67 protein-coding genes and 1 riboswitch (2 of these 68 only partly in view) are annotated in these 53,371 nt (G+C 54.9%); of the genes, 33 read left to right on the forward strand and 34 right to left on the reverse strand.

The window, feature by feature from the left end; all coding sequences use genetic code 11:
- The 4 genes from ABXG94_RS11505 to ABXG94_RS11520 all read right to left on the reverse strand — a co-directional run.
- Positions 1-1,018, reverse strand: partial view of an aspartate-semialdehyde dehydrogenase gene (locus ABXG94_RS11505; RefSeq protein ID WP_353534311.1) — the 5' portion only. Its footprint begins 5 nt before the window's first position; 1,018 of the gene's 1,023 nt are visible here — the first part of the coding sequence; the start codon lies at positions 1,016-1,018; its stop codon lies beyond the left edge, outside the window.
- Between the two features lie 121 nt (positions 1,019-1,139).
- A complete protein-coding gene (locus tag ABXG94_RS11510) occupies positions 1,140-2,174 on the reverse strand; it encodes a glycosyltransferase family 4 protein (protein WP_353534313.1) in 1,035 nt (344 codons plus the stop codon).
- Between the two features lie 21 nt (positions 2,175-2,195).
- A complete protein-coding gene (locus tag ABXG94_RS11515; RefSeq protein ID WP_353534315.1) occupies positions 2,196-3,005 on the reverse strand; it encodes a division plane positioning ATPase MipZ in 810 nt (269 codons plus the stop codon).
- Positions 3,006-3,170: 165 nt separating this feature from the next.
- Positions 3,171-3,725: an rRNA large subunit pseudouridine synthase E gene (locus ABXG94_RS11520; RefSeq protein WP_353534316.1), complete on the reverse strand. Its 555-nt coding sequence runs from the start codon at positions 3,723-3,725 to the stop codon at positions 3,171-3,173.
- 88 nt (positions 3,726-3,813) lie between these two features.
- Between ABXG94_RS11520 and ABXG94_RS11525 the strand changes: the two genes are divergently transcribed.
- Positions 3,814-4,950 (forward strand): trans-sulfuration enzyme family protein, encoded by a 1,137-nt coding sequence (locus ABXG94_RS11525; RefSeq protein ID WP_353534318.1) that lies wholly within the window; start codon positions 3,814-3,816, stop codon positions 4,948-4,950.
- On the opposite strand, the gene ABXG94_RS11530 is transcribed toward ABXG94_RS11525, so the two are convergent.
- From ABXG94_RS11530 to ABXG94_RS11540, 3 genes are read right to left on the reverse strand one after another with little or no spacing between them, the layout of a single operon-like run.
- Positions 4,939-5,562, reverse strand: a complete 624-nt coding sequence (locus tag ABXG94_RS11530; protein ID WP_353534319.1) for a DNA-3-methyladenine glycosylase I — start codon at positions 5,560-5,562, stop codon at positions 4,939-4,941. The genes ABXG94_RS11525 and ABXG94_RS11530 overlap by 12 nt on opposite strands.
- Before the next feature lie 4 nt (positions 5,563-5,566).
- Positions 5,567-6,262 carry an SGNH/GDSL hydrolase family protein gene (locus ABXG94_RS11535; RefSeq protein ID WP_353534320.1) on the reverse strand — a complete coding sequence of 232 codons (696 nt, stop codon included), beginning with the start codon at positions 6,260-6,262 and terminating at the stop codon, positions 5,567-5,569.
- Positions 6,259-6,819, reverse strand: a complete 561-nt coding sequence (locus ABXG94_RS11540) for a helix-turn-helix domain-containing protein (RefSeq protein WP_353534321.1) — start codon at positions 6,817-6,819, stop codon at positions 6,259-6,261. Before ABXG94_RS11540 ends, ABXG94_RS11535 begins: the two co-directional genes overlap by 4 nt.
- Positions 6,820-6,891: 72 nt before the next feature.
- Between ABXG94_RS11540 and ABXG94_RS11545 the strand changes: the two genes are divergently transcribed.
- Positions 6,892-8,064 (forward strand): benzoate/H(+) symporter BenE family transporter, encoded by a 1,173-nt coding sequence (locus ABXG94_RS11545; RefSeq protein ID WP_353534322.1) that lies wholly within the window; start codon positions 6,892-6,894, stop codon positions 8,062-8,064.
- Positions 8,065-8,116: 52 nt separating this feature from the next.
- Here the strand turns inward: ABXG94_RS11545 and rpmE are convergent, their stop codons facing one another.
- The 3 genes from rpmE to ABXG94_RS11560 form a co-directional block, all read right to left on the reverse strand.
- Positions 8,117-8,338 carry a 50S ribosomal protein L31 gene (gene rpmE / locus ABXG94_RS11550; RefSeq protein ID WP_353534324.1) on the reverse strand — a complete coding sequence of 74 codons (222 nt, stop codon included), beginning with the start codon at positions 8,336-8,338 and terminating at the stop codon, positions 8,117-8,119.
- 11 nt (positions 8,339-8,349) lie between these two features.
- Positions 8,350-8,721 (reverse strand): 50S ribosomal protein L19, encoded by a 372-nt coding sequence (gene rplS / locus ABXG94_RS11555; RefSeq protein WP_353534325.1) that lies wholly within the window; start codon positions 8,719-8,721, stop codon positions 8,350-8,352.
- A gap of 445 nt (positions 8,722-9,166) precedes the next feature.
- Complete coding sequence (locus ABXG94_RS11560; protein WP_353534327.1) at positions 9,167-10,129, reverse strand: exopolyphosphatase; 963 nt, start codon at positions 10,127-10,129, stop codon at positions 9,167-9,169.
- A gap of 184 nt (positions 10,130-10,313) precedes the next feature.
- Here ABXG94_RS11560 and ABXG94_RS11565 point away from each other — a divergent pair, with 184 nt between their 5' ends.
- Positions 10,314-10,712, forward strand: a complete 399-nt coding sequence (locus tag ABXG94_RS11565; protein WP_353534329.1) for a MarR family winged helix-turn-helix transcriptional regulator — start codon at positions 10,314-10,316, stop codon at positions 10,710-10,712.
- Between the two features lie 74 nt (positions 10,713-10,786).
- Complete coding sequence (locus ABXG94_RS11570; protein ID WP_353534330.1) at positions 10,787-11,173, forward strand: hypothetical protein; 387 nt, start codon at positions 10,787-10,789, stop codon at positions 11,171-11,173.
- A 12-nt stretch (positions 11,174-11,185) separates the two neighbouring features.
- Here ABXG94_RS11570 and trmD read toward each other — a convergent pair whose 3' ends face one another.
- Positions 11,186-11,989, reverse strand: coding sequence for a tRNA (guanosine(37)-N1)-methyltransferase TrmD (gene trmD / locus ABXG94_RS11575; protein ID WP_353534332.1), 804 nt, complete (start codon positions 11,987-11,989; stop codon positions 11,186-11,188).
- 6 nt (positions 11,990-11,995) lie between these two features.
- Positions 11,996-12,508, reverse strand: a complete 513-nt coding sequence (rimM, locus tag ABXG94_RS11580) for a ribosome maturation factor RimM (RefSeq protein ID WP_353534333.1) — start codon at positions 12,506-12,508, stop codon at positions 11,996-11,998.
- A gap of 153 nt (positions 12,509-12,661) precedes the next feature.
- On the opposite strand from rimM, the gene ABXG94_RS11585 reads away from it, so the two are divergent.
- The gene (locus ABXG94_RS11585) at positions 12,662-13,210 is read left to right on the forward strand and encodes a YaeQ family protein (RefSeq protein WP_353534334.1); all 549 of its coding nucleotides are present in this window, start codon (positions 12,662-12,664) and stop codon (positions 13,208-13,210) included.
- A 42-nt stretch (positions 13,211-13,252) separates the two neighbouring features.
- Here the strand turns inward: ABXG94_RS11585 and bluB are convergent, their stop codons facing one another.
- Genes bluB through ffh form a run of 5 tightly spaced genes read right to left on the reverse strand, consistent with a single transcriptional unit; the run spans position 13,253 to position 16,641 of the window.
- Positions 13,253-13,882, reverse strand: coding sequence for a 5,6-dimethylbenzimidazole synthase (bluB, locus tag ABXG94_RS11590; RefSeq protein WP_353534335.1), 630 nt, complete (start codon positions 13,880-13,882; stop codon positions 13,253-13,255).
- A gap of 17 nt (positions 13,883-13,899) precedes the next feature.
- A complete protein-coding gene (rpsP, locus tag ABXG94_RS11595) occupies positions 13,900-14,256 on the reverse strand; it encodes a 30S ribosomal protein S16 (protein WP_353534337.1) in 357 nt (118 codons plus the stop codon).
- 43 nt (positions 14,257-14,299) lie between these two features.
- Positions 14,300-14,596: a chorismate mutase gene (locus tag ABXG94_RS11600; protein ID WP_353534339.1), complete on the reverse strand. Its 297-nt coding sequence runs from the start codon at positions 14,594-14,596 to the stop codon at positions 14,300-14,302.
- On the reverse strand, positions 14,593-15,117 hold the full coding sequence (locus ABXG94_RS11605) for a GNAT family N-acetyltransferase (protein WP_353534340.1): 525 nt from the start codon (positions 15,115-15,117) through the stop codon (positions 14,593-14,595). Before ABXG94_RS11605 ends, ABXG94_RS11600 begins: the two co-directional genes overlap by 4 nt.
- Positions 15,118-16,641: a signal recognition particle protein gene (ffh, locus tag ABXG94_RS11610; protein WP_353534342.1), complete on the reverse strand. Its 1,524-nt coding sequence runs from the start codon at positions 16,639-16,641 to the stop codon at positions 15,118-15,120.
- A gap of 398 nt (positions 16,642-17,039) precedes the next feature.
- Here ffh and ABXG94_RS11615 point away from each other — a divergent pair, with 398 nt between their 5' ends.
- Positions 17,040-19,091 carry an ATP-binding protein gene (locus ABXG94_RS11615; RefSeq protein ID WP_353534343.1) on the forward strand — a complete coding sequence of 684 codons (2,052 nt, stop codon included), beginning with the start codon at positions 17,040-17,042 and terminating at the stop codon, positions 19,089-19,091.
- A gap of 48 nt (positions 19,092-19,139) precedes the next feature.
- On the opposite strand, the gene ABXG94_RS11620 is transcribed toward ABXG94_RS11615, so the two are convergent.
- Complete coding sequence (locus ABXG94_RS11620; protein WP_353534345.1) at positions 19,140-19,628, reverse strand: hypothetical protein; 489 nt, start codon at positions 19,626-19,628, stop codon at positions 19,140-19,142.
- 108 nt (positions 19,629-19,736) lie between these two features.
- Positions 19,737-20,279 (reverse strand): FMN-dependent NADH-azoreductase, encoded by a 543-nt coding sequence (locus ABXG94_RS11625; RefSeq protein WP_353534346.1) that lies wholly within the window; start codon positions 20,277-20,279, stop codon positions 19,737-19,739.
- Positions 20,280-20,382: 103 nt separating this feature from the next.
- Here ABXG94_RS11625 and ABXG94_RS11630 point away from each other — a divergent pair, with 103 nt between their 5' ends.
- Positions 20,383-21,285, forward strand: a complete 903-nt coding sequence (locus ABXG94_RS11630; RefSeq protein ID WP_353534348.1) for a LysR family transcriptional regulator — start codon at positions 20,383-20,385, stop codon at positions 21,283-21,285.
- A gap of 10 nt (positions 21,286-21,295) precedes the next feature.
- Here ABXG94_RS11630 and ABXG94_RS11635 read toward each other — a convergent pair whose 3' ends face one another.
- Positions 21,296-21,658, reverse strand: coding sequence for an ArsR/SmtB family transcription factor (locus ABXG94_RS11635; RefSeq protein WP_353534349.1), 363 nt, complete (start codon positions 21,656-21,658; stop codon positions 21,296-21,298).
- Positions 21,659-21,780: 122 nt separating this feature from the next.
- Here ABXG94_RS11635 and ABXG94_RS11640 point away from each other — a divergent pair, with 122 nt between their 5' ends.
- From ABXG94_RS11640 to ABXG94_RS11675, 8 genes are all read left to right on the forward strand, one after another.
- Positions 21,781-22,677: a DMT family transporter gene (locus ABXG94_RS11640; RefSeq protein ID WP_353534350.1), complete on the forward strand. Its 897-nt coding sequence runs from the start codon at positions 21,781-21,783 to the stop codon at positions 22,675-22,677.
- A gap of 156 nt (positions 22,678-22,833) precedes the next feature.
- A complete protein-coding gene (locus tag ABXG94_RS11645) occupies positions 22,834-23,127 on the forward strand; it encodes a putative quinol monooxygenase (protein WP_353534351.1) in 294 nt (97 codons plus the stop codon).
- A gap of 7 nt (positions 23,128-23,134) precedes the next feature.
- Positions 23,135-23,605 carry a GFA family protein gene (locus ABXG94_RS11650; RefSeq protein WP_353534353.1) on the forward strand — a complete coding sequence of 157 codons (471 nt, stop codon included), beginning with the start codon at positions 23,135-23,137 and terminating at the stop codon, positions 23,603-23,605.
- Positions 23,606-23,888: 283 nt separating this feature from the next.
- Positions 23,889-24,218: an AtpZ/AtpI family protein gene (locus ABXG94_RS11655; RefSeq protein WP_353534354.1), complete on the forward strand. Its 330-nt coding sequence runs from the start codon at positions 23,889-23,891 to the stop codon at positions 24,216-24,218.
- Between the two features lie 2 nt (positions 24,219-24,220).
- On the forward strand, positions 24,221-24,979 hold the full coding sequence (locus ABXG94_RS11660) for a F0F1 ATP synthase subunit A (protein ID WP_353534355.1): 759 nt from the start codon (positions 24,221-24,223) through the stop codon (positions 24,977-24,979).
- Positions 24,980-25,064: 85 nt separating this feature from the next.
- Positions 25,065-25,289 (forward strand): F0F1 ATP synthase subunit C, encoded by a 225-nt coding sequence (locus ABXG94_RS11665; protein WP_022572950.1) that lies wholly within the window; start codon positions 25,065-25,067, stop codon positions 25,287-25,289.
- An 81-nt stretch (positions 25,290-25,370) separates the two neighbouring features.
- Complete coding sequence (locus ABXG94_RS11670) at positions 25,371-25,913, forward strand: F0F1 ATP synthase subunit B' (protein WP_353534357.1); 543 nt, start codon at positions 25,371-25,373, stop codon at positions 25,911-25,913.
- Positions 25,914-25,917: 4 nt separating this feature from the next.
- Positions 25,918-26,475, forward strand: a complete 558-nt coding sequence (locus tag ABXG94_RS11675; protein WP_353534358.1) for a F0F1 ATP synthase subunit B — start codon at positions 25,918-25,920, stop codon at positions 26,473-26,475.
- Between the two features lie 110 nt (positions 26,476-26,585).
- Here the strand turns inward: ABXG94_RS11675 and ABXG94_RS11680 are convergent, their stop codons facing one another.
- Positions 26,586-27,356 (reverse strand): FadR/GntR family transcriptional regulator, encoded by a 771-nt coding sequence (locus ABXG94_RS11680; protein ID WP_353534360.1) that lies wholly within the window; start codon positions 27,354-27,356, stop codon positions 26,586-26,588.
- A gap of 156 nt (positions 27,357-27,512) precedes the next feature.
- Between ABXG94_RS11680 and ABXG94_RS11685 the strand changes: the two genes are divergently transcribed.
- Complete coding sequence (locus ABXG94_RS11685) at positions 27,513-28,733, forward strand: aminotransferase-like domain-containing protein (protein WP_353534361.1); 1,221 nt, start codon at positions 27,513-27,515, stop codon at positions 28,731-28,733.
- Positions 28,734-28,781: 48 nt separating this feature from the next.
- Positions 28,782-29,186 (forward strand): hypothetical protein, encoded by a 405-nt coding sequence (locus ABXG94_RS11690; protein WP_353534363.1) that lies wholly within the window; start codon positions 28,782-28,784, stop codon positions 29,184-29,186.
- A gap of 6 nt (positions 29,187-29,192) precedes the next feature.
- Here ABXG94_RS11690 and ABXG94_RS11695 read toward each other — a convergent pair whose 3' ends face one another.
- A complete protein-coding gene (locus ABXG94_RS11695; RefSeq protein ID WP_353534365.1) occupies positions 29,193-29,648 on the reverse strand; it encodes a GNAT family N-acetyltransferase in 456 nt (151 codons plus the stop codon).
- A gap of 97 nt (positions 29,649-29,745) precedes the next feature.
- Between ABXG94_RS11695 and ABXG94_RS11700 the strand changes: the two genes are divergently transcribed.
- Entirely contained in the window at positions 29,746-30,081 is a 336-nt protein-coding gene (locus tag ABXG94_RS11700; protein WP_353534366.1) for a DUF1636 family protein, read from the forward strand.
- Between the two features lie 100 nt (positions 30,082-30,181).
- Here the strand turns inward: ABXG94_RS11700 and ABXG94_RS11705 are convergent, their stop codons facing one another.
- Both ABXG94_RS11705 and ABXG94_RS11710 read right to left on the reverse strand, forming a co-directional pair.
- Complete coding sequence (locus ABXG94_RS11705; protein WP_353534367.1) at positions 30,182-30,868, reverse strand: CbtA family protein; 687 nt, start codon at positions 30,866-30,868, stop codon at positions 30,182-30,184.
- 15 nt (positions 30,869-30,883) lie between these two features.
- Complete coding sequence (locus ABXG94_RS11710; RefSeq protein ID WP_353534369.1) at positions 30,884-31,054, reverse strand: CbtB domain-containing protein; 171 nt, start codon at positions 31,052-31,054, stop codon at positions 30,884-30,886.
- Between the two features lie 35 nt (positions 31,055-31,089).
- Positions 31,090-31,290: riboswitch (cobalamin riboswitch) on the reverse strand.
- A gap of 201 nt (positions 31,291-31,491) precedes the next feature.
- Here ABXG94_RS11710 and smc point away from each other — a divergent pair.
- Positions 31,492-34,947: a chromosome segregation protein SMC gene (gene smc / locus ABXG94_RS11715; RefSeq protein ID WP_353534371.1), complete on the forward strand. Its 3,456-nt coding sequence runs from the start codon at positions 31,492-31,494 to the stop codon at positions 34,945-34,947.
- On the opposite strand, the gene ABXG94_RS11720 is transcribed toward smc, so the two are convergent.
- From ABXG94_RS11720 to ABXG94_RS11735, 4 genes are all read right to left on the reverse strand, one after another.
- On the reverse strand, positions 34,948-36,117 hold the full coding sequence (locus ABXG94_RS11720) for a lytic murein transglycosylase (RefSeq protein WP_353534373.1): 1,170 nt from the start codon (positions 36,115-36,117) through the stop codon (positions 34,948-34,950).
- Positions 36,118-36,173: 56 nt separating this feature from the next.
- Positions 36,174-37,082, reverse strand: a complete 909-nt coding sequence (gene cbiB, locus ABXG94_RS11725; protein WP_353534374.1) for an adenosylcobinamide-phosphate synthase CbiB — start codon at positions 37,080-37,082, stop codon at positions 36,174-36,176.
- Between the two features lie 4 nt (positions 37,083-37,086).
- The gene (gene cobD / locus ABXG94_RS11730; protein WP_353534375.1) at positions 37,087-38,028 is read right to left on the reverse strand and encodes a threonine-phosphate decarboxylase CobD; all 942 of its coding nucleotides are present in this window, start codon (positions 38,026-38,028) and stop codon (positions 37,087-37,089) included.
- Between the two features lie 141 nt (positions 38,029-38,169).
- The gene (locus tag ABXG94_RS11735) at positions 38,170-39,144 is read right to left on the reverse strand and encodes a glutathione S-transferase family protein (protein ID WP_353534377.1); all 975 of its coding nucleotides are present in this window, start codon (positions 39,142-39,144) and stop codon (positions 38,170-38,172) included.
- A 169-nt stretch (positions 39,145-39,313) separates the two neighbouring features.
- Here ABXG94_RS11735 and ABXG94_RS11740 point away from each other — a divergent pair, with 169 nt between their 5' ends.
- On the forward strand, positions 39,314-39,676 hold the full coding sequence (locus tag ABXG94_RS11740) for a hypothetical protein (RefSeq protein WP_353534379.1): 363 nt from the start codon (positions 39,314-39,316) through the stop codon (positions 39,674-39,676).
- Positions 39,677-39,746: 70 nt separating this feature from the next.
- On the opposite strand, the gene ABXG94_RS11745 is transcribed toward ABXG94_RS11740, so the two are convergent.
- Entirely contained in the window at positions 39,747-40,922 is a 1,176-nt protein-coding gene (locus tag ABXG94_RS11745) for a MalY/PatB family protein (RefSeq protein ID WP_353534380.1), read from the reverse strand.
- A gap of 106 nt (positions 40,923-41,028) precedes the next feature.
- Between ABXG94_RS11745 and def (ABXG94_RS11750) the strand changes: the two genes are divergently transcribed.
- Genes def (ABXG94_RS11750) through fmt form a run of 3 tightly spaced genes read left to right on the forward strand, consistent with a single transcriptional unit; the run spans position 41,029 to position 42,982 of the window.
- On the forward strand, positions 41,029-41,541 hold the full coding sequence (gene def, locus ABXG94_RS11750) for a peptide deformylase (protein WP_353534534.1): 513 nt from the start codon (positions 41,029-41,031) through the stop codon (positions 41,539-41,541).
- Positions 41,538-42,035 carry a peptide deformylase gene (gene def, locus ABXG94_RS11755; RefSeq protein WP_353534381.1) on the forward strand — a complete coding sequence of 166 codons (498 nt, stop codon included), beginning with the start codon at positions 41,538-41,540 and terminating at the stop codon, positions 42,033-42,035. Before def (ABXG94_RS11750) ends, def (ABXG94_RS11755) begins: the two co-directional genes overlap by 4 nt.
- A gap of 38 nt (positions 42,036-42,073) precedes the next feature.
- The gene (gene fmt / locus ABXG94_RS11760; RefSeq protein WP_353534536.1) at positions 42,074-42,982 is read left to right on the forward strand and encodes a methionyl-tRNA formyltransferase; all 909 of its coding nucleotides are present in this window, start codon (positions 42,074-42,076) and stop codon (positions 42,980-42,982) included.
- A 12-nt stretch (positions 42,983-42,994) separates the two neighbouring features.
- On the opposite strand, the gene ABXG94_RS11765 is transcribed toward fmt, so the two are convergent.
- Genes ABXG94_RS11765 through ispH form a run of 4 tightly spaced genes read right to left on the reverse strand, consistent with a single transcriptional unit; the run spans position 42,995 to position 45,698 of the window.
- A complete protein-coding gene (locus ABXG94_RS11765) occupies positions 42,995-43,618 on the reverse strand; it encodes a trimeric intracellular cation channel family protein (RefSeq protein ID WP_353534383.1) in 624 nt (207 codons plus the stop codon).
- Entirely contained in the window at positions 43,615-44,079 is a 465-nt protein-coding gene (gene rnhA / locus ABXG94_RS11770) for a ribonuclease HI (protein ID WP_353534384.1), read from the reverse strand. The genes ABXG94_RS11765 and rnhA overlap by 4 nt, the downstream gene beginning before the upstream one ends.
- A 45-nt stretch (positions 44,080-44,124) precedes the next feature.
- Complete coding sequence (locus ABXG94_RS11775) at positions 44,125-44,739, reverse strand: LysE family translocator (RefSeq protein WP_353534385.1); 615 nt, start codon at positions 44,737-44,739, stop codon at positions 44,125-44,127.
- Positions 44,736-45,698: a 4-hydroxy-3-methylbut-2-enyl diphosphate reductase gene (ispH, locus tag ABXG94_RS11780; protein WP_353534386.1), complete on the reverse strand. Its 963-nt coding sequence runs from the start codon at positions 45,696-45,698 to the stop codon at positions 44,736-44,738. The genes ABXG94_RS11775 and ispH overlap by 4 nt, the downstream gene beginning before the upstream one ends.
- Positions 45,699-45,817: 119 nt before the next feature.
- On the opposite strand from ispH, the gene ABXG94_RS11785 reads away from it, so the two are divergent.
- Positions 45,818-46,243, forward strand: coding sequence for a c-type cytochrome (locus ABXG94_RS11785; protein ID WP_353534388.1), 426 nt, complete (start codon positions 45,818-45,820; stop codon positions 46,241-46,243).
- 52 nt (positions 46,244-46,295) lie between these two features.
- Here the strand turns inward: ABXG94_RS11785 and ABXG94_RS11790 are convergent, their stop codons facing one another.
- The gene (locus ABXG94_RS11790) at positions 46,296-46,871 is read right to left on the reverse strand and encodes a LabA-like NYN domain-containing protein (protein ID WP_353534389.1); all 576 of its coding nucleotides are present in this window, start codon (positions 46,869-46,871) and stop codon (positions 46,296-46,298) included.
- A gap of 155 nt (positions 46,872-47,026) precedes the next feature.
- Between ABXG94_RS11790 and folK the strand changes: the two genes are divergently transcribed.
- The 9 genes from folK to lepB form a co-directional block, all read left to right on the forward strand.
- Positions 47,027-47,593 (forward strand): 2-amino-4-hydroxy-6-hydroxymethyldihydropteridine diphosphokinase, encoded by a 567-nt coding sequence (folK, locus tag ABXG94_RS11795; protein ID WP_353534390.1) that lies wholly within the window; start codon positions 47,027-47,029, stop codon positions 47,591-47,593.
- A 75-nt stretch (positions 47,594-47,668) separates the two neighbouring features.
- Positions 47,669-48,025: a DNA-directed RNA polymerase subunit omega gene (rpoZ, locus tag ABXG94_RS11800; RefSeq protein ID WP_353534391.1), complete on the forward strand. Its 357-nt coding sequence runs from the start codon at positions 47,669-47,671 to the stop codon at positions 48,023-48,025.
- A gap of 26 nt (positions 48,026-48,051) precedes the next feature.
- Complete coding sequence (locus ABXG94_RS11805) at positions 48,052-50,193, forward strand: RelA/SpoT family protein (RefSeq protein ID WP_353534393.1); 2,142 nt, start codon at positions 48,052-48,054, stop codon at positions 50,191-50,193.
- Positions 50,194-50,204: 11 nt separating this feature from the next.
- Positions 50,205-50,882: a DUF2062 domain-containing protein gene (locus tag ABXG94_RS11810; RefSeq protein ID WP_353534394.1), complete on the forward strand. Its 678-nt coding sequence runs from the start codon at positions 50,205-50,207 to the stop codon at positions 50,880-50,882.
- 67 nt (positions 50,883-50,949) lie between these two features.
- Positions 50,950-51,687: a pyridoxine 5'-phosphate synthase gene (locus ABXG94_RS11815; RefSeq protein ID WP_353534395.1), complete on the forward strand. Its 738-nt coding sequence runs from the start codon at positions 50,950-50,952 to the stop codon at positions 51,685-51,687.
- Between the two features lie 72 nt (positions 51,688-51,759).
- Positions 51,760-52,389, forward strand: coding sequence for a LysE family translocator (locus tag ABXG94_RS11820; protein ID WP_353534397.1), 630 nt, complete (start codon positions 51,760-51,762; stop codon positions 52,387-52,389).
- Positions 52,389-52,829: a hypothetical protein gene (locus tag ABXG94_RS11825; RefSeq protein WP_353534399.1), complete on the forward strand. Its 441-nt coding sequence runs from the start codon at positions 52,389-52,391 to the stop codon at positions 52,827-52,829. Before ABXG94_RS11820 ends, ABXG94_RS11825 begins: the two co-directional genes overlap by 1 nt.
- On the forward strand, positions 52,826-53,248 hold the full coding sequence (gene acpS, locus ABXG94_RS11830) for a holo-ACP synthase (protein WP_353534401.1): 423 nt from the start codon (positions 52,826-52,828) through the stop codon (positions 53,246-53,248). Before ABXG94_RS11825 ends, acpS begins: the two co-directional genes overlap by 4 nt.
- A 53-nt stretch (positions 53,249-53,301) precedes the next feature.
- Positions 53,302-53,371, forward strand: partial view of a signal peptidase I gene (lepB, locus tag ABXG94_RS11835; RefSeq protein ID WP_353534403.1) — the 5' portion only. Its footprint extends 758 nt past the window's final position; only the first 70 of its 828 coding nucleotides appear in the window; its start codon is at positions 53,302-53,304; its stop codon lies beyond the right edge, outside the window.

The raw sequence follows: 53,371 nt of genomic DNA on the forward strand, positions 1-53,371 counted from the left end.
CCTTTTTTAGAACCTCACGGCCCAGAGTTTCGGCGATTTGAACCGCGTTCAGCGCCGCGCCTTTGCGCAAATTATCGCTGACACACCAAAGGTTTATGCCATTATCAATGGTGCTATCTTGGCGGATGCGGCTGATGAAAGTCGCGTAATCTCCAACGCATTCTTTCGGGGTCACATAGCCACCGTCTTCGCGTTTATCGATCACCATGATGCCGGGCGACTCGCGCAGGATGTCACGCGCCTCATCTTCGTCCAAAAACTCTTCGAACTCGATGTTGATGGACTCAGAATGTCCAACAAAAACAGGCACTCGCACGCAAGTCGCGGTGACTTTGATCGATTTGTCGATAATTTTTTTGGTCTCAGCAACCATCTTCCACTCTTCTTTGGTGGACCCATCATCCAAAAACACATCAATATGTGGAATGACGTTAAACGCGATTTCCTTAGGGTAGACCTTTGCAGGCACATCCTTTGTCGGGTTGTAAACCGCCTTGGTTTGTTCCCACAGCTCTTCCATAGCCTCTTTGCCAGAGCCAGAAACAGACTGGTAAGTGCTTACAATCACACGTTTAATTTTGGCGCGATCATGCAATGGTTTCAAAGCCACAACCATCTGCGCAGTCGAGCAATTCGGGTTGGCGATGATGTTTTTCTTGGCATACCCGTGGATATCCTGCGGGTTACATTCCGGCACGATCAGCGGCACGTCGGGGTCATAGCGATACAGCGAACTGTTATCGATCACCACGCAATTGGCCGCCGCCGCGATCGGCGCATATTTCTTTGTCGCGTCAGAGCCAACCGCAAACAATGCCATGTCCCAACCTGCAAAGTCGAACGTGTCAAGGTCTTGGGTTTTAAGGGTTTTTTCGCCAAAGCTGACTTCCGTGCCCAGCGAACGACGGCTCGCTAGAACAGCAATTTCATCCACAGGGAACTGGCGTTCCTCCAGGATATTCAGCATTTCGCGGCCCACGTTGCCAGTGGCGCCTACGACGACGATGCGATAACCCATGTCTCTCTCCAATGTTTCGGACGCGCCCTAGTAGCCTTAAATTCCTAAAGAAAAAAGGGCTTTACCAAAGCATTCCTGTGAACGGGGCCATTTCAGAACACGATCAAAGCGAATAATTACGCTAAGTGTTTGAAAGAAGACGATTATAGACGTCAATCAAAGCCTGAGCTTCGCGTTCAATGCGGAAATGTTTTTCGACATGTTGGCGTGCAGCCACACCTGCATCCGCTAGGCTGCTCCGATTCTCCAACATATTGGCCGCAGCGCGCGCCAGAGACCGAGGCTCTCCGGGAGGGACCAATCGGCCAACAGCATCATGGGCGACAATCTCTGAAAAAGCCCCAACATCAGTCGCCACAACAGGCACCGCACAGGCCATGGCTTCGATTGGCGTTAACCCAAACCCTTCCCAGCGTTGAGGAGCGACAAACAAGTCAAGAACCTGATACCATTCAGGGATTTGGTCTACGGTGACCTCTGACATGAACAGAATACGGCCTTGCAAGCCGTGGTCTGCCACCTTTTTTTGCAAGCCACTCAGAAAACCCTGATGTTTTTCCGTAGCGCGCCCCATGACAATGCCATGCACGTCATCCCGCTGGCCGCATAATTCGATCATCGCGTCAACAAAGGCATCGGTGCCTTTCTGATGCCGAATACGGCCATAGCAGCCTAGTAATACCCCGTCGGGCAATGACAATTTCTTGCGCAGGGCAGATTTGTCATCAGTTTGGGAAAATCCATCTAGATCAATACCATGCAAGATAACGTCTGCGTCGCGATCTAGATAGCTTGCTGTCTTTTGTGAGGTGGCGACCACGGCATCCATTTTCGAGATCAACCATTTGGTATATCCAGAATGCGCCCGTTGCGAAGCACTTGTGAACAGCAGTTTAAGGTTTTTGCGCAGCACTGTTCTGAGAAATAGCCCTAGCAACATTTCGGTGTTGCGTCGCGCGTGCCAGACCCGCAGGGTTTGCCGTTTCAAACCCATAACCTGAAGAATTGAGAGGTGCGGCGTTTCCGCTGGCAGTCCCGGGCCCGTCGCCACGATAGCGATGCTCTTGGCTTGCAACGGAACCAAACGTGCGATTGTCGCGGTTACGCCGGAAAGGCGACGTTTCAGATTTGGCGCAATCACACGTGGGTCTGACAAAGTGCGTTCCTAAAAATGGGGTTAGAAATCTACCGTGACACCCGGCAGATCGAGGGTTTTAATCAATTCGCGCAGTTCTTGGCGAGCGGCAACGTTGGAAATATTGAGCTGTTTGACGCCAATGTCACGCAGATCAAGCAGGGTTAGGCCACGAGGGAACAGTTCGCGAAAAATGACGCGCTCGTTAAATCCAGGACCGGTGCGAAACCCGATGCGCTTGGCAAGTCGTGCCAGAGCGTTGCCCATTTTTTCTTTGTTCACCATGTTTTGCGCACCCAGACGATTGCGCAAAACAATCCAATCAATTGGCTTCAATCCTGCCTGTGCCCGCAGCTGCCGGGCGTTCCAGACCATTTCCGAATAGACCGAAGGGCCCAGAATTTTCTCGGCGTCGCCATCAATATGGGCCAAGAGGTCAAAGTCGATGAAACTGTCGTTCAAGGGGGTGACCAGCGTGTCTGCCAACGAATGCGCAACCTGGCTAAGGCGGGTGTGCGATCCGGGGCAATCAATCAGGATAAAATCATTGTTTGGCTCCAGCGCAGCCACTGCTGCTGATAGGCGCAAATCATAGATATTTTCACCTTCGCCAACAGTTGCAGGATCGATTTCCGGCAACTCGTGATAGGTGGGGCTAGGCAGCTCAAGATCAGACTTTTCGCAGAATTTTTGGCGGTTTTCGACGTAGCGGCCAAAGGTCTGTTGGCGCAGGTCCAAATCCAATCCACCAACCTTAAAGCCCATACGGGCAAGGGCCGTCGCGACATGCATGGATACGGTCGATTTGCCCGCACCACCTTTTTCATTGCCCACAACAATAATATGCGCCATCGCGTGTGTCCCCGCTTGCCATTGTTTGTCTTGTAAATCGAGCTGCTCGGCCCGTGAACGCTTAAATCACACTATATGTTGAGGGGTGCAAGAGGGGAAGCGCCACGAAAGCATTGGTTCAATTCTTTTCAGGATGTGGTTTATGACCCGTGCGAAACGCAATGCTTAGACCGAAGTTTCAACCCATGCGCCCGTTGGAATGCCGTCGAGTGTCCAGCTGCCTACGCGATAGCGGATCAGGCGCAATGTTGGGTGACCAACGGCGGCGGTCATTCGGCGAACTTGTCGATTGCGGCCTTCGGATATTGTCAGTTCAATCCAGCTGTCTGGCACGTTTTTGCGAAACCGTATAGGAGGTGTGCGCGGCCACAGTTGTGCGGGTTCTGGAATTTTGCGCGCCTTTGCAGGGCGGGTCATGCCATCTTTGAGTTGAACGCCGGACCGCAATTGCGCAAGGGCGTCGTCAGAAGGGGCGCCTTCGACCTGTGCCCAATAGGATTTGGTCATTTTGTTTTTGGGATGCGCGATGCGATGCTGAAGTTTGCCGTCATCGGTCAGGATCAGCAGGCCTTCGCTGTCGCGATCCAATCGGCCAGCGGCATAAACACCAGGCACATTCACAAAATCAGACAGCGTACGGCGCGTGCTGACTTCGCTACCTTTGTCCGTAAATTGCGACAACACATCAAAAGGTTTGTTCAATAAGATAACTCGGGTCATAGCAGCGCTTTACACAGTGCGGCCGCGCTTGGCTATTGCATAGATCAGGCATTGGGCGTCTAAGTTTGTCTCAAACAAGAGGGTGACAATGAAAGATGACCTTAAATCAGCCACCTTAGCTGCTCATGCTGGCGGTGCATTAGATCAGGAAAGTGGTGGGGTTGTGCCGCCGATCCGGCCCGCAACAACATTTGTGCGGGATACAGATTATCAGTTGGTGAATGCTGACAACCTGTATCTGCGCCCTCATAATGACGCGGTGCGCATCGCCGAAGGTCTGATCTGTCAATTTGAAGGGGCGGCGGACACTTTGGTATTTCCCTCTGGCATGGCGGCTATTGCTGCGGCCTTTCGCTGGGTGCCAAACGGGGCACGTGTGATTGTGCAAAGCGGGATCTATTGGGGCACGACCAAATGGATACGAGATTTCTGCACCCGGCGCGCCATCACTTTGGTCGAAGTAGATGCCAGCAATCTCTCGGAACTCGCAGAGGCCTGCGCAACGCCTGCGGCCTTGGTATTTATCGAAACGCCGTCAAACCCGTGGTTAAAGACCATCGATATCAAAGCGGCCTCTGCGCTGGCAAAATCAGCAGGCGCTCTGCTGATCGTAGACGCCACAGCTGCCACGCCGATTTTGACGCGGGCGCTGGATTTTGGCGCAGATATTGTGATGCATTCGGCCACCAAAGCGCTGAATGGTCATTCCGATGTTTTGGGTGGCGTGCTGTCGACAGGTGCCAAATCGGAAGTTTGGCAGCAGATCGTCACTGACCGGAGTGACGCTGGTGCCGTTATGGGACCGTTTGAAGCTTGGTTATTGGTGCGTGGCATGCGCACCTTGCCATTGCGCGTGGAACGCATGTGCCAAAACGCCATGAATATCGCCACTTTTCTGTCAGATCACCCCGGTGTTGATCGGGTGCTTTATCCGGGGCTTGCAAGCGATCCGGGTCATGCGCTTGCTTTAACGCAAATGAACGGTGGGTTTGGTGGCCTGATGTCGGTTTTGGTCAAAGGCGACCAAAGCGATGCGCTGCGGGTTGCGGGGCGATTACAATTGTTTCTCAGGGCGACGTCGCTTGGCGGCGTAGAAAGCCTGGTCGAGCATCGTTTCACAGTCGAGTCACACACCGGGATTCCCGAAAATCTGCTGCGGCTGTCGGTTGGCATCGAGCATGTCGATGACTTGGTAGCGGATTTATCTCAGGCCCTAGGGCAATGACGGGGGTGATGGGCGTTTGAAAGACGCCCGCATTTCTTTTGCGCGCGCGCGCTGGCAGCAGCCAATCGCATGGTCATTGACCAGCCCCATGGCCTGCATAAAGGCAAAAACAGTTGTCGGCCCCACAAATTTCCAACCGCGTTTTTTGAGCGCTTTTGACAGTGCGATCGATTCTTGTGAGGTGGATTGAGTTTGTGGTTCTGGCAGCGTGTTAGGGTCTGGTTCAAAAGACCAGACAAATTGGGCAAGGCTGCCAGCTTCGGCGACAAGATTTTGCGCACAAATCGCGTTGTTGATAACGGCTTCGATTTTGCCGCGATGGCGGACAATGCCTTTGTTGCCCATCAAACCTTCAACTTCGGCGGGGCCAAATTTGGCCATTTCGTTAAAATCAAACCCAGCAAAGGCCGCGCGAAAATTTTCGCGTTTTGCCAAAATTGTCCGCCAGCTCAGACCAGACTGAAAACTTTCCAAACACAGTTTTTCAAACAGCCGTTGATCGTCGACAACCGGAAACCCCCATTCTTTGTCGTGATAGTCCAGGAACTCTGGTGCGCTGCCTGCCCAGCGACACCGCGGCCTTTGGTCTTCTGCGACAAAAAGATCTGCCATAACGTTATCCTTTGTTGCTGTGTCTCTGAATAAAGTGTGCGGCGCGTGCACCTATTTCAGCGCTGGCTTTCAGCGATGGGTGGATCATGTCGATACCATGATAGGACCGATCGCCATAGGGGACGAGGTCGGCCAAAGACATGTAGTGCATTCCGGCTGTTTGGGCGGCAAAGGCGCTGATGCGGGCTTCTAAAGCCGCGCCCTCTTCGCGGCAACCTTCGATTGGTGACCCAACACCCGGACTGCGCAGATATCCAAGCCAAAGCACCTGAGCGCCTGCCGCGCGCATTCTGGCGACCAGTTTGGGGATTTCGCCATGTTTGCCGTCTTTGCTGATAAGCTTGTCCATTTTTCGATCACATTTATTACAGCCGCACCCCAACCACAGGTCGTTGCCGCCACCGTTTACAATCACCCAATCCCATGGCTCGCCGCGATATTGTTGCGAGATATTAAGCCCCATGCTGCCGGTGATTGGTAAAGCATAGAGCATGCGGGCCCCCACAATGGATCTATCTCGCACGGGTTGACCCAGATGTCTGGCAACGCTGTCTGAAATGGCGCGACCCGAAATGCGGTGCGCTGCCATCATTGAATCGCCCATCGCCAAAATGCGAAGATCATTGCGGCTGACCTCGGTCGTGACGCAGCTTGTCAGAAAAAAAGTTATAAAAAATAGGTAAATAGGGCGAAAAATCATGTGTCGTCCTTTGAAGGTTGTGGAGAGGCGTAGTGAATTGTGTTCAGCAATTGCGCCTGAACAGGGCTTAAATTTCGGTATCCATGCGCTGCGTCGGCTGCGATGCGGACAGCTTTGTTTTGCGCCACCGATTGCCAGGTGCCGCCGCACATAAATTCAATTCCTGAGGTGACGGCAAAAATGTCTTCCACGGTGCCTTTTGCATGGGCCTTTGACAGGTGCGTTAGGCCTGCGGGCAAGGTGATCAGAAATGTTTCGGAACAGATGTTTGGATCATACGGCAGCAGGCATTTGACTGAAATGCTGTGGTCAAAGTGATGGGTTAAGGAGTCAGCGGTTGTGCCGGGCTCTTGAATAAAAGCGGTCAGAGGCAGTTTAAATCCTTTGGCCAATTTCCAAAGCGTGGCCATCGTCGGGCTGCTTTCACCGCGCTCGATCTGTCCCAACATTGCCTTGCTGACCCCGGTCAGCTTTTCAGTCGCTGACAGGCTGAGCCCGGATTTGGCGCGGATGCTGCGCAGGTTGAGATTGATCAGGTCTTTTGACATACCATTCATTTCGCTGTTGTGCGCAATAACGCACGGTGGTCTAGTCCTTGTTAGAATCCTTTTTCGGGTGGGTACAGATTTATGTTGGCACAATTGCGGTTTTCACATGTCATCGCTGGCGTGGTGGCGGTGCTCGTCGGTTACGCTGGCAGCGCGGCGATTATTTTTCAAGCCAGTCTTGCCGCAGGCGCAACGGCGGGGCAGGCCAGCAGTTGGATGCTGGCGCTGGGTTTGGGCTGTGCCGCAACAAGCACCTATCTTTCGCTGCGCCATCGCATGCCGTTGCTGACCGCATGGTCAACACCCGGTGCTGCGGTTTTGGTGGTTGCCTTGCCTGGAACCCCGCTGGATCAGGCAATTGGAGCATTCATGTTGTGTGGCTTTTTGTTGTGGCTTACTGGGATCAGCGGGCTGTTTGAGCGCATCACACAGGCCATTCCCGACAGCCTGTCAAATGCCATGTTGGCCGGAGTGTTGTTTCAATTTGGTCTTGGGGTCTTTCAGGCCGCGCCGACAGAACCGGTTTTTGTCGCTGCTATGTTTGCGGTGTTCTTTGTAGCAAGGCGTTTGGCCCCACGGATGGCGGTGCCGCTGGTTTTGATCCTTGGGGTTTCCTCCATGGTATTTGCAGGCGAATTTTCGTCGATGGACATGGATGCCTTCCGCATCGCATGGCCGGAATTTGTGATGCCGATATTTGACCTGCATACCCTGATCGGTGTTGGCTTGCCGCTTTATGTTGTAACCATGTCGTCACAAAACATGGCGGGTGTTGCGGTGTTGCGGGGCAATGGGTATCAGCCGCCGGTGTCTTCGGCGCTGACCGCCACCGGTGCCGCAACCTTGGTTTTGGCCCCATTTGGCGGATTTGCGTTTAATCTGGCTGCGATCACGGCAGCGATTTGTGCCGCGCCAGAAGCCGGGGCGGATCCTAAAGCTCGGTTTTGGGCGCCAGTGTTTAGTGCTCTGATGTATTTGGCATTTGGGATCTTTGGCACTGCGGTGATCAGCTTTTTTTTGGCGGCACCGCAGGTTTTGGTGGTGGTTCTGGCCGGGCTTGCCTTGTTGCCAACAATCGCGACGAGTCTGTCAGCGGCACTGGCAGAGCCTTCGGCGCGTGAGGCCTCGTTGGTGACTTTTTTGACAACCCTGTCTGGGCTTTCAATTTTAGGTATCTCTGCGCCAGTTTGGGGCTTGGTCTTTGGGGGCTTTGTTTGGATGCTTTTAAGGCCAAAGCAAAATACCCACCCCTAGAAATGAAAACGCCGCCCTGTGGGCGGCGCTTCCAAAATATCGGTAGGTGGGATTAAAAGCCCAGACCTTCGTATTTCTTTTTGAACTTGGAAACACGGCCACCTGCGTCCAACAGGCGAGACGTGCCGCCGGTCCATGCAGGGTGCACAGATGGGTCGATGTCCAGCGCCATTTGGTCGCCTTCTTTGCCCCATGTGGATTTCATTTGAATAATAGTTCCATCGGTCATTTTGACGTTGATGAAGTGGTAGTCTGGATGTGTATCTTTTTTCATGAGTCCACTCCTTACGCTTTAGACTTATAGTTTGCGTCTTCGGCGATACGTGCAGATTTACCGCGACGTGTACGCAGATAGTACAGCTTGGATCGACGAACACGGCCACGACGTACAACAGTGATGTTGTCGATGTTTGTGGAGTGCAGAGGGAATACGCGCTCTACACCTTCGCCGAAGGAAATCTTGCGAACTGTGAAAGAACCCGCAATGCCCTTGCCGTTTTTACGGCTGATGCAGACGCCTTCGTAGTTCTGAACACGAGAGCGGCTGCCCTCGGTGACTTTAAAACCAACGCGGATGGTGTCACCCGCTTTGAAATCTGGGATGTCATGACCCAGCGCGGCGACTTGTTCCGCCTCGAGTTGTTCGATCAGGTTCATCTGACCTTCTCCTATTTTGCCCGTGGTTAATCCACGAAGATTTACGCGTCCTCAGAGCTCTTGGCCTTCAACCGAGTCCGCCAATTCCCATAAGGGGGCGCCCGCCAGAGTTCAGGTCGACATTCCTTAGTCTGCTTAACGTATCCCTATGTCTTATGGGGCTAAGGCCGAAGAAAGCCTTATGGGCATAAGATTTAAATACGCAAAGCACCCGAGTCGGTATTACCGGTCAGGATGGGCGGTGTGTAGGGCAAATGGTGGAGCATGGCAAGCGGGCGTTTAAACACCGCTGAGGTTTCGCCGCGAAACGGTTGCTTTGGGTCCGAACGGCGGCTTTATTTCAGGTTATTTGTACAATTTGTACGTTTCAAGCCTTGAAACGTACGATTCGAGTGTGCGATTTAGTGAGGCTCCGACGCGCCGTGAAGGTAGTATCGGAGGCGCGTCAGCCCGCGTTGGTGACATGTGAGATGAGGGCCTGCAGCACGGTTTCCGCATCAGCATTATCGACCTGACAGGTGCCCGCAGCACTGTGCCCGCCGCCGCCATATTGTAGCATCAATTCTCCGACGTCGGTCTGGCTGCTGCGGTCCAAAATCGACTTGCCCACGGCAAAGACGGTGTTTTGTTTTGCCCTGCCCCAGATGACATGAAACGAGATGTTGCATTTGGGAAAGAGCGCGTAGAGCACAAACCGATTGCCCGCAAAAATCACCTCTTCGTCGCGCAGATCCAGCACCACCAAATTACCATGCACTGTGGCGCAGCGGATGAGTTGTTCGCGAAATTGCCCCTGATGATCTTTGTAAAGATCGACCCGCTCTTTGACGTCGGGCAGGGCCAGTATTTCGGAGATGTCCTGTTTTTCGCGGCAATGATCGATCAGCTGCATCATCAGGTCATAGTTGGAGATACGAAAGTCGCGAAAACGCCCCAGACCTGTGCGCGAGTCCATCAGGAAGCTCAGCAAATCCCAACCCGCCGGGTTGAGAATGTCTTGGTGGTCAAATTGCGCCGCATCTGCCTTATCCACCGCGCGCATCATTTCCTCTGAGACATTGGGGAAGGCCGGCTTGCCACCAAAATAATCATAGACAACGCGGGCAGCAGATTTGGCATTGGCATCAATGACGTGGTTTGGCAAATCTTGCTCGACCCGCTCAACCTCTGAATCATGATGGTCAAATGCCAAGAAAACGCCGGGCACATAGGGCAGGTTGGTTGAAATGTCTGACGACCCCATTTGCACAAGCCCATCCTGCATGTCCTTTGGGTGCACAAATTTGATATCTTCGCAAATGCCCAAGTCTTTCAGAAGCACAGCACAAACCAACCCGTCCATGTCGCTGCGGGTGACAAGGCGGTATTGTTTATCTGGGTCTGGCACAATTGGCTGTTTGTGAAACATATCAATCTTTCCAATTTAAATGATCATAAGGGCGGGTTTGCTGATCTATCAGCTATAGGAGACTGCTTAAGAATTGGTAATCTGGTGCCTGCTGTTGCCTGTTTGAAACAGCGTTAACGATGGAGCTTGACGTTTTTTAGAGCTGCTACTATGTTAGTTAGGCAATCAAACTAAAGTGATCAAAATGCCTTTGTCCGACACCATGCACCAAATCCATCGTCTGGCCCATCAAGAGTGGAGCCTTGCAGCGCGCGATATAGGCATGAGCTTTAACGAGTTTGAGTATCTGTCAGCGGTGCAGGCCGAAGCGGATCTTTTGCGCTATGAGGACAAACACGGTCAGCACCTACAGGATATCGTCGAGACTTTGGGGGTGACCAAAGCCTCGGCCAGCACGATGATTGCCAAGCTGGAAGTGCGCGGACTGGTCAAACGGTTTCCGTGCCGCATGGATGCCCGCGCCCAGCACATCATATTGACCGACGAGGGGCAGATTTTGATGGGGCGCGGCAAGAAGATCTATGAAAAGGTTGCGGCGTCCGTGCAAGCCAAATTGGGCAAAATCACCCTGTCAGCCCCCTGAAGACTAAGTGTAGAGCGGAATACAGCCCGTTTTGTAAGTTATAATGTAAGTAAGCCTAACTAATTGGAGATCCCATGACCTATGAAAACCTGATATTGGGCGTGTCTGCCCATCTGTTGTTTTACGAACATCTACCTCATTGGGGCGGGTGGTTTAACCGCCTGCTCAACAAGTTGCCAAAACCTTTGCGAGATCTCTATGAGATGTGGCGCTGCCCCTATTGCGCAGGATTCTGGATCGGGCTTGCGCTGCACGCGCTCACCGGGCAGTGGTTTCTGGCGGGTTTTGCCAATTTGCCAGAGTACTGGGGTGCGGCGGCTAACCCCTTGGGCTGGTTTTTGGATGGTCTGGCCTTTGCCCTGTGCAATAAACTTGGGATTTTGATGGTGAATGCACTGGGGTATCCGGCCCTGCTTGGCTATGCCAAAAAGCAAGAGTTCTTTGCATCTAAAGCCGCTTAGGTCAGTCGTTCTTTATGGCTTTTTGCGACGCTTTTGGATGGCGTCCCACATATCGGGGCGCCGGGCTTTGGTGATTTCCTCGGCCATGGTCTGACGCCACTCGGCGATTTTTCCGTGGTGGCCTGACATCAGAATGTCTGGGATCGCGTGACCTTGCCAGTCAGCTGGCCGAGTGTATTGAGGGTGCTCTAGCAAGCCGTTGCTGTGGCTTTCGTCTTCGATGCTATCTGCATTGCCCAGCACCGATGGCAAAAGGCGTACGGTTGCATCGATCATGGCCTGGGCGGCGATTTCGCCGCCGGTCATGACAAAGTCGCCCAGGCTGACTTCTTGGATATTGTAATGGTCCAGCACTCTTTGGTCGACGCCCTCAAAGCGGCCACACAGCAAGGTGATGCCGTCACACCCCGCCCAGGCGCGGGCCATGGTTTGGTCAAAACGTCGGCCCCGAGGAGATAGATAGACCAAAGGGCAATTGCCCCGCACGCGGCTTAGCGTGTGGTCGATCGCATTGCCCAGCACGTCCGGGCGCAGCACCATGCCGGCTCCTCCGCCAGCGGGCGTGTCATCGACATTGCGATGTTTGCCGACACCAAAGCGGCGCAGGTCGGTGGTTTCAAGCTGCCACTTGCCATCTTTGAGGGCTTTGCCTGTCAGGCTTTCGCCCAGCACGCCGGGGAAGGCTTCGGGGAACAGCGTGATGATATGGGCAGACCAAGCGCGTGCAAGGCGCGGGTTGTGATCCATCAGTTCGCGCGGCTTTAGAGACACCGAGATCGACTTGCGGCCGTGGGATTTGTTTTTGGATTCAGACATTAGGGATCAGAGAAGTCCTTCGGGCGGGTCGGCGATGATGCGACCCGTGGCCAGGTCAACTGTTGGCACAACGCTGCGGCTGAAGGGAATGAGCACGCTGTCTTTGAGCGTGGGCCCGTGGACTTCGAGCATGTCTTCGGCACCGTTGTTTTGCACAGATTTGACGGTGCCGATTACCGCGCCGCCAGTGTCGCGCACTTCGAGACCGATGAGGTCGGCGTAATAATATTCATCCTCGGGCAGGTCTGGCAGGCGGTCGCGCGGGGCAAAGAGTTTCACGCCTTTTAACGCGTCGGCCTCTTCCTTGTTGACCACGCCAGACAGGCGTACAGCCAGACCGTTGCTAATGGTGCGGTTGACGACAATGTCAAAACTGCGGCTGCCATCTTCGGTGGTCAGAGGGGCATAGTCGGCAATGGCCTTGGCCTCGGCGGTAAAGCTTTTGACCCGCACTTCACCCTGAACGCCAAAGGCTCCGGCGATCGTGCCAACGCAGATCATGTCATTTGTTTCAGCCATCTTAACGCCCCTTATTGGTCAAGGGCGTGATAGCGATTTGTGTGGCGGAAGGCAATTCGCTGTCTGTAACGTGGGGTGTGCGGTCGATATGTGCTTTCACAATGGCATCAGACGCATTAGGCAGTCCTGACTTGGCTGTATCTGGGAAAAACCATGGCGCAAAAATCCACCATCTATAAAGTCGAGCTGTCTGTATCCGATATGGATCGTCACTATTATGAAACGCATAAATTGACGGTTGCTAAACATCCATCGGAAACCGATGAACGTTTGATGGTGCGCATACTGGCTTTTGCTTTGAATGCCCACGCGCAATTGGAGCTGACCAAGGGGCTTTCCACCGATGATGAACCGGATATTTGGCAGAAAAGCTTGAGCGGCGAGCTGGAGCTTTGGTTGGCTTTGGGGCTGCCGAGTGAAAAGGTTGTGCGGCAGTCCTGTGCCAAGGCCCAAAAAGTCATTGTTTACAGCTATGGTGGCCGGACAGCGGAGATGTGGTGGGAGAAGTTGAAAAACCGCGCAAGTCGGTTTGACAATTTGCAGGTTGTTAATCTTGCGGCGTCGGAAACCAGTGCATTGGGTGCGCTGGCCAGTCGGGCCATGAAGGTGCAGGTCAATATTCAAGACGGTGATGTGATGCTCAGCGTCGGTGACAGCATGGTGTATGTCACGCCGGCTGAGTGGAAATCTGTCGGGCGCTGAAACGTGTAAATTTCTGTAGTTGGAAGAATATACAGAGGTCGGTCAGCGCTTTTGGACCGGCAAATGTGGGCGGCGGTCTTCCCAGCCGACTTTTTCCAGTTCGGGAGTTTTAGAGACAGTTTCGGGGTAGCCAACGCAGAGGTAGGCCACGAGGGACCAGCCGTCGGGGGTGTTGAGGTCTTTGTTGAGCTGCACCGGATCAAGGATCGAGACCCAGCCGACACCCAGCCCCTTGGCGCGGGCGGTTAACCAAAACAGGCTGATGGCCCCAACCACCGAATAGCGGCGCATTTCAGGCATGGTGCCTGCGCCCAGACCGGCCCCTTTGGTGGTGTCATCGTCGCAATAGATCGCCAGTTGCACCGGGCTTTCGGCCATGCCTGAGAGTTTCAGGCCCGCATACATTTGGGCTTTGTCGCCCGCATAGCCATCAAGAGCCTGGGCATTGGCAGATTTGAAGTTCTGATAGGCCGCGTCACGCGCAGCGTCGCTTTCCACGCGGATGACCCGCCAGGGTTCCGAGAGGCCCACGGAAGGGGCAAGGAGGAAAGCGTCGAGGCACTCTTGCAAGAGCGCCTCGTCCACAGGATCGCTGCGGAAGCGTCGCACATCGCGCCGCCACCGCATTAACCTTGCAAGCTCGTCCTGGAAGTCTTGTTTGAAAGACTGCATTCCAGAAACGCGCCGTCTTATTCTGCGGCTTCAGTTTCGGCTGCTTTTGCAGCTTTTTCTTCGGCACGTTCCTGAGCTTTTTTGCCTGGAACCGCTTTCTTAGGGTTGCTGCGCTCTTTTTTCTCTACAACGCCAGCTGCTTCTAGGAAGCGGGATACACGGTCAGTGACCTGTGCGCCTTGGCTGATCCAGTACTGAACGCGTTCAACGTCCATTTGCACGCGCTCTTCGCTGTCTTTTGCCAGCAATGGGTTATATGTGCCCAGTTTTTCGATAAAGCGACCATCGCGTGGCATGCGGCTGTCTGCAGCAACGATGCGATAGAAAGGACGCTTTTTTGAACCGCCGCGGGCGAGACGAATTTTCATAGCCATGGTGTGTATCTCCTATAATGGCGTGAGCAGAGCCGTGGCTCTGTTATTCCTGGTGTTTCTTGTGATGACGGATGACTTCTTGAATGATGAAATTCAGGAAAGCCTTGGCAAAATCGGGGTCCAGGTGGGCCCGGTTTGCCAGATCTTCGAGACGTGCGATCTGTGCGGCTTCGCGCGAGGGATCGGACGGTGGTAAATCGTGTTCAGCTTTGAGTTGGCCAACCGCTTGGGTGTGTTTGAAACGCTCGCCCAAAGTATAGACGAGGATGGCATCAAGACGGTCGATGCTTTCGCGGTGTTCTTTCAGCAGCTCGGCTGCGCGGGAGACGGCGTCAGTCATAGCGAGACCTCTGATGGATTTGGGTGGCGGTAGATCAAGCAGGGTTGATCAGGCTTGGGCTGGGGCGCGGAGGGGTCAAGCGTGGCGCCAAGGCGTTCTGCCAAAGCGATGGATCGTGTGTTGTCCGCCGCGATATAGCTGACAGCAGTTTCCCAGTCGAGATCCTGAAAGGCATGGCGCAGGGCAGCCTGGGCGGCCTCAAAGGCAAAACCCCTACCTTCGGATCCGGCAAACATCAGCCAGCCGATTTCGGTTTCGGGCCAATCCGCCGGGCACCACGGGCCAATCAGGCCAATAATTTGATCGCTTTCCTTGGTGGTCACGGCCCACATGCCATAACCAAGCAGATCCCAATGGCCGACTTCTGCCGCGAATTGCCGCCAGGCTTTGCCCAATGTGTATGGGCCGCCAACATGGGCCGCGCGATCAGACAGAAAGAACGCAACCACGGTATCGAGGTCGCGCGCCGCTGGCTTGCGCAGGATCAGACGATCCGTGGTTATGGTGGCGGTGGCGGTCACTTACTTCTTTTTCCCAAAACCGGATAGACCGGGGGGCAGGCCTGCGCCGCCGCCAAGGCCGCCTAAGCCGCCAAGGCCACCCATGCCTTTGCCGCCAAGTTGCTTGGCTGCTGCTTCAAGCGCTTTTGGGTCCATTTGGGACGGGTCCATGCCTGCGGGCATATCGCCTTTGCCGCCGAACATGCCTTTCATAGCTTGTTTCAGCATGCCGCCTTTGCCCATTTTGCCCATCTTCTTCATCATGTCCGCCATTTGGCGCTGCATTTTCAGAAGCTTGTTGAGGTCAGACACTTGCATGCCCGCGCCTTTGGCGATGCGTTTTTTACGGCTGGCTTGCAGGATCTGAGGGTTGGCGCGTTCTTTTTTGGTCATCGACTGGATCAGCGCGATTTGCTGTTTCAGGACTTTGTCGTCCATACCCGCGTCTTTGACTTGGTTTTTCATCTTGGCCATGCCGGGCATCATGCCCATCACGCCTTCCATGCCGCCCATCTTGATCATTTGCTCAAGCTGCATTTTCAGGTCGTTCATGTTGAAGCGGCCTTTTTGGAAGCGCTTCATCATGCGTTCGGCTTGTTCAGCCTCGATGGTTTCCTGGGCTTTTTCGACCAGAGCGACGATGTCGCCCATGCCCAGAATGCGGCCCGCGATGCGGTCAGGCTCGAATGTTTCGAGCGCGTCCATCTTTTCGCCGAGGCCGACGAATTTAATGGGCTTGCCAGTGACCGCGCGCATCGAGAGCGCTGCACCGCCGCGACCATCGCCGTCCATACGTGTCAGGACCACGCCAGAGATGCCGATTTTACCGTCAAATTCTTCGGCGACTTCCACAGCGACCTGACCGGTCAGACCGTCGACCACCAGCAGGGTTTCGCGCGGGTTAACCGCGTCGCGGACGTCTTCGACCTCTTGCATCAAGGTCGTGTCGATCTGCAGCCGGCCTGCAGTATCAAGCATATAGACGTCATAGCCGCCGAGCGTGGCCTGTTGCTTGGCGCGTTTGGCAATTTGCACCGCGGATTCGCCGGCCACGATGGGCAGGGTATCAACGCCGATTTGTTTGCCGAGGATTTCCAGCTGTTGCATCGCGGCTGGGCGGTAGATGTCGAGCGAGGCCAGCAGAACGCGTTTGCCGTCTTTTTCTTTCAGGCGTTTGGCAAGTTTACCGGTGGTTGTGGTTTTACCAGAGCCTTGCAGGCCGACCATCAGAATCGGCGCAGGCGCGTTGTCGATTTTCAGCGCGCCGCGTTCGTCATCATCGCCCGCCAAAACATGTTGCAGCTCGTCATGGACAATTTTGACAACCTGTTGGCCGGGGGTGACCGATTTGGTGACCGATTGGCCTGTGGCTTTGTCTTGAACGGCTTTGACGAAGTCACGTGCCACCGGCAGGGAAACATCAGCCTCTAGCAGGGCAACGCGCACCTCGCGCAGGGCGGTTTTCACGTCGTCTTCGGACAATGCGCCTTGTTTGGTCAGGCGATCAAAGACACCGGAAAGGCGTTCGCTTAGATTTTCAAACATCGCTTTCGGCTCCTTTAGCCTGTTTCCATGTGGATCGTAGATAAGCACGATCCGCTCAATCGCTAGCCCGAATACAAGAAGGCCCCCGTGGGCGAAACTCGCTGACGGGGGGCGATCCCAGCACATAGGCTAAGGGACCGGAAGCTTATGGGACTCCCGGAATTGGGTGGCGGATACCTTTGTTGGCGCGATGAGTCAAGCAGCGCAGTGGCTTTCGCAGGGCTGGCGCGCCGTGGCACTAGACGTGTTGGCACACAACGCGACACATTTTTGAGACTCGCACACCTAAAGGTTGACAAGTATCATTGTGATTGTCGTAAAAGGGGATAAGCTAGACGTTTGATTTTGTGAATAAGTTAGCCAGATTTTGGCAAGTTTCTAAGGGTAGGGCAATTTGCATGCAGGGTAATCGCACCAATTATCTTTGGATGCTTTCATACTTATTTTCTGCGGTGTTTGTGTTTTTGATTGGCAGCATCGGTTGGTTTTTCTTTGAAAAGCAACGCTTGGCCGAAGAACATATGCAAGGACGCGCGACGGTTCAGAGTGAACTTGAAGAGGTTGTTGCAAACCTAGAGGGCGCGATTTCGCGCAATACGGATTTGATCAGGGCTGTCGCCGCAGTGATCGCGGTAGAGCCTAACATTCCTCAAGAGCGCTTTGAGCAATTGGTCAAGCAGATCTTCGCGGATCGACCAGAAGTCAAGAATGTCGCTGCGGCCCCCAATCTGGTTATCAAATATATGTACCCGCTTAAGGGTAATGAAGCGGCTGTTGGGCTGAACTACAGAGAGGTGCCTGCGCAATATGCGGCGGTCAAACATGCGATAAATGCGCCTGATGTCGTGGTCGCGGGCCCGGTAGATTTGGTGCAGGGCGGGGTTGGCCTGATTGCACGCAAGGCGGTTTATGCGATTCACCCGGTCACGCGGGAAACCCAGTTTTGGGGCATCATTTCGCTGGTGATCGATTATGAACAGATGTTTGCGCAGCTGGGCATTCCGGATTTGCCCTTTGCTTTTGCGTTGCGCGGCAAGGATTCACTGGGATCAACGGGCGAATTGATCTTTGGGGAATCGCGGATTTTTGGCCAAAGGCCGGTGACGGCGCGGGTCAATTTACCCGAAGGATCGTGGTGGGCGGCGGCAGTGCCGCAAGAGGGTTGGCAAGGGCCAATGCAATTGATGTGGACGATACGGGTGTCTTTTTTGCTGAGTGCCCTGGTCGTGACTTTGTTGATCTGGGTTGGTTTGCGCTTGGTGCAACTGCGCATGAAGGCAGTGGCGCAGCTGACCAACGCGATCAACAGCATTGATGATGGTTTTGCGCTGTATGATGCGGACGATCGCCTGATCACCTGCAATGATAAATACAAAGAGCTTTATAGCGTGTCTGCGGATCTGTTTGTGCCAGGCAACAAGTTTGCCGACATCATCCACGAGGGCATTAAGCGCGGCCAATATCCCGAGGCCAAGGGGCGCGAGGCGGCGTTTCTGAGTGAGCGGTTGGCGGCGCATCGTGCGGCTGATGCGGCTGTGGAGCAACAGCTGGATGACGGGCGGTGGTTGAAGATCGCGGAAAGCCGCACGCCGGATGGCGGGACGGTTGGCTTTCGGGTGGATATCACTGAACTGAAGAATGCCAAAGAAGTCGCTGAACGGGCAAATTTGGCGAAGTCTGAATTTCTCGATGTCATGAGCCATGAGTTGCGCACGCCGTTGACGGTTGTGCTTGGGGGGACACCGTTTTTGTGCCGCCCGGAATTGTTGCCAGCGTCAAGCAAACTGTTTGCCACCTTAGAGGCGCGTGGCGAAGAGGTGGCGGATGTAAAGCAAGATGTGGACGCGATGCTGGGGTCGCTTAAGACCTTGGCCGGTAAGGTGGAGCGGTCTGCCAAGCACCTTTTGACCCTGATCAATGATGTGCTGGATTTTTCCAAGATCGAAGCAGGGCGCATGGATGTAGATTTTGATGACATCCGTGCAGACGTCATTGTCGATGAGTTGCTGGAAGAATTTGCCCTGAAGGCGGCGGAGAAGTCGCTGACGCTGGAGCAAGATGTTGTGCCCCAGTTGATCCGGGCGGATATCACGCGCATGCGTCAGGTTTTGATCAATATTCTGGGCAACGCCATCAAGTTCACCGACAGCGGCACCGTACGGGTGACAACCGAGGTGGTAGGTGGGTTTCTGCGCTTTGACATCACCGACACCGGAAGTGGTATTCCCAAAGATCGGTTGCACGAGGTGTTTGACAAGTTCACACAGCTGGATTCCAGCTCGCGCCGCAAGGCTGGTGGCACAGGACTGGGCATGGCGATTTCCAAGCGTATTGTAGAGATGCAGGGGGGCGAAATCAGTGTGACCAGTAAAGTCGGGGTTGGAAGCACGTTTAGCTTTACGGTGCCTTTGGCGACACCGGCGGCGCAGGCGGCGGAAATGGTGGCATAGAGCACATTGCAGTCGCGGTGCAGGGACTTGAGGCACTCTGAGAGGGCGCTATTTTATGGGAACCCAGTTGCGGATCCGCTGGGCGGTGGTGCTTGGGTCCAGATCGGGCATGCATCGTGGATGCAGTGGCACAAGACTGGCTTGCGATTTCAGCTTGAGGGCCAGGCAGCAAAACTTGCGCCGCCCCGTGTGTGATTTGCCCTGTTCCACAAACTCGATATCTTCGAGATCTGCCAAAGCGTAACGATTGATATCCAGGCCAAAGAGCGTTTTATGAATGATGGTGATCATGCCGGTCTGGCGACGAAACGAAACTTTGACGCGCTCTGCGGTGCGGTAAATTTTGAAGGCACTGACCAAGGTGCAGCAAAGACAGAGCAAGCCCGCCCAGAACCAGATGGATCCCGCAGAGTGATTTGGCAACCAACGCGCCGTCAGCGCCAGACAGATCAACATAAAACACAGCAAAAAACCCGTCAGTGCGACGGGGCGGTGTTCTAGGATGAGCCTTGTATGGGAATCTTCGGTAATGCGCATACTTATCAAAATGAGTTTCTGAATGATGCATAGGCTGCTTGGCGGTATTGCTCAACAAAAAACCCGCCAGTTCGGGCGGGTTTTTCGATTAAGATTTTAGCAATGCGCTTAAGCGGCCTTTGCAAAGTCTTCGGCTTGGCTGCTGGACAGAATTGTCACATCGCTAATGCCTAAAAATCCAAGCACTTGACGCAAGTATGGTGAGGCAAAGTCCATCGGGCTGCCAATGTCTACGCCACCGCTGGCGATGGTGATGATCGCCTTTTTACCGCTCAACAGGCCCTTGGGACCAGTATCTGTGTATTGGAAGGTCACACCTGCGCGGGCAATCAGGTCGATCCAGGCCTTCAGGCTCGCGGGCACGCCAAAGTTATAAAGCGGCAGTCCAATCACAATTGTATCGGCATTTTGCAGTTCCTGTACCAAGATATCGGAGGTTTTGAGCGCCTCTGCTTGGGCCTCGCTGCGGTCGTCTTTTGGCGTGAAGGTCGCGCTGACCCAGGTTTCGTTCAGAAACGGCAGGCCTTCAGACAGGTCGCGCCGCACAACTGTGTCGGCCTGAAGTGAGGTTGCAATGCCTGCAGACAGGCGACGTGAGATGGAATCGATGTAGCGGGCCGAGGAATCGATATGTAAAACAGAATGGGTCATTTGGTGTGTCCTTTGGGTTGGCTTTCCAAAGATTTATCCATTGCAAAATTAAACACAATCTGTGTAAATGCACTAGTATTGTTACTTTTTGCACAGGTGTTTTATGGATAATTGGGATGAAATCCGCACAGCGTATCAAGTCGCGCGTATGGGAACGGTCAGCGGTGCGGCGGACATTCTGGGGGTGCATCACGCGACGGTTATTCGCCACATCGACAGTCTCGAGCAGCGTCTGGGCGTAAAGCTGTTTCAGCGCCATGCGCGCGGGTACACCCCAACGGAAGCTGGCGAAGACATGATGCGGGTTGGGCAGGCCACGGATGATCAATTTGGTCAGCTTGAAGGACGCATAAAGGGACGCGGATCGGATGTCTCTGGCGAACTGGTGGTGACTTCATTGGCGGCCATGTCCTCGCTTATGACACCAGTGCTTGCCGAGTTTCAGGCCCTGCATCCAGGGCTGCTGATCCGCTATTTGACGGACGACCGGGTGTTTCGGCTTGAATATGGCGAGGCGCATATTGCCTTGCGGGCAGGAGCCGTACCGCAGGAGCCCGATAATGTTGTGCAGCGGCTGACAACCATGGAAACGGGCCTGTATGCGTCACGCAGCTATATCGAAAAACACGGTACACCCAAGGAATTGGATGATTTTAACAACCATTTCTTTGTTGGTGCTGACAATGAAAAATCGCGTGCTCCGTTTCACAAATGGCTGAACACCGTGGTCAGTCGCGATCGCGTGACCTTTCGCAGCACGGATTTTAAGTCAACGGAATTGGCTGTGAAAGCAGGTGCCGGCATCGGTTTTCTGTCGCGGCAAGTCGCACATGGCAATGAGGATCTCGTGGAAGTCTGGCCTGCGTTGGAGGAATGGCACGGTCCGCTGTGGTTGGTCACCCATGTGGATCTGCACCGCACCGTAAAAGTGCAGACGTTTTTGTCGTTTTTAAAGGAGCGTGTGAGCGATTGGCCGTTTCTGACAGCGCAAGAGCGGGCAACCTAAGAAGACCGGGTTAGGCTTTGGGCGCTGTCGAGACTGGGGGCGACGGGGCAGGTGGATCAGCCAATTCAATTTCCAAGAACTTTTCAAAGGCGTCCAGATTTACTGGTTCAAACTGGCCGAAGCCCTGCATCCAGACAGTGGCATCGCGCAGCGCGTCCGGTTCGAGTTTGCACCATTTCACACGTCCGCGTTTTTCCTGGCTGATCAGGCCGGCGCGGGTCAAAATACCCAGGTGCTTTGAAATCGCTGCCAGCGACATTTCAAATGGCTCTGCCACATCGGTGACGGCCATGTCGTCTTCGAGCAGCATTGCTAGGATTTCGCGTCGCGTGGCATCAGCCAGCGCCGCAAATTTTGTGTCCAGATCACTCATCAAAGCCATCCTATCGATCGGTGCGATGCGGGGGAACCCCATTCACAGATGCGCAGTTTTCGGGTCGACAGATCTTGGGGAGGGTCATAGATCAAGGGTGTTTCTAATGTAAAGGGTGACCTATGCCGCTGCGTTATTGGGCGTTGATCTTATTGCTGGCCGCGGGCTGGGGAGCGTCGTTCTTTTTCAACGAGATCCTGTTGCGCGAGCTTGGCCCATTGTCGGTTGGCATGGGGCGCGTGGGCACGGGGGCCATCGGTTGCTGGATTTGGCTGATGTTCAGCCGCACATCCTGGCGGGTGCCGCTGCGCAGTCTGGTGATCTTGGCGGTTTTTGGGGCGTTTCAATACGCGATTCCGCTGTCGGTTTATCCGGTGACGCAGCAATATATCACCTCGTCCGCTGCCGGTATCGTGAATGCCATGACGCCGCTGATGGTGGTGATCGTCAGTCATTTCTGGCCTGAGGGCGAAAAGATGACCGTGCTGAAGAGCGTCGGCGTTGTCTGTGGGTTCGCGGGCATCGTGCTTTTGGCGCTGCCGTCGTTTGCTGGGCAGGGCGAGAGCGACCCGCTGGCGCTGATGGCGACGATGGCTGCGCCGCTGTGCTACGCGTTTGCGCTGAATTTGGTGCGCAAAATGGATGGGGTGAACCGGGTTGTGCTGACCGCCTGGTCGTTGACGCTGAGCACATTGGTGTTGGTGCCCCTGGCGATTTGGGTTGAAGGCGTGCCGGTGATCACGCAAGCAGAAACCTGGGTGTCGCTGTTTGTCATCGGCTTTGTTCTGACGTCTGCCGCTTTTATTCTGTTGTTCTGGCTGATCCCGCGGGTGGGCGGCACCACCGCATCGACAATCACCTTCATCGCACCGGTGTCGTCGGTTTTGCTTGGGGTTTATGTGTTGAACGAGACACTAGAGGGAATTCAATTTATCGGCATGGGCGTGATTTTTGTCGGCATGTTGTTTGTTGATGGGCGGTTCGTTCGCAAACTTAAGCCGACGCGCGTGGGTGGCTAAGGCGGCTTAGGGGGCGTTTGTGGGTCTATGACGTTGGCTTTGTTAACGGCAATAGCCTTGGTTACAGATGGTGGCGACATCCGTGGCATCTTGTGTTTTAATGGGTAATTGAGGTGATCACGCAGGCAGAAATCCAACTCTAGGGAAGGATAGCGAATGATCATGCGGATTTTTCAGGTCACGACAAAAGAAGGCAAAGCAGAGGAGTTTAGCACCTTTTTTCACGAGGTTGCGATTCCCTTGATGCGAGGGACTGCGGGAATCGTTCAGGTCCTGCCCGGCGCGCCGCGGGCTGATAGTCCCAATGAGTTCAGTTTCGTGATGGTTTGGAAAGACCTTAAGTCCTTGAAGGCCTTTGTTGGCGAAGACTATCAGAGCCCTCATATTGACCCGGTCGAAGCTGAGTTGGTCGCGACAAGATCAATTAAGCATTATGAACTTGTGGAGTGATGGGGCGATGAAAGCAGAACTTTCTGGACGCTGTGGTTGCGGGAAAGTGACCTATCAAATGACAACACCTCCGATGTTTGTGCATTGCTGCCATTGTAGGGAATGCCAACGACAAACCGGATCAGCCTATGTGCTAAATGCAATCATCGAAGCCGACCGTGTAAATCTTGATGGCGCAACAACCGAGAGCACGCTTGCGACGTCTAGCGGCAAGGGGCAGGTCATAACGCGATGTGCAAGTTGCAGTACGGCCGTTTTCAGCAGCTATCTGATAAGGCAAGGCAAGTTGAAATATGTGCGCGTTGGCACATTGGATGATCCCGCAAGCTGTCCGCCGGATGTGCAGATCTTTGTCTCTAGCAAACAGCCCTGGGTGCCCCTGAACACTGCGATCCCAAGCTTTGAGGCGTTTTACGAGATTGAAGAGGTCTGGCCCGAGCCTTCCTTCAAGCGCTGGCGCAGACTGTTTGGCGATTGAGCGGTGCGTGCGAGTGGCTGTGTTAGTTATATGGTTTGTGGCAAGGGGCTCAATCCTATTCCCAGTTTGACGTTGAGGGATATTCAACCAAATAGTTGAATACGGAAAATCGCCGTTTTTACCCTGAATGGGAGTTCGAACGGTTGATATTTGGCAGTTTAGGCTTTTGAAATAGCATTGTTTTTCAAGTGCTTAGATGCGCGCCGCGCAGGATTGAGACTCTCGTTGACTCATGCCGCGCTGCAGCTTAGCTATGCGCCGAGTTCAACCATTGGAATTGCGCGTGACCGATCCTGAAGACAAAGAGCGCTTAAGGCAGCTTGAGGAACGGATCGAGGCGGTCAAACAGACCCAGGCACCCAAGGATCATATGGAGGAACACTATTCTCAGGCTCAGCTGGCCTGGCGGATGGTGATTGAGCTTGTCGCCGGTCTTTTGATCGGTTTTGGGATTGGATTGGGGCTAGATACCCTGCTTGGCACGAAGCCAATTTTTCTGATCCTGTTCATATTTTTGGGTTTTGCCGCCGGGGTCAACGTGATGATCCGCAGTGCGAAAGAAATCCAAGCGAAGCAATTGGCCGATCAGGCCGAAAAGAATGAGAGGGACTAGACGTGGCAAGCGAAGCACACGGCGCAGAAGAGGGTGGCCTAGTATTTCACCCGATGGATCAGTTCATTGTTAAGCCGCTGTTTGGTGGCGATCACATTGGCATGTTCACCATCACAAACGTGACCCTCTGGCTGGCCCTTTCGGTCGTTGCCGTGGTTGCCTTGATGGTTTTTGGCACATCGCGCCGCGCGATTGTTCCAAGCCGCGGACAGTCTGTTGCAGAACTGGCCTATGGTTTTGTCTATAAAATGGTTGAAGATGTTGCTGGCAAAGACGCCATCAAGTTCTTCCCATATATCATGACCCTGTTCATGTTCATCGTCTTTGCGAACTTCCTTGGCTTGCTGCCAATGAGCTTTGCAACCACATCGCATTTTGCGGTCACCGTGGTGCTTGCACTGGCTGTTTTCTTGACAGTGACGATTGTTGGTTTTGCGAAAAACGGCTTGGGCTTTTTGGGTCTGTTCTGGGTGTCTTCTGCCCCGCTGCCGCTGCGTCCTATCCTGGCCTTGATCGAAGTGATCAGCTATTTCGTGCGCCCCGTGAGCCACAGCATTCGTCTGGCTGGCAATATCATGGCGGGCCACGCGGTTCTGAAAGTTTTCGCGGGTTTTGCCGCCATCGCAGTGGTCTCGCCGCTGTCGATCGTAGCGATCACCGCAATGTATGGTCTTGAGGTCCTGGTGGCCTTTATCCAGGCCTATGTCTTTACCATTCTGACTTGTGTTTACCTGAAGGACGCTTTGCATCCATCGCACTAATAAACGCAGCGCCGGGCAGACGCCCGGCCTACGGCAAGTCGAACACCTATCTATCTATTAACTTCCAACGTAAGGAGAATTCACCATGGAAGGTCAACTCGCACACATCGGCGCAGGTCTTGCAGCTATCGGTTCCGGCGCAGCCGCTATCGGTGTTGGTAACGTCGCAGGTAACTACTTGGCAGGCGCATTGCGCAACCCATCTGCAGCAGCTTCCCAAACAGCGACACTGTTCATCGGTATCGCCTTCGCAGAAGCACTGGGCATCTTCTCGTTCCTAGTTGCACTTCTGCTGATGTTCGCCGTCTAATCTAGCGGAACCATCCTTACGTGCGGGTGGGTTGCACCAGCATCTCACCCGTAAGACTACGGAAGTTCCCAGGAGGACGTTATGGCGACTGATACACACGCAGCCGCAGGCCACGCAGCAGAGGTTGCATCGGCCCCCGGTATGCCACAGCTGGATTTCTCGAACTGGGGCAACCAGATTTTCTGGCTATTGATCACACTTGTTGCGATCTACTTCGTTCTTTCGCGCATCGCGCTGCCGCGCATTGCTGCGGTTCTGGCCGAGCGTCAGGGGACAATTACAAATGACATCGCCGCAGCTGAAGAGCTGAAGGTGAAAGCAGCTGACGCCGAAGACGCTTATAACAAAGCTCTTGCAGATGCCCGTGCGGAAGCCGGTCGCATTGTTGCAGAAGCCAAAGCGGAAATTCAGGCTGATCTGGACGCAGCGACAGCCAAGGCTGACGCGGAGATTTCTGCCAGAGCAGCAGAGTCGGAGAAGGCAATTGCCGAGATCCGTGCTGGTGCGGTTGAAAACATTCGCGATGTTGCGGCAGAGACTGCGAAAGAAATCGTTTCTGCATTGGGCGGTAAGGCAGATGCCAAAGCCGTGACTGCAGCTGTTGAAACTCGGATGAAGGGGTAAGGACATGCGTAAACTAGCAACTCTTTTGACCCTGACCGCGGCGACACCGGCTTTTGCCGCGTCTGGTCCGTTCTTTTCGCTGGGCAATACCGATTTCATCGTATTGATGGCGTTCATCCTGTTTGTTCTTGTTCTGCTGAAGTTCAAGGTGCCCTCGATGTTGAGCGGCATGTTGGACAAACGTGCCGAGGGCATTCGTTCTGAACTGGATGAAGCCCGCGCATTGCGTGAAGAAGCCCAGACTATTCTGGCGTCTTACGAGCGTAAGCAGAAAGAAGTTCAAGAGCAGGCTGACCGGATCGTGGCGCAAGCCAAGATCGATGCAAGCGCTGCGGCTGAGCAGGCCAAGCAAGACCTCGCGGTTTCTATTGAGCGCCGTTTGGCTGCTGCGACTGATCAAATTGCCTCTGCTGAGAAATCTGCTGTGAAAGAAGTGCGCGACCAAGCCATCGTGATCGCTATTGGCGCTGCCAACGAAGTGATTGCCAAGGGCATGACCGCCACTGAAGGCAACAAGCTGATCGACGCTGCAATTGGCGAAGTTGAAGCCAAGCTTCACTAAGTAAATTCGGTTTTAGAATTTAAAGAACCCGGTCCTGGTGGCCGGGTTTTTTGTTTTTGATGCTTGGGTCAGAAGTCAAATTGGGTCGTGTGCTTGCAAAAAGGTCGCGATCAGTCCCGCGCGGCTTCGTGCTCAAAGCGCTGTTTGGCAATGGCTTCGTTTTGCTTGGCTTTGTTGTGATCACTAAGCGAGCGCTCGACATAGGTGAGGTGATCTGACACCGCTTGGCGTGCAGCAGCGGCGTCGCGGGCCTGTAGGGCGGTGTTTATGCTGCGATGTTGTTCCAGCAACTCTGTGCGCGTCGTGCGCTGCTTAAACATGATGGTGCGGTTGTAAAACACGCCTTCGCGCAGCAGCTGATACATAGAGCGCATCATGTGCAGCATTATCACGTTATGGCTGGCTTCGATGATGGCCAGGTGGAAATCTGCGTCAAGTTGGGCTTCGTCCGTTGGATTGCGCTTGGGGTGGGCGGCTTCCATCTTTTTAAAGACCGTGTCGATGACTTTGAGATCCGTGTCAGATGCAAATTTGGCGGCGCGCTCGGCGGCCAGGCCTTCCATGTCGCGGCGGAAGGCGATGTAGTCAAACACAGCATCGTCATGTGAGGAGAAAAGATCCACCAAAGCTGGGCTGAAGGCGTTGCCTAGTACATCTGCCACAAAGATGCCTGCACCGGCTTTGGAACTCAGCAACCCGCGCGACTGAAGCTCGGCGATGGCTTCGCGCAGAGAGGGCCGCGAGACGCCCAGCCGTTCGGACAATTCACGCTCTGCGGGCAGGCGTTCGCCAGGGCGCAGAATGCCGCGCAAAATGAGCAATTCGATTTGGCGAATGACCGAGGTTGAGAGTTTCTCGGGCGTGACTTTTTGAAAGGGCATAGGGCCTCGGGATTAATTTGGTCATCATATTTGACCACGATGTGAGGTGGGCTGCAAGTGACGTCGCGTGGTGGAAGGATAAATGGCAGGAGTATTGACTTTTAATAGGTCTCACTTACTGTCCCTTTTTGAATCATAGATTAGGGTGGGGATTCGATGGACTTTCAACATATTTTTGCCAGTCGGGCATCGCGTATGAAGGCGTCTGAAATTCGGGAACTGTTGAAGCTGTTGGAGCAGCCTGGAATCATTTCATTTGCGGGCGGTATTCCCGACCCGGCAATCTTTCCGGCGGCGGCGTTTAAAGAGGCTTATCAAGATGCGCTGAGCGCGGAAAAACAGTCCACTGCATTGCAGTATTCTGTCAGCGAAGGATATTTGCCGCTGCGCAAATGGTTGGCGCAACAGATGGCCAAATTGGGCGTCGATTGTGGGCCGGAAAACATCTTGATCACGTCGGGCTCGCAGCAGGCCTTGGACTATCTGGGCAAGTTGTTTTTGTCGCCAAATGACACTGCGCTGATCAACTGGCCAACCTATTTGGGCGCGTTGGGGGCCTTTAACGCCTATGAGCCCCGCTATGATCGGTTGCAGGTGAATGGCAATCGGTCGGCTGCGGATTATGCGGCTGAGGCTGAAGCCGCAGGCGGGCGGGTGAAATTCGCCTATTTGTCCGCGGACTTTTCAAACCCAACTGGCGAAACGGTTGATCAACGTGGTCGCGAGAACTTGTTGGCTTTGGCCGAAGATCTGGACTGTGCGGTGATCGAGGACGCGGCCTATCAGTCACTGCGCTATGATGGTGAGGCGATTGCGCCGATTTTGGCGCTGGAGATGGCGCGAAAAGGGGACATCAATGCCTGTCGCACGGTGTATTGCGGCAGTTTCTCAAAGACATTGTCGCCGGGCCTGCGGGTGGGCTGGGTCTGCGCGGCGGCCCCGGTGATTTCGCAGATGGTGTTGCTGAAACAAGCCGGAGATTTGCACAGTTCGACCGTGAACCAAATGGCAATTCACCATGTGGCTGAGAGCCAATTTGACAGCCATGTTGCAAAGCTGCACTCGGCCTATTCAGCGCGACGTGATGCGATGTTGGCGGCGCTGCACGAGTTTATGCCCGAAGGCGTGAGTTGGACGCGTCCTGAAGGCGGGATGTTCGTGTGGATTACCCTGCCGGTGGGCCTGAATGGGGCGGATCTGTTGCAGCGGGCGTTGGAAACCGTAAAAGTGGCTTTTGTGCCGGGGCGGGCGTTCTTTGCAGATGGATCTGGCGAAAACACCATTCGACTGAGTTTTTCCTGCGCGGATGAGGCGACGATACGCGAAGGTGTGCAACGGCTTGCCAGCGTTGTGAGTGCCGAAATAGCGGCGCAATAGCCGGTTCAGCCTCAATCATTTGTTAACCATGATGGGCAAAGGTAGGGCATGTTTCGCCTCCTTTGCCTTTTGCTATTCCTGAGCGCCTGCAGCTCGCCTGGTCCAAACTTTTGGCAGGCCGAGGCCACCCGCATGGAGGTGGAGGGCAGCAGCTTTGATTTGCGGCGCAATGGCGATTTGGTCGAAATCATTCGAGTGAATTTTGAGGCTCGACCGGTGATTGCAGAGATTGCCCGAAAAGCTGAATTTGCGATTGAAACCACCACGGGATGCCCGGTAACAGAATTTCGCGGTGATGTGGCCCTGTTGGTGGGCACCATTGACTGCAATAAGGCGCTGGTTGCTTCAGAAGTTGCCAAATTCAAGCCGCCAAAACGCAAATATCTGGAATGCGTGCAGGTCAGCAGTGCGAACGCGACACTGGCCGGGGATCTGTCGATGCAATGCAGTTAAACGCCTTTAGAGTGTTTTTGTCATAAAGACCGAAGCCGCACTTTCCGGATAAGACCCAAAAGCACCGCAGTAGTGAAATCCATGGCGTTCATATAGCCGCTGGGCGGCGGTCAAGGTATCACCGGTCTCCAGATTGAGCACGGGCAGTGCTTGCTGTTTCGCTTCGGCCTCGAGCGCCTGCATCAGGGCTTTGCCGACCCCAAGCCCGCGGGCTGTGGGGGACACAAACAGCGATTTGACCTCGCCATATGCGCCTTGATTGGCCAAGGCCACACAGCCCATTGTCTGATCGTGGGCGCGGGCTATGAAGAATCGAATGTTGGGCGCGCAAAGGTCGGAAATCTCTAAATAGTGATTGTCCTCAGCGGCAAACAACTCTTGCATCAACGCATGACTTGATTGCAGCAGCGCGGTGGCTGCTGGGTCTCTGGGATCGCCTTGTGTGACGTCAACCTTGTTCATTTGGGCTTCCTTGGGCATGGGGTAGGCAGGGGATGAGGGCTTGCCGGGTATAGAATTCTCGCATAATTCGGTGGGGTCACAAAACAAAGTTTTCCCGATGTCTGATGTCATTTACCTGTGTAAAACTTGTCGCTTAGAAAATGGGCAGTTGCCCGGCGAAGATTTTGCAACTGCGCTGGCTGAACGCGTGAGTCACCTAGAGATCGAGGTGCGCACGGTGGCCTGCCTGAACCTGTGTGATACGCCGATGTCGCTGGCCCTGAGAGGAGTGGGCAAGACGGCATATTTATTTTCTGATGTGGCAGCAAGCGATGTTGGGGATGCGGCTGCCTTGGCAGGGTTGTATGTGGCGGCGCAAGATGGAGAGATCACCGATGCGCGCGCAGCTGGGCGGTTGCGGCATTGTCTGGTCGGTAAAATCCCAGCGATTTGATGACCGCGATCCTATGCCGGCTATCGGGCATTCGACAGGGCAGAACAAATATGGCCCGCTCTGTGAAGAACGGGCCAGACATCTTGGTTTGTGAGCGTTTTCAGCTTTCGCCGCGCTCGATAAAGAAGGCAGCGAAATAGCCTAAGGTTGCCCAGCCGATGGCCGCCATGCCCAAAGAAAGCGTGACAAATTCAGCAGAAAGCTCGGGTGGGGCGATGCCGAAATAGGTGTCCAGATGTGGGGCACCAATAAGATGCGGCAAGATCAACAAGATCCCGCCAGCAATCTGCCAGATCCCAGACCGCGCAAAGGCGATCATGGCCAGAGCCACAGCGGTTGCCACAATCGTAGAGATCCACCAGATCTGACGGGGGGCGAGTTCGGCCGCTGGGGTGCCGGGCAGTTCTGGTGGCAGGCCAACAGCCGGTGCCAGTTGCACTGCGATAAAGCCAGCAAGACCCCAGATCAGGCCCGCCTTGGCAGAGACTTTTGCAACCCCTTTGTCGCGCGCAAACACCATCGCGGCGGCGAGGATCAGACCATAGCCGGTATAGGTTACCATGTTAAAGGCAACGGTCATTGCGTGGCGGCCCCATTTGGTGCCTAGACCGGGCGCGCCGCGCTCGGATTGGGTGCTGCCATCGACCAAAAAGTGGAGACGTTCTCCGCCTTCGTAAAGTTCGCCTTCCAGCAAAGCAGGAATCACAAACACGAACTGAAGAAGGGCCGCTACGGCCCCTGCAATCAGACCAGCGAACAACGCGCTGGATAACAAATTTTTCGACATTTTAAAGTGTGCGGCTTAGTGGCAAGGGAAAGCCATCGCGTGGCGCTGGTCGTGTGCTGCGTCGTGCAGAACAGTTGCTTGGGCCATGCCGGACACTGTCAACAATGCAACACCAATGGTCAGGGCCAATGCGCATGCGCCAATGTTTGAACGTGCGGCGGAAATATTTGCAATAATCGTCGTCATATCTCTTCTCCTAGTCCCGTCACACCCGACGGGTGGGGTTTCCAAAACATATGGCTGGTCTCCTGGCTCGCGGGTCGCAGCGTCACACGCCTTCCCAGGGGAAACCCCCAGTGGTTCTTGTGTTTCGCTCGCCGCTTACAGTCGCGGGGGCGGCTGAGGCCGAGGTCCATAGACCCTTCCTCATTCCCATTTATCCCTGTGAAGCCACGTGGGATACCATATGGGTCCTGTTTGGCCGTTTATGGGGGTTTGGGTCAAGGCGAATAGCGACCAATGTGCGTTTTTTTAAGACATCAGGAGCCACGTAGGAATTGACGCATGTCGCAATATCTTGTGGATAACTGGACGATATCCGCAATATTGTGGGGAAATACGTTGACTTTGGGCGCTACCACTTTGCAAAGTTTAGAGACGCTGGAATCACAGGAACTTGCTATTTGCGCTTTTCCAAACTCAGATTAACGGGCTTTAAGAGCTTTGTGGACCCAACCGACCTGATCATCGCTGATGGTTTGACCGGTGTTGTGGGCCCCAATGGCTGTGGAAAATCGAATCTGTTGGAAGCCCTGCGTTGGGTGATGGGCGAAAATCGCCCGACAGCCATGCGCGGCGGTGGCATGGAGGATGTGATTTTTGCCGGGGCGGCGACGCGACCGGCGCGCAACTTTGCCGAAGTGGCGCTGCAAATTGACAATGCCGACCGGCTGGCACCTGCTGGTTTTAATGACGACGATAACCTTGAAATCAACCGGCGGATCACGCGAGATGTTGGCTCTGCTTATAAGGTGAACAGCAAAGATGTGCGGGCGCGCGATGTACAGATGCTGTTTGCGGATGCCTCGACTGGGGCGCATTCTCCGGCATTGGTGCGGCAGGGGCAGATCTCGGAACTGATCAATTCCAAGCCCAAAGCGCGGCGTCGGATTCTGGAAGAGGCGGCAGGCATTTCTGGCCTGTATCAGCGACGCCATGAGGCGGAGCTGAAGTTGAAAAACGCCGAGGCAAACTTGCTGCGGGTCGACGATGTGGTCGAGCAATTGGCCGGACAACTGGCGTCTTTGGCGCGGCAAGCCCGTCAAGCGGCACGTTATAAGGCCATTGGCACAGAACTGCGTCAATCCGAAGGTATGTTGCTGTATCGGCGCTGGCGTGACGCGGATGATGCGCGCGCCAAAATCGAAGAGGACTTGCGCGCAAAAACCCTTGCAGCGGCGCGGGCTGAATCCGAAGCGCAAGCCGCAAGCCGGCTGCGTGAGGATCTGGATAAGACTTTGCCGCCGCTGCGCGAAGAAGAGGCCATTTCGAGCGCGATTTTACAGCGTTTGCAAGTGCAGCGCGATGCGTTGAAAGACCAAGAAGACCACGCGCGTCAGGTGATTTTGACCCTGACCAATCGGATCGAACAATTGAGTCGTGATATCGAGCGTGAGGCGGGTTTGAACAAGGATGCCGGTGAAACCATGCAGCGTCTGGAGTGGGAACAGCGCGAATTGGAAAAGGCGGCTGATGGCCAAGAGGAACGTTTGGAAGAGGCATCGGATGCAGCACGTGAAGCGGCTTCTGTTTTGCAAGAGCGCGAAAGCGATCTGGCGCAATTGACAGAAGACGTGGCGCGGTTGGCGGCGCGGCATCAATCGGCGCAGCGATTGCTGGCGGATACCAAAAAGCAACAGGTTCGCAGCGAAGCCGAGGCCCAGAAAGCGCAGCAGGTCGTGTCAGAGAGCCAAGCGGCGCTGGCGCAGGCCGAGGCAGACTTTGAGCTGGCGCAAGAGGCAGAAGAAGAGGCCGTTGAGCGTGCCTCTTTGGCCGAAGAAGCGCTGGCGGAAGCCGAAGACGATCGGGCCGAAACCCAATCGCGCGAAGCAGATGCGCGGGCGGAACGCTCTGAGGCCGAAGGCGAGCTGAACGCGCTGCGGGCGGAAGTGTCGGCCCTAGCCAAATTGGTTGAGCGCGATACCGCTGAGGGCGGCCAGATATTGGATCGTTTGCAGGTTGAACAGGGCTTTGAAAAAGCCCTGGGCGCAGCCTTGGCGGATGATCTACGTGCCCCGGAAGTCGACGAGGATGGTCCCTCTGGGTGGCATGCTTTGCCGCAATATGACACGGCGCAGACGCTGCCAGAGGGGATCACCTCGTTGGTTCAACACGTGTCGGTGCCAGAGGTGCTGGAACGGCGCATGAGTCAGATTGGCTTGGTGGCCACCGAAGACGCCTTGGCGTTGCAATCACAGCTTAAGCCTGGGCAGCGTTTGGTGTCGCTGGAAGGGGATCTGTGGCGTTGGGATGGGTTTCGTGCGTGGGCCGAAGATGCGCCGAGTGCTGCCGCGCTGCGTTTGCAGCAGTTGAACCGACTGGAAGAGTTAAAACAGCAAATGGCGCGCGCGACGGCGCAAGCAGATGGGGCGGTGGATGCCCATGAAACGTTGCAAGCAAGGCTACGCGCGCTTGGCGAAGCGGACCGTTTGGCGCGAGAGGCCCGCAAAGACGCGGATCGCGCGGTGGCAGATGCTGCGCGCGCTTTAAGCCGCGCCGAGGCTGACAGAAACCTTGCGGCGGGCAAAAGCGAGTCGATGAGCCATGCGGTGCGGCGTCACGAAGAAGATGCGATGGAAGCGCGCGCGCAGGTGCTTGAGGCCGAGCGCAATATGGCGGATCTTGGCGATCTGGACGCGGCGCGCGGGGCGGTTGAAGACATCAAGATGACGGTTGAAGCTGCGCGCATCACCATGATGGCAAAACGGTCTGCCCATGATGAGTTGCGCCGGGATGGCGACGCGCGTATCGGGCGCAGTCAGCAGGTAAAGAAAGATATCAGCGGTTGGCGCTATCGGTTGGAAACTGCCGAGAAACGCAGCGGCGAGCTTGCGGAACGCAAGGCAGCCTCGGAAGAGGAATTGTTGGAAGCGCAAATGGTGCCTGAAGAGATTTCGGAAAAGCGCGAAGAGCTGACGATTTCGATTGAAGATGCCGAGGAGCGCCGCAGCAAGGCTGGTGATGCCTTGGCCGAAGCAGAGACCGGGCTGCGGGCTGCAGAGCAAGCAGAGCGGGACGCAGAGCGATCAGCCTCGGAGGTGCGGGAAGCACGGGCGCGCGCCGAAGCGCTTGCGGATGCTGCGCGCGAAACTGTGGCCACCGCCACGGGGCGTATTCGCGATGATATGGATCAAACTCCAGAGGCGCTTTTGGCGTCATTGGACATTACGCCAGAAGATATTCCAAACAGCCACGCGATTGAAGCGGACGTGAACCGGCTGAAACGGCAGCGCGATGCATTGGGCGCAGTGAATTTGCGTGCCGAAGAAGATGCTCGCGAGGTTCAGGAAGAGCACGATTCGCTTGCGGCAGAAAAGCTGGATTTAGAGCAAGCCATTGCCACTTTGCGTGCGGGCATTGCCAGTCTGAACAGCGAAGGCCGCGAACGGCTTTTGACAGCGTTTGAACAGGTGAACAGCAACTTTTCGTTGTTGTTTAAGCATTTGTTTGGCGGCGGCGAAGCGGATTTGGTTTTGGTGGAAAGCGAAGACCCATTGGACGCGGGCCTAGAGATCATGTGCCAACCTCCGGGCAAGAAACTGTCGACTTTGTCGCTGTTGTCGGGGGGCGAGCAAACTCTGACAGCCATGGCGTTGATCTTTGCTGTCTTCTTGGCCAATCCGGCACCCATCTGTGTGCTGGACGAGGTGGATGCGCCTTTGGATGACGCCAATGTGACGCGGTTTTGTGACCTGCTTGACGAGATGTGCCGCCAGACCGAAACCCGCTTTTTGATCATCACGCACCACGCGGTGACCATGGCCCGCATGGACCGCCTGTTTGGCGTGACCATGCAGGAACAAGGCGTTAGCCAGTTGGTTTCTGTTGACCTAAAGGCCGCAGAAACCCTGGTGGCTTGATCACAGTTTGTTAAGCAGTGTCGGGGTTGGCCATGCGTCAGCGGGCAGGCCTAGACGGCGTTGTTCGGCTTGTACCGCATCGCGGGTTTTTGCGCCGAGAATGCCATCAATTTTCCCAACATCGTGGCCACGGTTTTGCAATTTCTGTTGCAGCTGTTTCATTTGCTGGCCCACCAGTCCAGTTTCCGGGTTGCCCTGATTATAGGGCGCGGCCCCTTCAAGACGGGTGGCGAAATAGGCGGCGGTGGTGACGTAAATAAAGCTTTGGTTCCATTCAAAGTAAACTTTGAAGTTCGGGTAGGCCAAGAAGGCAGGCCCCTTGCGACCCTGTGGCAGAATCAGTGACGCTGGAAGTCTTGCAAGTTTGCCCTGACGGGGTTTGATGCCCAAACGCGCCCAGTCGCTGGTGGATTTGGTTGTGTTCAGGCCCGATAGGGACCAGTCCATTTTGTTGGGCACGGTGACTTCCTGCAGCCAAGGCTGGCCCTTTTTCCAGCCAAGATTTTGCAGCATTTTGCCGCCTGACATCAGCGCATCGGTGGCAGAGGTTTTCAGCTCGACCGTGCCGTTGCCATCGCCATCCACACCGTTTTCGATGATGTCGGCGGGCAACATTTGCACCATGCCAATTTCTCCGGCCCAGGCACCTGTGGTTTTGCTTGGGGAGAAGTCGCCGCGTTCATATAGTTCAAGCGCGGCAAAGACCTGCGGGCGGAACAATTCAGGGCGACGGCAGTCATGGGCCAGGGTGACCAAAGAGTTCAATGTATTGAAGTCACCTTGGAAGCCGCCAAAATCGGTTTCAAACGCCCAGAAGGCCAGTAGGACGCCGGGCGAAACACCGTACTCTTGCGCGATGCGGTTAAAGGTATTGGCGTGCTGTTTCGCTTTGGCTTTGCCGACGTTCAGCCGGTTGGAACTGATCAGTCGTTGTGAAAACTCGAGGAAAGGTTTTTGAAACACACCTTGTGCGCGGTCGGCTTTTAAGGTGCGCGGATCTTGCGCGACATTTGCAAAAAAGCGGTTCACGGTCTGTTTGGAGTGCCCCAGTGCGGTGGCTTCGGTTTTTAGACCCTTAACGAAACCCGAAAAAGATCCGCCACATTTGGCATCTGCCGTGGCGGTGGTGGCCAGCAAAACCAATGCTGCGAGAGAAATGGCAAAACGCATAAAAACCTCTTATCAAACTTTGGCGCAGACTAGCATCTGCATGGAGTTTCGCAATGTCAGATCAATGCCAAGGCAAAGACAAGCGCCAGACTTAAGCCCCAGACCCGCCACAACGCTGTGCAGGCCCGATCAATCGCATTGGGGCCAATGTCAATCTGACCAAAGTCGTGCACATAGGGGAAATCACGCATCTCGCCGTCATAGGCGCGTGGGCCTGCCAAGGCGACATTTAGCGCGCGGGCCATGGCGGCTTCGGGCCAACCGGCGTTTGGGGATTTGTGAAAGCCTGCGTCTTCGCGAATGTCAGACCAAGCAGATAACCCGTTGTGGGTGATAGCAATCAGTGCGGCAGTGATGCGCGCGGGCAGCCAGTTTAAGACGTCATCAAGTTTGGCTGCGGCCCAGCCGAAATCTTTGTAGCGTTCGGTGCGGTAACCGATCATCGAGTCGGCGGTGTTGATGGCTTTATAGATCAAAAGGCCGGGCAGACCTGCAATCAGGAACCAAAACGCCGGGGCGATGACGCCGTCTGAAAGATTTTCGGCGGCGCTTTCGATGGCGGAACGGCTGATCCCGCCCGCATCAAGCTGTTGGGTGTCGCGGCTGACGATTTTGGCCACTGCGGCGCGCCCGTCCCCAAGCGAAAGCCGCAGGGCGTCGCCAACATCTTGCACATGTTGCACAAGCGCGCGCTGGGCCAGAAGAATGGCGGTGACCAAAAGCGTCGGAAGCCAACCAAACAGGCCGATGAATTTGCCGATAAGCCAAGCGGCAAGCACCAGCCCCACAACCAAAACTGCGCCTTTGAGGCGCTGAGACGGTGCCGCGTTGAGCCGGTTTTCGGCCCAGGTGATGGCTTTGCCGATCACCACAGCCGGGTGCGGCATGCGATCCCACAACCACTTTGGTTCCCCAAGGGCGGCGTCTAAAATCAGGGCAAGGCCCAAGATCAATGCAGTGCTCATATCATTATCCGTTCAGGGCTTTGGTCAGGTGATCCCAACGATCATGGGCCGGGAGGCCGAGACGCAGATAGGTGTCTGAATAGGGGAAGATCCGGCTCCAGACATGGTGTTTTGCCAGACGGGCCTGCCAAGTCTGTGCGTTGTCGACCTGATAAAGCCGAAAGAGGTCGCACCCCCCGGCCACTTTGGCCCCCTGTTGGGTCATCAACGCATCAAGATGTTGGCTGTCTTGGGCCAGCCGGGCGCGGGTTTTCGCGGCCCAGTCGTGATCCCCAAGTGCCGCGGTGGCTGTGCGCAGGGCGGGGCCAGACACCGCCCAAGGGCCGATGCTGTCTTGCAGTTTGGCCAGCAGTTCTGGGTTGCCGATGACAAAGCCTAGCCGCAGCCCCGCAAGGCCCCAGAATTTGCCGAAACTTTTCAGGATCAGGCAGTTTGGTTGCGCGGTTTGGGCGATCATCGAGGCCTCGGGTGCAATGTCACAAAAGCTTTCGTCCACGACGTTGAATGTGGTTGCAAGATCAGAGGTCGACCAGAACTGCCCCGTGGGATTGTTGGGATGCACCAGCACGCGCAGATCGGCGTTGGTCTGGCGTTCTGCCCAGCCATGCGCGTGATAGGCAGCGGCGTGTTCGTTGTAGGTGGGCTTTGGAATGTCGACGTGATGGCCTGGCAAGATATTGGGCAGACGGGCGATCAAGCTTGAGGCCCCGGGGGCTGCCAGGATGGCGGCAGATGCGGGCACGTTCCAAAACGATCGTGCTGCGGCCGTCAGGTCCGCTTGCGCCTGACTGTCAGGCAAAGCGCCCCAATCGTTGGCGGTGAACTCTGGCAGCGGATAGGGCTGTGGATTGATCCCTGTCGAGAGATCAAGCCAAGTTTCCCGGCTGCCGCCATATGTGAGGATGGCAGCATCCAAGCCACCTCCGTGATCCCGAGCGTTGGACATATTTGTCTCCGACATAGCGCTGGGCTGTGTTCGCGGAAAATCAGGCGTTTGGCAAGGGGCGGCGAGGCGGCGGGTCAACGCGGGCGTTTGTGGCGCGGTTTTTTACCCGCCGCGGAGCTAGAGTCGTGGGCGTTGCGGCGCTTAGGCGCGATGATGGGGGGCCATGAAATCCAGAACCGGATTGATGGGAATGATGCGATGGGGATTTATCGATTCGTGGCTGAAATGATAGTGACGCACGATGTGTGCCATATTCACCGTTTCTGCCACGCCGGGGGTTTGGTACAAATCGCGGGTATAGGCCCAGAGATTTGGGTAATCGACGATCCGTTTGCGGTTGCATTTGAAATGCAAATGATAGACCGGATCAAACCGCACCAAAGTGGTGAACAGCCGCCAATCTGCTTCGGTTTGGGTGGTGCCCATCAAATACCGGTTGGCGGATAGCCGGGCTTCGACCCAGTCCAATGTGTCAAACAGGGGCGCAACTGCGGCGTCATAGGCGCTTTGCGAGGTGGCAAAGCCGGATTTATAGACCCCGTTGTTCACATTGCTATAAATGCGTTGATTGACCTCTTCGATGGTGTCCCGGTTAGAGGCTGGCCAATAATCTGTGGTATTGCCGGTGATGGCGTCAAACGCGCTATTGAACATGCGGATGATTTCAGAGCTCTCGTTGGAGACAATGGTGTTTTGTTGCTTGTCCCAAAGAATTGGCACGGTGACGCGACCGGAATAGCTCGGATCAGCTCTGGTATAGATCTGATGTGCAAAATCGTTGTCAAACAGGGTGTCACCGGTGGCTCCGGCTTGATCTTTTTCAAAGGTCCAGCCTTGGTCGAGCATGTCCGGATGCACAACCGAGACTGAAATATGCGGCGCAAGATCTTTGAGTTGGCGGAAAATCAAGGTGCGGTGCGCCCATGGGCAGGCATGTGACACATAGAGGTGGTAACGACCTGATTCCGCTTTGAAACCGGCTGCCCCGTCGGGGCCAGCGGTGCCGTCTGCTGTTATCCAGTTACGAAATTGTGCTGCGGACCGCACGAATTTTCCATCGGTACTTTTGGTGTCATACCATTGGTCGACCCATTGGCCGTCTACGAGCAGTCCCATTTGTCTCTCCTTAATAGGTTGGGCTTAATCTAGCTGGAAAGCGGGATTGCGCAATTGCGTCTGTTGCAGAACTGTTGCGCGAATGTGCACAGTAGACAGTGGTTTCAGGGTGATACTCTTGACGTGACCAGAGGTTAGAGGCGACTATTTTGAGGAATTGGAGCAAAAAATGACCACGTTTCTTTCAAAGGAAGTTCAGGCTGGGTTGGATGCGGCCCGAAAGTCTGGATTGAAAAAGAAAAATCGGCTGCGTGTGCGGGCGGGCGACGAGATTTATCCTGTTCTGCGGTTTCAAGACGACGGGTTTACGCTGGACGTCGAAGAAGCCCCAAACCTGCGGGGTTTGGTGGATTTATACGACGGTGCGCGCCATCTGTACCAATGTCTGGTAGTGGCGTCGGTCGTTGACGGCGACGAGATGTTTTATGAATTCAAACGCGCCACGGCGGCCCGCAAGGAACCGCCGCTCGATTTTGTTCAGGAAGAGGACGCGCCGGTCGCTTTGGTCACGGATCAGACAGACCAGACCTAACGGCCATGCAGGCGACAGGATTTGCTGTCGCTGCGATGTTGTTGATTGGCCAACTGGGATGATTTTAACGCTATCTTAGGTCTGCGAAGGCATCCGTCAGGCGCTGGGCGGCCTTTTGGACCAGTGCGCGCTGGGTGCCGAGATTAAACCGCAAGAAGCTTTCGCCGCCTTTGCCCAAAGTATGGCCTGGCGTTGCGGCGATCTTGGCGGTTTCATAGACCCGTTTGCGCACCTCTTCGCGCGTCAGGCCGGTGTCTTTGGTGTCGACCCAAGACAAATATGTGGACTGCATCGGCATGATTTTTAGGCCGGGGATCGCATCTATGGCGCTTTTGAACAGTGTATAGTTGCCTTCGAGGTAGGTATTTAGTGCGTCCAACCATTCAGCCCCTTGGGGGGAATAAGCCGCTTTTGTAAGCTCGGTGCCCAAAAGGTTTGGGCTGATATCAAAGCTATGAAAGAAGGGCGCAAAGCGGGCGCGCAGAGCCGGGTCTGGAATGATCACACAGCCGGTGCGCGCCCCGGCAATGTTAAAGGATTTGGACGCCGCGGTGGTGATGATCAGGCGATCCAGAATTTCAGGCATCGCGCGGGCGGCTGTCAGGTGTTTCTGCCCAGCAAAGGTCAGGTCCTGGTGGATTTCATCAGAGATCAGCAGCAGGTCGTGTTTCTGGCAAAATGCGGCCATGGCGGTGAGTTCGGATTGTGTCCACACGCGCCCGGCCGGGTTGTGCGGCGAACTGATCAGCAGCAATTTTTCCCGGCCAGTCATCAACGCGTCATAGGCGTCAAAATCCATGCGATACAGGCCGTCAGCGTCTTGGATCAGCGGCAATTGCAGGTTCACGCGCCCGGTCTTTTCGATCTTGGCCTGAAATTCGTGATAGACAGGCGTGAAAGTGACGATGGTGTCGCCCGGGTCAGTAAAGGCCTGCAATGTGGTTGCAATGCCATGCCCCAGACCAAAGGTCAAAAAGGTCCATTCAGGGTTAACATGCCAATCGTGGCGGCTGTGCATCCACCAATCGACCGCCTCGTGAAACGATTCCATGCCGCAGAAATAGCCATAGTTGGCTTTTTCGATCAGCCCCTGGGTGGCGGATTGCAGAAAGTCGGGGGCCTCAAAATCCATGTCTGCAATCCACATCGCAATGCCGTCTTTTGGGTCGACGCCAAAGCCGCGTTGCATCAAATCCCATTTCGAGGATTGGCTGCCGGCGCGATTGATGGGCTTGTCAAAATTCATGGGGTTCTCCTTTGAGTCACATCTGACGTTTTTGCGCACGCTATCGAATTGCTCTCTGAGCGCAAGAGCCGTTGCAGAAAGCTGCGCCTTGGCCTATGTCATCGCCATGTTGAAATCGATCTTGATACACCCCGATCCGCGGCTGAAAAAAATCTGTGATCCGGTCCCAGATTTGTCAGATGACTTGCGCTTGTTGGCCAAAGACATGCAGCAAACCATGTATGATGCCCCCGGCATCGGCCTGGCTGCGCCCCAAGTCGGCGTGTTGTCGCGCTTGATCGTGATGGATTGTATCAAAGAAGGCGAACCAGAGCCCGTTGTGATGTTTAACCCAGAGGTGTTGCTGTCGTCAGAAGACAAAAACACCTATGAAGAGGGGTGCCTGTCCATCCCTGACCAATTTGCAGAGGTGACACGCCCGTCTGACGTGCGCGTGGGCTGGATCGACGAAAACGGCAATCCGCAGGAAAAAGACTTTGACGGGCTGTGGGCGACCTGTGTGCAACATGAGATTGATCATTTGAATGGCACGTTGTTCATTGATTATTTGGGCCCGATGAAACGTCAGATGATGACGCGAAAATCTGCCAAGATGAAACGTGAACGGGCCCGCGCATGAGCGTGCGACCCTGTTTGCCCTGGCCGGATAAACGGCTTCGGACAGCTGCAGAACCGGTGCAAGAGATCACCGATGTAGAGCGCGGTGTTTGGCAGGACCTGATCGACACGATGGAAGCCATGCCGGGTGTCGGCATGGGGGCCAATCAGATTGGCGTGCTGCAACGGTTGATTGTGGTGGATGCGTCCTCTGAGCGGGGGCAGGTTGTGAAAATGGCCAACCCAGAGGTTTTGCATAAATCCGTCGAGCCGCGACAGCACGAAGAAGCCAGCCCCAATCTGCCCGGCGTGTCAGCGAAGATTTCGCGGCCCCGCGCGGTGACCGTGCGTTATATGGATGAAAACGGCGAGATGGCTGAAAAGGATTTTGTTGGGCTTTGGGCCACATCCGTTCAGCATCAGATCGACCATATCAACGGTAAGATGTACTTTGATCACCTGAGCCGCACCAAGCGCGAGATGCTGATCAAACGCGCAAAGAAAATGCAAAGCTGATCAGGCAAGTTTGCTTGGCACATTGAGACGAGGTCATGATGCGCGTTATTTTTATGGGCACACCAGATTTTTCTGTTCCGGTTCTAGAGGCTTTGGTTGAGGCTGGCCACGAGGTGGTTGCGGTCTATAGCCAGCCGCCGCGCCCCGCTGGACGCGGCAAGAAAGAGCGCGCAAGCCCAGTTCAGGCGCGGGCCGAAGTTCTGGGTCTGCCGGTGCACTACCCGGTGTCACTGCGCACTCCAGAGGCCCTGGAGACCTTTGCAGCCTTGAATGCGGATGTTGCGGTGGTGGTGGCCTATGGGCTGATTTTGCCGCAAGCGATTTTGGATGCGCCAAAACAGGGGTGTTTGAATATTCATGCGAGTCTGTTGCCGCGGTGGCGCGGGGCGGCTCCGATTCACCGCGCCATTATGGCTGGTGATGCAGAGACCGGGGTTTGCATTATGCAGATGGAAGCCGGTTTGGACACGGGCCCGGTTTTATTGCGTCAGACGACCTCTATTGGGGCCGAAGAAACCACAGCGCAATTACATGATCATCTAAGCCAAATCGGGGCCAAGGCGATTGTGGATGCCTTGGCACATTTGCCGGAGCTAGAGCCTGTGCCGCAGGCCATGGACGGTGTGACATATGCACAAAAGATCGACAAGGCCGAGGCAAGGGTTGACTGGACACAGTCCGCCGAGGAGGTTGACCGGCAAATTCGTGGCCTATCGCCGTTTCCGGGTGCCTGGTGTGAAATCGACGGCCAAAGGGTAAAGCTTTTGGGATCGCGTCTTGCCAAGGGAACAGGCGCACCGGGCCAATTGTTAGATGATGGTTTGACTGTGGCCTGCGGTGAAGGGGCGGTGAGCTTGTTGCGTTTGCAGCGTGCCGGCAAAGGGGCCCAGGATGCCTCTGTGTTTTTGCAGGGATTTGCGCTGCCCGAGGGCAAACTGCTGGCCTAAGCCCAAGGTTACCTAGTTGCGCGGTGGGCGGGCCTTATAGACAGGTAAGCTCCAGCCAAACCACATGGACCCGGCGCGCAAAACCCATGTGGCTGCGGCGCAGATGATTAATACGGGCAGGCCGCTAAGCCCCAGTGTTGCGGCCAGTACAGCGCTGCTGGCTCCGACAAAAGCGGCAGTGGCATAGATTTCGCCCTGTTTCAGCAGAAGCGGCACTTCGTTACAGACCACGTCGCGCATCAGGCCGCCCATACAGCCGGTGCTGATGCCCATCAACACAATGATAATCGGGTTGTGACCAAGGTCCATTGCAACGCCAGTGCCAGCGGCAACCGCGACGGCAAGCGCTGCGCTGTCCAGCCACAATAATGTGCGATAGCGGCTTTCCAGAAAATGCGCGGTGAAAAACACCAAAAGCGCCGCCCCGGTGGCCAGCAAAATATAACCGGGCTGCCCCACCCAAAAGACCGGATCTCGGCCCAGCAGCAGGTCGCGCAATGTGCCGCCGCCTACCGCGGTCAGACAGGCGACAAACGCAAAGCCCACAAGGTCAAGCTGGGCGCGGCTGGCCACCAGTCCGCCAGTCAACGCAAAGATAAAGACCGAGGCAAAGTCGAGGAAACCGAGGGCGGTCATTTGCTTTTGGCAGGTTTGAACGGGGCCATGCCCGCGCGGGCCAATTCGTCGGCCTTTTCGTTTTCCGGATGTCCCGCATGGCCTTTGACCCATTCCCATGTCACGTCGTGGCGCTCTTGGGCGGCATCAAGCCGTTGCCACAGGTCAACGTTTTTAACAGGTTTGCGGGCGGAGGTTTTCCAACCGTTACGCTTCCAGCCATGTATCCACCCGGTGACGCCGTTTTTCACATAGGCGCTGTCGGTGACAATGGTCAGCTTGCTGGGTCGTTCCAGCGTTTCAAGCGCTTGGATGGCGGCCATAAGCTCCATCTTGTTATTGGTTGTTTCGGGAGCCCCGCCTGAAAGTTCGCGTTCTTTCAGAATGGTGTCGCCGTCGCTTGCGCGCAACAAGACACCCCAGCCCCCTGGGCCAGGATTTCCGGAACATGCGCCATCGGTATATGCAATTAAATTAGCCATAGAGAGGGCGATACCCAAAAGTCTTGGGGGCCGTAAAGGCTAAACTTACGCGCGTTCTGTTGCCAGCTTTCCAGCTAGCAAAACAAATACCGCTGCAAAGCTGCGTCGCATCCACTTCACCGCCGTATCAGAACCGAGTAGAAACCTGCGCGTTTGGGCTGCAAATAGGCCATAAATCATAAAGACAAAGAACGTCATAACCATAAATATGCCGCCCAAAATCGCCATTTCCGTTGGTGCCTGTGCTGGGGTTCCACTGAGAAACGGTGGCAGAAGCGCCAGGAAGAAAATCGAGAGCTTAGGGTTGAGGATATTGATCAACGCGGCGCGTTTGCAGATCTTCCAACCCGTCTGCGTTGTGGTTCCGCTGCCCAAGGAAAGCGCGCCACCGTCCCGAAGCGCCTGCCAGGCGAGATAAAGCAAATAGGCGACACCTGCAAATTTCACCAGATGAAACAACAGCGCGGAGGTATGCAGGACCGCGGCAAGTCCAAGGCTGGCGGCCACCAATGCCGGAAAAATCCCGATCGTACAACCAAATGCGGCCCAAATTGCCGCTTTGCGCCCTTGGCCTAGACCGATCGCCAGCGTGTAGATCACGCCAGTACCCGGCGCGAGCACAACCACAAGCGCGGTGAGCAGAAACTGGGTCGAAATCATTGTGGAAACGTTTCGAGGTTACGCAAAACCCGGGGCACTTTGAAATTCACGGTTTCAACGGCTGTCTCCACGATCTCGACAGTGACATCATACCTGGCTCGGAAAGCATCGATGACCTCGTTCACCAAGACTTCGGGGGCAGAGGCCCCTGCGGTAATGCCGATGCCCGTGATGCCGTCTAGGGCGCGCCAGTCGATATCGCTGCCGCGCTGGACCAGCTGAGAATATGAACAGCCCGCTTTTGCGCCCACTTCGACCAAGCGACGCGAGTTGGACGAGTTCGGCGCGCCGACAACCAGCATTGCGTCAACTTTTTCGGCCATGGCTTTGACCGCCAGCTGGCGGTTTGTGGTGGCATAGCAAATGTCTTCTTTATGCGGGCCGACGATCTTAGGGAAACGAGCGTTCAGCGCTTTTACGATGCCAACAGTGTCATCCACAGACAGGGTTGTTTGCGTGACAAAGGCCAGTTGCTCGGGGTCACGTACTGCGATGGTGGCAACGTCGTCTTCGGTCTCGACCAAAAGCACTTCGCCTTGGGGCAACTGACCCATGGTGCCGATGGTTTCGGGGTGTCCGGCGTGGCCAATCATGATGATTTGCAGACCTGCATCGGAATGGCGCTCTGCTTCGATGTGAACTTTTGAAACCAAAGGGCAGGTCGCATCGACATAGACCATATTGCGCCGCTCTGCTTCGGCAGGGACAATTTTGGCCACGCCATGCGCCGAAAAGATAACCGGGCGGTCATCTGGGCAATCTGACAATTCTTCGACAAAGATCGCGCCCTTGTCGCGCAGCCCATCGACCACAAATTTGTTGTGCACAATTTCATGGCGGACATAGACGGGCGCACCCCATTTTTGCAACGCCATTTCCACGATTTTGATCGCACGATCAACGCCAGCACAGAAGCCGCGCGGGGCAGCGAGATAAATGGTCAGCGGTGATTTGGTCATTTTGTAGCCCTTTGGTTTGTGTGCTCTAGCTAAGCAAAATTGTAGGTCGCGTCCAGACATAGCGCTTGACCTTCCAGCGGGGTAGCCCGGCAAACAGCTCAAAAAAAGGAGAGACAATAATGAGATTACAAGAGGCCATGATTGGGCTGGTGTTGGTTTGTGCGGCGGGAAATGCCGCAGCAGAGCAATTTCTACCCTATAAGGACCCTACGCGCGTTCAAAACGGTAAAGGTATTTATCAAGAGTATTGTGCCGCGTGTCATGGTCGCGATTTGCAGGGGCAGAAGAACTGGCGCGAGCGGGATCATGAGGGACTGTTGCCTGCCCCACCTCATGATGAAAGTGGTCACACGTGGCATCATGGGGATCTTTTGCTGTTTCAGATCACAAAATATGGGTCTGCCGCCGTCGTTGGTGGGGATTATCAAAGCAATATGCCTGGATTTGCGTCTGATTTGACAGACCAGGACATTTTGGACGTGCTGGGTTTTATCAAGAGCACATGGTCGCAACATGCGGTCGACATTCAAAACGCACGAAATTAGTGTTGCTGGGCCGCAGGCAGAAAAAAACCGGAGTACGAGACCCCGGTTGATTTTAAGAAACTGGCGTATATTCCATTTCACGTTCTCCGGGCACCGGGTCGCGAGGTGGTCTACCAATCACGTCTTTAAGTCCCTCTAGCTCGATAAAGTTGTCCGCTTGGCGGCGCAATTCATCAGAGATCATGGGAGGTTGGCTGCGGATGGTTGATACAACAGAGACGCGGACGCCCTTTCGTTGCAGGCTGGCTATCAGCGGGCGGAAATCCCCATCGCCCGAAAACAGCACAATGTGGTCAACGTGCGGAGCAAGCTCCATCGCGTCCACGGCCAGTTCAATATCCATGTTGCCTTTGACTTTGCGGCGGCCTTGACTATCGGTATATTCCTTCGCCGGCTTGGTCACCATGGTAAAACCATTATAGTGAAGCCAATCAACTAGAGGGCGAATAGGAGAGTATTCGTCATTCTCTAGAAGTGCGGTATAGTAGAATGCGCGCAGCAGTTTGCCACGTCGCATAAACTCGGTCCGAAGGAGCTTGTAGTCGATGTCAAACCCGAGCGATTTGGCCGCCGCATACAGGTTTGAACCATCAATGAACAGCGCAAGCCGTTCGTCCTTGTAAAACATCAAATGTCCTTCCAGTAAAACGCCGCGCCATAATGTCCGTGAGTGTGAAAATACTGGGCGCGACTAACCTTATAGGCTAAAGATTTTTTCCACAGCTTCAAGGGGCACTCCCCCTTGTCATCGGTATGATGGGGTATCCTAAGGGATATAATTTAATGAAAAGACAAAAAAAATTCATTATCGCCTTTGGTGGCAACGCAAATTCCGACCTGGGGTCTCCAGACGAGACAATTCTTTTCGCGCACAAGGCGTTGGCGGCACGCGGCGCAGTCATCTTAAAGGAGAGTAGGCTGTTTCGCACCCCCGCTTTTCCCGCGGGGGCGGGGCCGGATTTTGTCAATTCCGCGGCCCTGATTCGGGCGAATCACTCGCCTGACGACATGCTGGATTTGTTGCATCAAATTGAGGCCGAATCTGGGCGCGTCCGAGAGGTGCGTTGGGGCGCGCGAACGCTTGATATCGATTTGATTGCGCAGGATGAAACCGTTCTGCCAAATGAAGCGCAATATCGCTATTGGCAGAGCCTGGATCTGTCACAACAGCAAGTTGAAACGCCGGGTGAACTGATTCTGCCACATCCGCGTTTGCAAGATCGCGCTTTTGTGCTGATTCCTCTGTTGGACATCGTTCCAGACTGGGTTCACCCGGTTTCCGGGCTATCTGTGGCTGAAATGGTTGCAAACTTACCAAAAAGTGAGCGCGAAGAGGTGATTGCCCTGTGACTATGTGCTTGTAACTGACGTGATTCCAGCCTAAGTACTCGGTTTCTGATCCCGTCCTGACAATGGAGTGCCCCGATGGCCCGCGTCACCGTAGAAGATTGCGTCGATAAGGTTCCGAACCGTTTCGAGCTGGTTATGCTTGCAGCGCATCGTGCGCGTGAAATTTCTGCGGGTTCCGCAATCACGATTGAACGTGACAACGACAAGAACCCCGTTGTTTCTTTGCGCGAGATTGCAGATGAGGCTCAAACCGCGGATGAGCTGCGCGAGCGTCTGATCGAAAGCAATCAGAACCAGATCGAAGTTGACGAGCCTGAAGAAGACTCGATGGCATTGTTGATGGGTGCTGAGACCGCTGACAAACCTTCTGATGATGATATGTCAGAAGAGAAGTTGCTGCGCGCGTTGATGGAAGCTCAAGGCCAGGGCTAAGCCCTGGGGGATAGAGAAGGCACTACATGATTCCGGCTGACGATCTGGTCGAACTTGTCAGGGCCTATAACCCCAAGACGAATGAAAAACTGATCCGCGAGGCCTATGATTTTGGCCTCGAGATGCACGAGGGGCAGTACCGCCACTCTGGCGAGGCCTATTTTTCGCATCCCATCGAAGTTGCAGCGATCTTAACAGAGCAACAACTGGACGATGCGACCATCATCACCGCCCTATTGCATGATACGATCGAAGACACCAAAGCGTCCTATTCAGAAGTAGCGCGACGGTTTGGCGAAGAGAACGCATTGTTGGTAGACGGTGTGACCAAGCTGACCAATTTGCAGCTGTCGTCAACTGAAACCAAACAGGCCGAAAACTTCCGCAAATTGTTTATGGCCATGTCCAAAGACCTGCGGGTGATTTTGGTTAAGCTGGCGGACCGATTGCACAATATGCGCACCATTCGTGCGATGCGGCCGCAAAAGCAAATTCAGAAAGCCCGCGAAACCATGGATATCTATGCCCCCTTGGCTGGGCGCATGGGCATGCAGTGGATGCGCGAAGAGCTAGAGGATTTGGCGTTTAAGGTGCTGAACCCGGATGGACGTGCATCGATTATTCGCCGCTTTATCACCTTGCAAAAAGAAACCGGCGACGTGGTGCAACGCATCACCGGCGATATGATTCAGGTGCTAGATAAAACAGGCATTCAGGCTGAGGTGATCGGTCGCGCCAAGAAGCCCTATTCGATTTGGCGCAAGATGCAGGCCAAAGATCAGGGCTTTTCGCGACTGTCTGATATCTATGGGTTCCGGATTGTAACCGCAGACGAGAATGATTGTTACCGGGTTCTTGGGGCCATTCATCAACGTTGGCGCGCTGTGCCGGGGCGGTTCAAAGACTATATCAGTCAGCCAAAATCAAACGGATACCGCTCTATTCATACAACGGTTTCCGGGCGTGACGGACGACGTGTCGAGGTTCAGATCCGAACACGGCAAATGCACGATGTGGCGGAAACCGGGGTGGCAGCGCATTGGTCTTACCGCGATGGGGTGCGGGGCGAGAACCCCTTTGCTGTAGATCCGGCGCGCTGGATCAGATCGCTGACCGAACAATTTGACACCGAGGAAGATCACGCCGACTTCCTTGAAGCGGTTAAGCTGGAGATGTATCAGGACCAAGTGTTCTGCTTTTCGCCCAAGGGTGATGTGGTTAAACTGCCGCGCGGGGCCACGCCAATCGACTTTGCCTATGCGATTCATACACGGATCGGCAACGCCTGTGTTGGTGCCAAGATCGACCATATTCGGGTGCCTTTGTGGACGCGGATCAAAAATGGTCAGTCCGTAGAGATTATCACGGCGGTTGGGCAGATGCCGCAAGCGACGTGGCTGGACATTGCGACAACCGGCAAAGCCAAATCTGCCATTCGCCGCGCCCTGCGGGAACTCGATCACGAGCGCTTTGCCAAGCTAGGGTTTGAGCTGGCGCGGGCGGCTTTTGAGCACGTGGGTAAAAAGCCCACGGAAAAAATTCTGGATATGGCGGCGAAACAGATGCGGTTGGAAGACCGCGAGACGCTTTTGGCGCGGCTGGGCAGTGCGGAAATCAATGCCCATGAAGTTGTGCAGGCGGTTTTTCCTGAATTGGCCCCGGACGACAGCGACGAGGTGGCCGCCGAAGCTGCGGTGATTGGATTGTCTTCGGATCAAAGGTTTGATCGCGCACCATGCTGTGAACCCTTGCCCGGCGAGCGCATTGTTGGCATCAGCCACAGAGGCCACGGTGTGGTTGTTCATGCAATCGATTGTGACAACCTGACCAATTACGAAGATCAACCCAATCGCTGGTTGGATTTGCATTGGCAGGTGGGCCGGCACAAGCCGGTTTATGGAACCACATTGGATCTGACTATTGGTAATGATGCCGGTGTGTTGGGCCGGATCTGTACGCTGATTGGTGAAAACCAAGCCAATATTTCTAACCTTGAGTTCACCGATCGAAAGCCCGACTTTTATCGCCTAAAGTTGCATGTGGAATTGCGCAACACCGAGCATTTACACTCGCTTATGCTGGCTTTGCAGGCCGAAAGCGAAGTGGCTGCTATTGAACGTTTCCGGGATCCTAGCCTTGGCAGATTGCCATATGCGGCCAAGGAATAGGGGACGCTTTCGTGGTATTTAAGCGCCGGGACAGACGACCTATCCTACAGATTGTATTGGATTTCTTCTGGCCACGCGGCGGTTGGGGGCGGGCGTTTCATTACGTGAGACATCGGTTGCGGCGGTTGCCGGGTTCGCCAGAACGTATTGCACGCGGCATTTGGGCTGGGGTGTTTGCGACCTTTACCCCGTTTTATGGCATGCATTTTGTGATAGCCGCATTGGTGGCGCGTGCGGTGCAGGGTAATTTGCTGGCGGCCTTATTGGGCACCTTTTTTGGCAACCCGCTGACTTATCTGCCCGTCGGTATTATCTCTTTGAAAACAGGTCATTTTTTGCTGGGTACAACCTTTGAAGAAGGGGAAAAAAGCACTCTGGTCAGCAAGTTTGCTGGGGCGGGGTTGGATTTTTTTCACAACATCATGGCGCTGTTCACCGATGCAGAGATGGATTGGCATGGGCTTTCAATCTTTTGGGACGAGGTCTTTTACCCCTATTTGATTGGTGGAATTTTGCCCGGCATTGCCGCCGCGACAGTGGCCTATTACCTGACTGTGCCGGTTATTCGGGTGTATCAAAAACGCCGCGCCAAGAAAATTCAGGCGAAATTTGAAGCACTTAAGGAGAAGGCCCGCTTGGCGAGCGCGCAGGTTGCTGAGACGTTTGAGAGTCATTCTGACGAACCCTAAAAAAATCGGTTTCAGTTTTTGAAACAACCCCGTAGTTTCAGGCGAAATCTTATGTCGGGAGCCTGTAATGCTGCGTTTGGGTGTGAATATTGATCATGTTGCCACGGTGCGGAATGCCAGAGGTGGGGCCTATCCTGATCCGGCGCGTGCAGGCGCGCTGGCGCAGGCCTGTGGTGCGGATGGCATCACTGCCCATCTGCGCGAAGATCGCCGGCACATCATGGATAGCGATATAGATAAGTTGATGGAAACATTGACTATTCCTTTGAATTTCGAAATGGCAGCAACCGATGAAATGCAGGCAATTGCCCTGCGTCATAAACCGCATGCTGTCTGTATTGTGCCGGAAAAACGCGAGGAAAAGACCACCGAGGGTGGGTTAGAAGTCGCGCGCGAGGAAAACAAACTGGCGCATTTTATCGCGCCTCTGCGCGATGCGGGGTGTCGGGTTTCGATCTTTATTGCGGCAGACAGGCCGCAGATCGAAGCCGCGCATCGGATTGGGGCCGAGGTGATTGAACTGCACACCGGGGCCTATTGTGACTTTCATGCGGAGGGAAAATTTGATGAGCGAGATCAAGAGGTTGCCAGACTGACAGAGATGGCGACATTTGCGCATTCTCTGGGCTTAGAGGTGCATGCTGGTCATGGTTTGACCTATGACACCGTGCAGCCGATTGCCGCCATTCCCGAGATCAAAGAGCTGAATATCGGTCATTTTCTGATGGGCGAAGCGATGTTTGTGGGCATGGAAAACGCCATCAAAGAAATGCGCCGCTTGATGGATGCAGCGCGCAGCGTTTAGATTTGTTTAATTGTACAATTTGTACGTTTCAGGCGTTGAAACGTACGATTCGCTGCGGCACCGCATAAGGTGATGGGAAACATGATGTTGGGTCCGGAAATTCTGTTGGTGGTTTTGGCCTGGGGCATCGCCGGAGGCACGCCTGGTCCAGCGACCTTGGCGATATCTGGCACCGCGATGGGGGCCGGACGTACGGCAGGGGTTGCGATTGCCTTGGGCATTGTTGCGGGATCGGCCAGTTGGGGTATCGCCGCGGCTTTGGGCATGGGAGCTGTGATGCTGGCCAATGCCTGGATGTTTGAGGTGGTCCGCTATGCGGGAGCAGGCTATTTGTTGTTCCTGGCAATAAAGTCGCTGAAATCTGCGCTTCGGCCAAAGGCCTTAACCATCAAACCTCAGTCAAACGAACGGTTGTTCGTCAAAGGCTATCTGATTCACATCACAAATCCAAAGGCGATTTTGGCCTGGGGGTCGATCTATGCAATTGCATTGCCCAAAGGGGCGGGCATGGCAGAGATTTGGCAATTGTTCGCCATGCTGATCACCATGTCGACATTTGTGTTTGTGGGCTATGGGATCCTGTTTGCCCTGCCTTCGGTTTCACGGCGCTATATTGCAATGAAACGTTGGTTTGATGGCATGTTCGCGGCTTTGTTTGGGGCGGCGAGTTTAAAAATTCTGACGGCGCGATTGGAGATGTAATGCGGTGGACACTGGGTGCAGTTCTGTCGGTCGTGATGTCTCCGGTTTGGGCACAAGAGGTTGTGGACTGTGACTGGCATGCACGGGCGGATGCCATCGTGGAGCCTTGGGAGGTCAATACCCGCAGATTTGCAGGTGGAGATGTGCGCTTGGCGTTGCTTGATACCATCGAACCTGCGGCTGGGGCGTTTCATATATTGGTTTTGTCACCGCCTTACGACGAGCTGGGCGGCCGCCAGTGCAAAACGATAGGCGTATCAGCTGGGGTTGGGTTTTCTGGAGCGGGATTTGAAACGTTGACTGCTAGGTATGACCCAGCGGTTGGTTTGAGCTTTGCGATGGAGGTTACAACCTATGACCCGGAATATGAATTTCTATCAGGCACATTGATTATTACCTTAAACCAAGCGACCGGGGCGATTGAGGCGATGTTAGAATGATTTTGGGCATCGGATCTGATCTGGCAAATATCGAGCGCATTCAGGGCACGTTGGATCGGTTTGGCGACCGGTTCAAGACGCGCGTGTTCACCGAAATCGAACAGCGCAAAGCGGAAAATCGTAAGGATGTTGCGGGCACCTATGCCAAACGTTGGGCCGCCAAAGAGGCGTGTTCCAAAGCTCTGGGTACTGGGCTTGCGATGGGCATCAGCTGGAAAGACATGGCGGTGACCAATCTGCGTACGGGTCAGCCGGTGATGCAGGTCACAGGCTGGGCCAAAGACCGGTTGGACGCGATGACGCCTGCAGGCCATTGCGCGATCATTCATGTGACACTGACAGATGATCATCCATGGGCGCAGGCCTTTGTGGTGATCGAGGCCACGCCGATCGTCGACACAAGCGCGGGTTCGGCTTGACACCAGGCCTAAGCCTGCGCATGTAACCCCCATCCCAAACCGGAGAGATACCAATGGCGTCCGAAGCCAAGAAAAAAGACAACGGCATTGTTGAGACCGTAAAAACAGTTGTTTATGCCTTGT

Source organism: Cognatishimia sp. WU-CL00825, from assembly GCF_040364665.1.
In the GTDB taxonomy this organism is placed as follows: Bacteria; Pseudomonadota; Alphaproteobacteria; order Rhodobacterales; family Rhodobacteraceae; genus Cognatishimia.

Coding starts and splice junctions, on each gene's coding strand:
- rpsP (WP_353534337.1), bottom strand. CDS start 14,256: ATGGCTATGAAAATTCGTCTCGCCCGCGGCGGTTCAAAAAAGCGTCCT.
- rpoZ (WP_353534391.1), top strand. CDS start 47,669: ATGGCCCGCGTCACCGTAGAAGATTGCGTCGATAAGGTTCCGAACCGT.
- ABXG94_RS11540 (WP_353534321.1), bottom strand. CDS start 6,819: ATGAATGGTATGTCAAAAGACCTGATCAATCTCAACCTGCGCAGCATC.
- ABXG94_RS11790 (WP_353534389.1), bottom strand. CDS start 46,871: ATGTTTTACAAGGACGAACGGCTTGCGCTGTTCATTGATGGTTCAAAC.
- ABXG94_RS11545 (WP_353534322.1), top strand. CDS start 6,892: ATGTTGGCACAATTGCGGTTTTCACATGTCATCGCTGGCGTGGTGGCG.
- ABXG94_RS11670 (WP_353534357.1), top strand. CDS start 25,371: ATGGCGACTGATACACACGCAGCCGCAGGCCACGCAGCAGAGGTTGCA.
- ABXG94_RS11640 (WP_353534350.1), top strand. CDS start 21,781: ATGCCGCTGCGTTATTGGGCGTTGATCTTATTGCTGGCCGCGGGCTGG.
- ABXG94_RS11665 (WP_022572950.1), top strand. CDS start 25,065: ATGGAAGGTCAACTCGCACACATCGGCGCAGGTCTTGCAGCTATCGGT.
- rplS (WP_353534325.1), bottom strand. CDS start 8,721: ATGAACCTGATCGAACAACTCGAGGCGGAACAAGTCGCCGCGCTGGGT.
- ABXG94_RS11645 (WP_353534351.1), top strand. CDS start 22,834: ATGATCATGCGGATTTTTCAGGTCACGACAAAAGAAGGCAAAGCAGAG.
- ABXG94_RS11525 (WP_353534318.1), top strand. CDS start 3,814: ATGAAAGATGACCTTAAATCAGCCACCTTAGCTGCTCATGCTGGCGGT.
- ABXG94_RS11625 (WP_353534346.1), bottom strand. CDS start 20,279: ATGACCCATTCTGTTTTACATATCGATTCCTCGGCCCGCTACATCGAT.
- fmt (WP_353534536.1), top strand. CDS start 42,074: ATGCGCGTTATTTTTATGGGCACACCAGATTTTTCTGTTCCGGTTCTA.
- ABXG94_RS11775 (WP_353534385.1), bottom strand. CDS start 44,739: ATGATTTCGACCCAGTTTCTGCTCACCGCGCTTGTGGTTGTGCTCGCG.
- ABXG94_RS11705 (WP_353534367.1), bottom strand. CDS start 30,868: ATGTCGAAAAATTTGTTATCCAGCGCGTTGTTCGCTGGTCTGATTGCA.
- ABXG94_RS11600 (WP_353534339.1), bottom strand. CDS start 14,596: ATGACTGACGCCGTCTCCCGCGCAGCCGAGCTGCTGAAAGAACACCGC.
- cobD (WP_353534375.1), bottom strand. CDS start 38,028: ATGTCCAACGCTCGGGATCACGGAGGTGGCTTGGATGCTGCCATCCTC.
- rnhA (WP_353534384.1), bottom strand. CDS start 44,079: ATGGCTAATTTAATTGCATATACCGATGGCGCATGTTCCGGAAATCCT.
- ABXG94_RS11560 (WP_353534327.1), bottom strand. CDS start 10,129: ATGTTTCACAAACAGCCAATTGTGCCAGACCCAGATAAACAATACCGC.
- ffh (WP_353534342.1), bottom strand. CDS start 16,641: ATGTTTGAAAATCTAAGCGAACGCCTTTCCGGTGTCTTTGATCGCCTG.
- ABXG94_RS11740 (WP_353534379.1), top strand. CDS start 39,314: ATGACCACGTTTCTTTCAAAGGAAGTTCAGGCTGGGTTGGATGCGGCC.
- ABXG94_RS11515 (WP_353534315.1), bottom strand. CDS start 3,005: ATGGCGCATATTATTGTTGTGGGCAATGAAAAAGGTGGTGCGGGCAAA.
- ABXG94_RS11735 (WP_353534377.1), bottom strand. CDS start 39,144: ATGGGACTGCTCGTAGACGGCCAATGGGTCGACCAATGGTATGACACC.
- ABXG94_RS11585 (WP_353534334.1), top strand. CDS start 12,662: ATGGCGCAAAAATCCACCATCTATAAAGTCGAGCTGTCTGTATCCGAT.
- ABXG94_RS11680 (WP_353534360.1), bottom strand. CDS start 27,356: ATGCCCTTTCAAAAAGTCACGCCCGAGAAACTCTCAACCTCGGTCATT.
- ispH (WP_353534386.1), bottom strand. CDS start 45,698: ATGACCAAATCACCGCTGACCATTTATCTCGCTGCCCCGCGCGGCTTC.
- folK (WP_353534390.1), top strand. CDS start 47,027: ATGAAAAGACAAAAAAAATTCATTATCGCCTTTGGTGGCAACGCAAAT.
- ABXG94_RS11745 (WP_353534380.1), bottom strand. CDS start 40,922: ATGAATTTTGACAAGCCCATCAATCGCGCCGGCAGCCAATCCTCGAAA.
- ABXG94_RS11815 (WP_353534395.1), top strand. CDS start 50,950: ATGCTGCGTTTGGGTGTGAATATTGATCATGTTGCCACGGTGCGGAAT.
- def (WP_353534534.1), top strand. CDS start 41,029: ATGTTGAAATCGATCTTGATACACCCCGATCCGCGGCTGAAAAAAATC.
- ABXG94_RS11785 (WP_353534388.1), top strand. CDS start 45,818: ATGAGATTACAAGAGGCCATGATTGGGCTGGTGTTGGTTTGTGCGGCG.
- rimM (WP_353534333.1), bottom strand. CDS start 12,508: ATGGCTGAAACAAATGACATGATCTGCGTTGGCACGATCGCCGGAGCC.
- acpS (WP_353534401.1), top strand. CDS start 52,826: ATGATTTTGGGCATCGGATCTGATCTGGCAAATATCGAGCGCATTCAG.
- ABXG94_RS11650 (WP_353534353.1), top strand. CDS start 23,135: ATGAAAGCAGAACTTTCTGGACGCTGTGGTTGCGGGAAAGTGACCTAT.
- ABXG94_RS11710 (WP_353534369.1), bottom strand. CDS start 31,054: ATGACGACGATTATTGCAAATATTTCCGCCGCACGTTCAAACATTGGC.
- ABXG94_RS11620 (WP_353534345.1), bottom strand. CDS start 19,628: ATGCGCATTACCGAAGATTCCCATACAAGGCTCATCCTAGAACACCGC.
- ABXG94_RS11635 (WP_353534349.1), bottom strand. CDS start 21,658: ATGAGTGATCTGGACACAAAATTTGCGGCGCTGGCTGATGCCACGCGA.
- rpmE (WP_353534324.1), bottom strand. CDS start 8,338: ATGAAAAAAGATACACATCCAGACTACCACTTCATCAACGTCAAAATG.
- ABXG94_RS11535 (WP_353534320.1), bottom strand. CDS start 6,262: ATGATTTTTCGCCCTATTTACCTATTTTTTATAACTTTTTTTCTGACA.
- ABXG94_RS11690 (WP_353534363.1), top strand. CDS start 28,782: ATGTTTCGCCTCCTTTGCCTTTTGCTATTCCTGAGCGCCTGCAGCTCG.
- ABXG94_RS11700 (WP_353534366.1), top strand. CDS start 29,746: ATGTCTGATGTCATTTACCTGTGTAAAACTTGTCGCTTAGAAAATGGG.
- ABXG94_RS11695 (WP_353534365.1), bottom strand. CDS start 29,648: ATGAACAAGGTTGACGTCACACAAGGCGATCCCAGAGACCCAGCAGCC.
- ABXG94_RS11630 (WP_353534348.1), top strand. CDS start 20,383: ATGGATAATTGGGATGAAATCCGCACAGCGTATCAAGTCGCGCGTATG.
- ABXG94_RS11720 (WP_353534373.1), bottom strand. CDS start 36,117: ATGCGTTTTGCCATTTCTCTCGCAGCATTGGTTTTGCTGGCCACCACC.
- ABXG94_RS11765 (WP_353534383.1), bottom strand. CDS start 43,618: ATGACCGCCCTCGGTTTCCTCGACTTTGCCTCGGTCTTTATCTTTGCG.
- ABXG94_RS11565 (WP_353534329.1), top strand. CDS start 10,314: ATGCCTTTGTCCGACACCATGCACCAAATCCATCGTCTGGCCCATCAA.
- ABXG94_RS11615 (WP_353534343.1), top strand. CDS start 17,040: ATGCAGGGTAATCGCACCAATTATCTTTGGATGCTTTCATACTTATTT.
- ABXG94_RS11520 (WP_353534316.1), bottom strand. CDS start 3,725: ATGACCCGAGTTATCTTATTGAACAAACCTTTTGATGTGTTGTCGCAA.
- def (WP_353534381.1), top strand. CDS start 41,538: ATGAGCGTGCGACCCTGTTTGCCCTGGCCGGATAAACGGCTTCGGACA.
- ABXG94_RS11530 (WP_353534319.1), bottom strand. CDS start 5,562: ATGGCAGATCTTTTTGTCGCAGAAGACCAAAGGCCGCGGTGTCGCTGG.
- ABXG94_RS11825 (WP_353534399.1), top strand. CDS start 52,389: ATGCGGTGGACACTGGGTGCAGTTCTGTCGGTCGTGATGTCTCCGGTT.
- trmD (WP_353534332.1), bottom strand. CDS start 11,989: ATGTCTGAATCCAAAAACAAATCCCACGGCCGCAAGTCGATCTCGGTG.
- bluB (WP_353534335.1), bottom strand. CDS start 13,882: ATGCAGTCTTTCAAACAAGACTTCCAGGACGAGCTTGCAAGGTTAATG.
- ABXG94_RS11685 (WP_353534361.1), top strand. CDS start 27,513: ATGGACTTTCAACATATTTTTGCCAGTCGGGCATCGCGTATGAAGGCG.
- cbiB (WP_353534374.1), bottom strand. CDS start 37,082: ATGAGCACTGCATTGATCTTGGGCCTTGCCCTGATTTTAGACGCCGCC.
- ABXG94_RS11805 (WP_353534393.1), top strand. CDS start 48,052: ATGATTCCGGCTGACGATCTGGTCGAACTTGTCAGGGCCTATAACCCC.
- ABXG94_RS11570 (WP_353534330.1), top strand. CDS start 10,787: ATGACCTATGAAAACCTGATATTGGGCGTGTCTGCCCATCTGTTGTTT.
- ABXG94_RS11675 (WP_353534358.1), top strand. CDS start 25,918: ATGCGTAAACTAGCAACTCTTTTGACCCTGACCGCGGCGACACCGGCT.
- ABXG94_RS11820 (WP_353534397.1), top strand. CDS start 51,760: ATGGGAAACATGATGTTGGGTCCGGAAATTCTGTTGGTGGTTTTGGCC.